The organism is Priestia sp. 3CA3 (assembly GCF_056836725.1).
The window spans coordinates 448,789-502,724 of sequence record NZ_JBXENJ010000002.1 but is presented as its reverse complement, the minus strand read 5'-3'; the positions used below and the strand labels follow the sequence as shown (position 1 = coordinate 502,724).

73 protein-coding genes (2 of these 73 only partly in view) are annotated in these 53,936 nt (G+C 39.6%); 59 read left to right on the top strand and 14 right to left on the bottom strand.

What is annotated here, in order from left to right; genetic code table 11:
* Positions 1-520, bottom strand: the start of a protein-coding gene (locus AC1VNJ_RS07665; protein ID WP_482640538.1) for an alpha/beta fold hydrolase. 869 nt of this gene lie to the left of the window's left edge; the window shows 520 of its 1,389 coding nt (coding positions 1-520); it begins with the start codon at positions 518-520; its stop codon lies beyond the left edge, outside the window.
* A gap of 176 nt (positions 521-696) precedes the next feature.
* Between AC1VNJ_RS07665 and ggt the strand changes: the two genes are divergently transcribed.
* The 3 genes from ggt (at position 697) to AC1VNJ_RS07650 (ending at position 3,664) form a co-directional block, all read left to right on the top strand.
* Positions 697-2,307 carry a gamma-glutamyltransferase gene (gene ggt, locus AC1VNJ_RS07660; RefSeq protein WP_482640537.1) on the top strand — a complete coding sequence of 537 codons (1,611 nt, stop codon included), beginning with the start codon at positions 697-699 and terminating at the stop codon, positions 2,305-2,307.
* A gap of 206 nt (positions 2,308-2,513) precedes the next feature.
* Positions 2,514-3,014: a CBO0543 family protein gene (locus AC1VNJ_RS07655; RefSeq protein WP_482640536.1), complete on the top strand. Its 501-nt coding sequence runs from the start codon at positions 2,514-2,516 to the stop codon at positions 3,012-3,014.
* Between the two features lie 38 nt (positions 3,015-3,052).
* On the top strand, positions 3,053-3,664 hold the full coding sequence (locus AC1VNJ_RS07650; protein WP_482640535.1) for a CBO0543 family protein: 612 nt from the start codon (positions 3,053-3,055) through the stop codon (positions 3,662-3,664).
* Between the two features lie 29 nt (positions 3,665-3,693).
* Here the strand turns inward: AC1VNJ_RS07650 and AC1VNJ_RS07645 are convergent, their stop codons facing one another.
* Positions 3,694-4,032, bottom strand: coding sequence for a hypothetical protein (locus tag AC1VNJ_RS07645; protein ID WP_099331155.1), 339 nt, complete (start codon positions 4,030-4,032; stop codon positions 3,694-3,696).
* 225 nt (positions 4,033-4,257) lie between these two features.
* Between AC1VNJ_RS07645 and AC1VNJ_RS07640 the strand changes: the two genes are divergently transcribed.
* The 20 genes from AC1VNJ_RS07640 to gvpU all read left to right on the top strand — a co-directional run bounded on the left by AC1VNJ_RS07640 (position 4,258) and on the right by gvpU (position 15,387).
* Positions 4,258-4,440: a hypothetical protein gene (locus AC1VNJ_RS07640; protein WP_057244319.1), complete on the top strand. Its 183-nt coding sequence runs from the start codon at positions 4,258-4,260 to the stop codon at positions 4,438-4,440.
* 33 nt (positions 4,441-4,473) lie between these two features.
* The gene (locus tag AC1VNJ_RS07635; RefSeq protein WP_098382841.1) at positions 4,474-4,674 is read left to right on the top strand and encodes a hypothetical protein; all 201 of its coding nucleotides are present in this window, start codon (positions 4,474-4,476) and stop codon (positions 4,672-4,674) included.
* Positions 4,675-4,764: 90 nt separating this feature from the next.
* The gene (locus tag AC1VNJ_RS07630; protein WP_482640534.1) at positions 4,765-5,103 is read left to right on the top strand and encodes a zinc ribbon domain-containing protein YjdM; all 339 of its coding nucleotides are present in this window, start codon (positions 4,765-4,767) and stop codon (positions 5,101-5,103) included.
* 200 nt (positions 5,104-5,303) lie between these two features.
* Positions 5,304-6,548: a glutamate-aspartate/proton symporter GltP gene (gltP, locus tag AC1VNJ_RS07625; protein WP_029715022.1), complete on the top strand. Its 1,245-nt coding sequence runs from the start codon at positions 5,304-5,306 to the stop codon at positions 6,546-6,548.
* A gap of 264 nt (positions 6,549-6,812) precedes the next feature.
* Entirely contained in the window at positions 6,813-7,292 is a 480-nt protein-coding gene (locus tag AC1VNJ_RS07620) for a DUF2798 domain-containing protein (RefSeq protein ID WP_482640533.1), read from the top strand.
* 191 nt (positions 7,293-7,483) lie between these two features.
* Positions 7,484-7,969: a general stress protein gene (locus AC1VNJ_RS07615; protein ID WP_482640532.1), complete on the top strand. Its 486-nt coding sequence runs from the start codon at positions 7,484-7,486 to the stop codon at positions 7,967-7,969.
* Between the two features lie 451 nt (positions 7,970-8,420).
* Positions 8,421-8,681 carry a gas vesicle structural protein GvpA gene (gene gvpA / locus AC1VNJ_RS07610; protein ID WP_013058000.1) on the top strand — a complete coding sequence of 87 codons (261 nt, stop codon included), beginning with the start codon at positions 8,421-8,423 and terminating at the stop codon, positions 8,679-8,681.
* A 60-nt stretch (positions 8,682-8,741) separates the two neighbouring features.
* Positions 8,742-9,227, top strand: a complete 486-nt coding sequence (gvpT, locus tag AC1VNJ_RS07605) for a GvpT/GvpP family gas vesicle accessory protein (RefSeq protein ID WP_033580315.1) — start codon at positions 8,742-8,744, stop codon at positions 9,225-9,227.
* Positions 9,228-9,252: 25 nt separating this feature from the next.
* Positions 9,253-9,726 (top strand): gas vesicle protein GvpQ, encoded by a 474-nt coding sequence (gene gvpQ / locus AC1VNJ_RS07600; protein ID WP_033580316.1) that lies wholly within the window; start codon positions 9,253-9,255, stop codon positions 9,724-9,726.
* 19 nt (positions 9,727-9,745) lie between these two features.
* A complete protein-coding gene (gene gvpA, locus AC1VNJ_RS07595; protein ID WP_013057997.1) occupies positions 9,746-10,012 on the top strand; it encodes a gas vesicle structural protein GvpA in 267 nt (88 codons plus the stop codon).
* A 74-nt stretch (positions 10,013-10,086) separates the two neighbouring features.
* Entirely contained in the window at positions 10,087-10,353 is a 267-nt protein-coding gene (gvpO, locus tag AC1VNJ_RS07590; RefSeq protein ID WP_033580317.1) for a gas vesicle protein GvpO, read from the top strand.
* A gap of 28 nt (positions 10,354-10,381) precedes the next feature.
* The gene (gene gvpN / locus AC1VNJ_RS07585) at positions 10,382-11,308 is read left to right on the top strand and encodes a gas vesicle protein GvpN (protein WP_033580318.1); all 927 of its coding nucleotides are present in this window, start codon (positions 10,382-10,384) and stop codon (positions 11,306-11,308) included.
* A 14-nt stretch (positions 11,309-11,322) separates the two neighbouring features.
* On the top strand, positions 11,323-12,090 hold the full coding sequence (locus AC1VNJ_RS07580) for a GvpL/GvpF family gas vesicle protein (RefSeq protein ID WP_028414532.1): 768 nt from the start codon (positions 11,323-11,325) through the stop codon (positions 12,088-12,090).
* Position 12,091: 1 nt separating this feature from the next.
* Positions 12,092-12,358 carry a gas vesicle protein GvpG gene (locus AC1VNJ_RS07575; RefSeq protein WP_013084016.1) on the top strand — a complete coding sequence of 89 codons (267 nt, stop codon included), beginning with the start codon at positions 12,092-12,094 and terminating at the stop codon, positions 12,356-12,358.
* Positions 12,359-13,168: a GvpL/GvpF family gas vesicle protein gene (locus AC1VNJ_RS07570; RefSeq protein ID WP_028414531.1), complete on the top strand. Its 810-nt coding sequence runs from the start codon at positions 12,359-12,361 to the stop codon at positions 13,166-13,168.
* Positions 13,169-13,185: 17 nt separating this feature from the next.
* Entirely contained in the window at positions 13,186-13,473 is a 288-nt protein-coding gene (locus tag AC1VNJ_RS07565; protein ID WP_033580320.1) for a gas vesicle protein, read from the top strand.
* Complete coding sequence (locus AC1VNJ_RS07560) at positions 13,427-13,711, top strand: gas vesicle protein K (protein ID WP_028414529.1); 285 nt, start codon at positions 13,427-13,429, stop codon at positions 13,709-13,711. The genes AC1VNJ_RS07565 and AC1VNJ_RS07560 overlap by 47 nt, the downstream gene beginning before the upstream one ends.
* A gap of 21 nt (positions 13,712-13,732) precedes the next feature.
* A complete protein-coding gene (locus tag AC1VNJ_RS07555; protein WP_028414528.1) occupies positions 13,733-14,035 on the top strand; it encodes a gas vesicle protein in 303 nt (100 codons plus the stop codon).
* A 36-nt stretch (positions 14,036-14,071) separates the two neighbouring features.
* Positions 14,072-14,947, top strand: a complete 876-nt coding sequence (gene gvpT, locus AC1VNJ_RS07550) for a GvpT/GvpP family gas vesicle accessory protein (RefSeq protein WP_186807068.1) — start codon at positions 14,072-14,074, stop codon at positions 14,945-14,947.
* Positions 14,948-14,970: 23 nt separating this feature from the next.
* On the top strand, positions 14,971-15,387 hold the full coding sequence (gene gvpU, locus AC1VNJ_RS07545; RefSeq protein ID WP_013057987.1) for a gas vesicle accessory protein GvpU: 417 nt from the start codon (positions 14,971-14,973) through the stop codon (positions 15,385-15,387).
* 31 nt (positions 15,388-15,418) lie between these two features.
* Here gvpU and AC1VNJ_RS07540 read toward each other — a convergent pair whose 3' ends face one another.
* Entirely contained in the window at positions 15,419-16,318 is a 900-nt protein-coding gene (locus AC1VNJ_RS07540; RefSeq protein WP_098112373.1) for an AraC family transcriptional regulator, read from the bottom strand.
* 108 nt (positions 16,319-16,426) lie between these two features.
* Here AC1VNJ_RS07540 and AC1VNJ_RS07535 point away from each other — a divergent pair, with 108 nt between their 5' ends.
* Positions 16,427-17,347, top strand: a complete 921-nt coding sequence (locus AC1VNJ_RS07535) for an EamA family transporter (RefSeq protein WP_482640531.1) — start codon at positions 16,427-16,429, stop codon at positions 17,345-17,347.
* A gap of 34 nt (positions 17,348-17,381) precedes the next feature.
* On the opposite strand, the gene AC1VNJ_RS07530 is transcribed toward AC1VNJ_RS07535, so the two are convergent.
* A complete protein-coding gene (locus AC1VNJ_RS07530; protein ID WP_029322976.1) occupies positions 17,382-17,597 on the bottom strand; it encodes a hypothetical protein in 216 nt (71 codons plus the stop codon).
* A 273-nt stretch (positions 17,598-17,870) separates the two neighbouring features.
* On the opposite strand from AC1VNJ_RS07530, the gene AC1VNJ_RS07525 reads away from it, so the two are divergent.
* The 3 genes from AC1VNJ_RS07525 to AC1VNJ_RS07515 all read left to right on the top strand — a co-directional run bounded on the left by AC1VNJ_RS07525 (position 17,871) and on the right by AC1VNJ_RS07515 (position 20,020).
* Positions 17,871-18,806 carry an aldo/keto reductase gene (locus tag AC1VNJ_RS07525; RefSeq protein ID WP_014459210.1) on the top strand — a complete coding sequence of 312 codons (936 nt, stop codon included), beginning with the start codon at positions 17,871-17,873 and terminating at the stop codon, positions 18,804-18,806.
* 363 nt (positions 18,807-19,169) lie between these two features.
* Positions 19,170-19,553, top strand: coding sequence for a MerR family transcriptional regulator (locus AC1VNJ_RS07520; RefSeq protein ID WP_025751010.1), 384 nt, complete (start codon positions 19,170-19,172; stop codon positions 19,551-19,553).
* Positions 19,554-19,573: 20 nt separating this feature from the next.
* Positions 19,574-20,020 (top strand): GNAT family N-acetyltransferase, encoded by a 447-nt coding sequence (locus AC1VNJ_RS07515; protein ID WP_482640530.1) that lies wholly within the window; start codon positions 19,574-19,576, stop codon positions 20,018-20,020.
* Positions 20,021-20,318: 298 nt separating this feature from the next.
* On the opposite strand, the gene yjcZ is transcribed toward AC1VNJ_RS07515, so the two are convergent.
* Positions 20,319-20,468: a sporulation protein YjcZ gene (gene yjcZ / locus AC1VNJ_RS07510; RefSeq protein ID WP_014459214.1), complete on the bottom strand. Its 150-nt coding sequence runs from the start codon at positions 20,466-20,468 to the stop codon at positions 20,319-20,321.
* Positions 20,469-20,988: 520 nt separating this feature from the next.
* Between yjcZ and AC1VNJ_RS07505 the strand changes: the two genes are divergently transcribed.
* The 3 genes from AC1VNJ_RS07505 to AC1VNJ_RS07495 all read left to right on the top strand — a co-directional run bounded on the left by AC1VNJ_RS07505 (position 20,989) and on the right by AC1VNJ_RS07495 (position 23,423).
* Positions 20,989-21,297, top strand: coding sequence for a hypothetical protein (locus AC1VNJ_RS07505; protein ID WP_482640529.1), 309 nt, complete (start codon positions 20,989-20,991; stop codon positions 21,295-21,297).
* Between the two features lie 336 nt (positions 21,298-21,633).
* Positions 21,634-22,206: a GNAT family N-acetyltransferase gene (locus AC1VNJ_RS07500; RefSeq protein ID WP_482640528.1), complete on the top strand. Its 573-nt coding sequence runs from the start codon at positions 21,634-21,636 to the stop codon at positions 22,204-22,206.
* A gap of 80 nt (positions 22,207-22,286) precedes the next feature.
* Positions 22,287-23,423, top strand: a complete 1,137-nt coding sequence (locus AC1VNJ_RS07495) for an ATP-binding protein (protein ID WP_416420640.1) — start codon at positions 22,287-22,289, stop codon at positions 23,421-23,423.
* A 58-nt stretch (positions 23,424-23,481) separates the two neighbouring features.
* Here the strand turns inward: AC1VNJ_RS07495 and AC1VNJ_RS07490 are convergent, their stop codons facing one another.
* Positions 23,482-23,712 (bottom strand): hypothetical protein, encoded by a 231-nt coding sequence (locus tag AC1VNJ_RS07490; protein ID WP_321202021.1) that lies wholly within the window; start codon positions 23,710-23,712, stop codon positions 23,482-23,484.
* Between the two features lie 242 nt (positions 23,713-23,954).
* Between AC1VNJ_RS07490 and AC1VNJ_RS07485 the strand changes: the two genes are divergently transcribed.
* The 21 genes from AC1VNJ_RS07485 to AC1VNJ_RS07385 all read left to right on the top strand — a co-directional run bounded on the left by AC1VNJ_RS07485 (position 23,955) and on the right by AC1VNJ_RS07385 (position 42,860).
* Positions 23,955-24,299: a YunG family protein gene (locus tag AC1VNJ_RS07485; RefSeq protein ID WP_028414517.1), complete on the top strand. Its 345-nt coding sequence runs from the start codon at positions 23,955-23,957 to the stop codon at positions 24,297-24,299.
* Positions 24,300-24,313: 14 nt separating this feature from the next.
* The gene (locus AC1VNJ_RS07480; RefSeq protein ID WP_033580489.1) at positions 24,314-25,195 is read left to right on the top strand and encodes a PhzF family phenazine biosynthesis protein; all 882 of its coding nucleotides are present in this window, start codon (positions 24,314-24,316) and stop codon (positions 25,193-25,195) included.
* A 163-nt stretch (positions 25,196-25,358) separates the two neighbouring features.
* The gene (locus tag AC1VNJ_RS07475) at positions 25,359-26,033 is read left to right on the top strand and encodes a response regulator transcription factor (RefSeq protein ID WP_034265362.1); all 675 of its coding nucleotides are present in this window, start codon (positions 25,359-25,361) and stop codon (positions 26,031-26,033) included.
* Complete coding sequence (locus tag AC1VNJ_RS07470; RefSeq protein ID WP_482640527.1) at positions 26,030-27,412, top strand: sensor histidine kinase; 1,383 nt, start codon at positions 26,030-26,032, stop codon at positions 27,410-27,412. The genes AC1VNJ_RS07475 and AC1VNJ_RS07470 overlap by 4 nt, the downstream gene beginning before the upstream one ends.
* Positions 27,413-27,484: 72 nt before the next feature.
* Positions 27,485-28,570: an ABC transporter permease gene (locus AC1VNJ_RS07465; RefSeq protein ID WP_482640526.1), complete on the top strand. Its 1,086-nt coding sequence runs from the start codon at positions 27,485-27,487 to the stop codon at positions 28,568-28,570.
* Complete coding sequence (locus AC1VNJ_RS07460) at positions 28,570-29,259, top strand: ABC transporter ATP-binding protein (protein WP_482640525.1); 690 nt, start codon at positions 28,570-28,572, stop codon at positions 29,257-29,259. Before AC1VNJ_RS07465 ends, AC1VNJ_RS07460 begins: the two co-directional genes overlap by 1 nt.
* Before the next feature lie 132 nt (positions 29,260-29,391).
* Positions 29,392-29,589, top strand: a complete 198-nt coding sequence (locus AC1VNJ_RS07455; RefSeq protein ID WP_080974267.1) for a hypothetical protein — start codon at positions 29,392-29,394, stop codon at positions 29,587-29,589.
* Between the two features lie 37 nt (positions 29,590-29,626).
* Positions 29,627-30,079: a hypothetical protein gene (locus tag AC1VNJ_RS07450; RefSeq protein ID WP_034265377.1), complete on the top strand. Its 453-nt coding sequence runs from the start codon at positions 29,627-29,629 to the stop codon at positions 30,077-30,079.
* A gap of 11 nt (positions 30,080-30,090) precedes the next feature.
* On the top strand, positions 30,091-30,651 hold the full coding sequence (locus tag AC1VNJ_RS07445) for a shikimate kinase (RefSeq protein WP_033580494.1): 561 nt from the start codon (positions 30,091-30,093) through the stop codon (positions 30,649-30,651).
* A gap of 5 nt (positions 30,652-30,656) precedes the next feature.
* Positions 30,657-31,046: a VOC family protein gene (locus AC1VNJ_RS07440; RefSeq protein WP_224980282.1), complete on the top strand. Its 390-nt coding sequence runs from the start codon at positions 30,657-30,659 to the stop codon at positions 31,044-31,046.
* A 233-nt stretch (positions 31,047-31,279) separates the two neighbouring features.
* Positions 31,280-31,846 (top strand): GNAT family N-acetyltransferase, encoded by a 567-nt coding sequence (locus AC1VNJ_RS07435; protein ID WP_028414508.1) that lies wholly within the window; start codon positions 31,280-31,282, stop codon positions 31,844-31,846.
* 306 nt (positions 31,847-32,152) lie between these two features.
* Entirely contained in the window at positions 32,153-33,007 is an 855-nt protein-coding gene (locus AC1VNJ_RS07430) for a GAF domain-containing protein (protein WP_460137857.1), read from the top strand.
* A 266-nt stretch (positions 33,008-33,273) separates the two neighbouring features.
* The gene (locus AC1VNJ_RS07425; protein WP_034328210.1) at positions 33,274-33,645 is read left to right on the top strand and encodes a hypothetical protein; all 372 of its coding nucleotides are present in this window, start codon (positions 33,274-33,276) and stop codon (positions 33,643-33,645) included.
* Positions 33,646-34,090: 445 nt separating this feature from the next.
* Positions 34,091-35,593 (top strand): glucose-6-phosphate dehydrogenase, encoded by a 1,503-nt coding sequence (gene zwf, locus AC1VNJ_RS07420; RefSeq protein WP_028414505.1) that lies wholly within the window; start codon positions 34,091-34,093, stop codon positions 35,591-35,593.
* Between the two features lie 28 nt (positions 35,594-35,621).
* A complete protein-coding gene (gene tkt / locus AC1VNJ_RS07415; RefSeq protein WP_098112361.1) occupies positions 35,622-37,616 on the top strand; it encodes a transketolase in 1,995 nt (664 codons plus the stop codon).
* A gap of 30 nt (positions 37,617-37,646) precedes the next feature.
* Positions 37,647-38,540 carry a phosphogluconate dehydrogenase (NAD(+)-dependent, decarboxylating) gene (gene gnd / locus AC1VNJ_RS07410; protein WP_482640524.1) on the top strand — a complete coding sequence of 298 codons (894 nt, stop codon included), beginning with the start codon at positions 37,647-37,649 and terminating at the stop codon, positions 38,538-38,540.
* A gap of 49 nt (positions 38,541-38,589) precedes the next feature.
* Positions 38,590-39,258, top strand: a complete 669-nt coding sequence (fsa, locus tag AC1VNJ_RS07405; RefSeq protein WP_013083988.1) for a fructose-6-phosphate aldolase — start codon at positions 38,590-38,592, stop codon at positions 39,256-39,258.
* A gap of 78 nt (positions 39,259-39,336) precedes the next feature.
* A complete protein-coding gene (locus AC1VNJ_RS07400) occupies positions 39,337-39,822 on the top strand; it encodes a hypothetical protein (protein ID WP_033580500.1) in 486 nt (161 codons plus the stop codon).
* Between the two features lie 335 nt (positions 39,823-40,157).
* Positions 40,158-41,435: a glycosyltransferase gene (locus tag AC1VNJ_RS07395; protein ID WP_482640523.1), complete on the top strand. Its 1,278-nt coding sequence runs from the start codon at positions 40,158-40,160 to the stop codon at positions 41,433-41,435.
* 22 nt (positions 41,436-41,457) lie between these two features.
* The gene (locus AC1VNJ_RS07390) at positions 41,458-42,114 is read left to right on the top strand and encodes a TetR/AcrR family transcriptional regulator (RefSeq protein ID WP_482640522.1); all 657 of its coding nucleotides are present in this window, start codon (positions 41,458-41,460) and stop codon (positions 42,112-42,114) included.
* 152 nt (positions 42,115-42,266) lie between these two features.
* Complete coding sequence (locus AC1VNJ_RS07385; protein WP_033580502.1) at positions 42,267-42,860, top strand: hypothetical protein; 594 nt, start codon at positions 42,267-42,269, stop codon at positions 42,858-42,860.
* A gap of 39 nt (positions 42,861-42,899) precedes the next feature.
* On the opposite strand, the gene AC1VNJ_RS07380 is transcribed toward AC1VNJ_RS07385, so the two are convergent.
* From AC1VNJ_RS07380 to AC1VNJ_RS07355, 6 genes are all read right to left on the bottom strand, one after another.
* A complete protein-coding gene (locus AC1VNJ_RS07380; RefSeq protein WP_223272376.1) occupies positions 42,900-43,253 on the bottom strand; it encodes a DUF1516 family protein in 354 nt (117 codons plus the stop codon).
* 154 nt (positions 43,254-43,407) lie between these two features.
* Positions 43,408-43,830 carry a NucA/NucB deoxyribonuclease domain-containing protein gene (locus AC1VNJ_RS07375; RefSeq protein WP_154992027.1) on the bottom strand — a complete coding sequence of 141 codons (423 nt, stop codon included), beginning with the start codon at positions 43,828-43,830 and terminating at the stop codon, positions 43,408-43,410.
* A 140-nt stretch (positions 43,831-43,970) separates the two neighbouring features.
* Positions 43,971-44,435, bottom strand: a complete 465-nt coding sequence (locus AC1VNJ_RS07370; protein WP_482640521.1) for a FixH family protein — start codon at positions 44,433-44,435, stop codon at positions 43,971-43,973.
* A gap of 29 nt (positions 44,436-44,464) precedes the next feature.
* A complete protein-coding gene (locus AC1VNJ_RS07365) occupies positions 44,465-45,844 on the bottom strand; it encodes a PepSY-associated TM helix domain-containing protein (protein ID WP_482640520.1) in 1,380 nt (459 codons plus the stop codon).
* 134 nt (positions 45,845-45,978) lie between these two features.
* Entirely contained in the window at positions 45,979-46,620 is a 642-nt protein-coding gene (locus tag AC1VNJ_RS07360; protein WP_033580507.1) for a response regulator, read from the bottom strand.
* Positions 46,621-47,442 carry a sensor histidine kinase gene (locus AC1VNJ_RS07355; protein ID WP_028414492.1) on the bottom strand — a complete coding sequence of 274 codons (822 nt, stop codon included), beginning with the start codon at positions 47,440-47,442 and terminating at the stop codon, positions 46,621-46,623. It abuts the gene before it with no gap.
* 202 nt (positions 47,443-47,644) lie between these two features.
* Here AC1VNJ_RS07355 and AC1VNJ_RS07350 point away from each other — a divergent pair, with 202 nt between their 5' ends.
* The 3 genes from AC1VNJ_RS07350 (at position 47,645) to AC1VNJ_RS07340 (ending at position 49,428) form a co-directional block, all read left to right on the top strand.
* Positions 47,645-48,478: an AraC family ligand binding domain-containing protein gene (locus AC1VNJ_RS07350; protein ID WP_482640519.1), complete on the top strand. Its 834-nt coding sequence runs from the start codon at positions 47,645-47,647 to the stop codon at positions 48,476-48,478.
* A gap of 27 nt (positions 48,479-48,505) precedes the next feature.
* Positions 48,506-49,135, top strand: a complete 630-nt coding sequence (locus AC1VNJ_RS07345) for a LysE family translocator (RefSeq protein ID WP_063247371.1) — start codon at positions 48,506-48,508, stop codon at positions 49,133-49,135.
* Between the two features lie 158 nt (positions 49,136-49,293).
* On the top strand, positions 49,294-49,428 hold the full coding sequence (locus AC1VNJ_RS07340; RefSeq protein ID WP_482640518.1) for a hypothetical protein: 135 nt from the start codon (positions 49,294-49,296) through the stop codon (positions 49,426-49,428).
* A gap of 87 nt (positions 49,429-49,515) precedes the next feature.
* Here the strand turns inward: AC1VNJ_RS07340 and AC1VNJ_RS07335 are convergent, their stop codons facing one another.
* On the bottom strand, positions 49,516-49,878 hold the full coding sequence (locus AC1VNJ_RS07335; protein WP_033580509.1) for a hypothetical protein: 363 nt from the start codon (positions 49,876-49,878) through the stop codon (positions 49,516-49,518).
* 203 nt (positions 49,879-50,081) lie between these two features.
* Here AC1VNJ_RS07335 and AC1VNJ_RS07330 point away from each other — a divergent pair, with 203 nt between their 5' ends.
* Genes AC1VNJ_RS07330 through cotJC form a run of 3 tightly spaced genes read left to right on the top strand, consistent with a single transcriptional unit; the run spans position 50,082 to position 51,184 of the window.
* Positions 50,082-50,336 carry a spore coat associated protein CotJA gene (locus AC1VNJ_RS07330; RefSeq protein WP_482640517.1) on the top strand — a complete coding sequence of 85 codons (255 nt, stop codon included), beginning with the start codon at positions 50,082-50,084 and terminating at the stop codon, positions 50,334-50,336.
* Positions 50,333-50,593, top strand: coding sequence for a spore coat protein CotJB (locus tag AC1VNJ_RS07325; RefSeq protein ID WP_025751042.1), 261 nt, complete (start codon positions 50,333-50,335; stop codon positions 50,591-50,593). The genes AC1VNJ_RS07330 and AC1VNJ_RS07325 overlap by 4 nt, the downstream gene beginning before the upstream one ends.
* 21 nt (positions 50,594-50,614) lie before the next feature.
* Entirely contained in the window at positions 50,615-51,184 is a 570-nt protein-coding gene (gene cotJC / locus AC1VNJ_RS07320) for a spore coat protein CotJC (RefSeq protein WP_025751043.1), read from the top strand.
* A gap of 69 nt (positions 51,185-51,253) precedes the next feature.
* Here cotJC and AC1VNJ_RS07315 read toward each other — a convergent pair whose 3' ends face one another.
* Positions 51,254-51,622: a nuclear transport factor 2 family protein gene (locus AC1VNJ_RS07315; protein ID WP_033580511.1), complete on the bottom strand. Its 369-nt coding sequence runs from the start codon at positions 51,620-51,622 to the stop codon at positions 51,254-51,256.
* 303 nt (positions 51,623-51,925) lie between these two features.
* Between AC1VNJ_RS07315 and AC1VNJ_RS07310 the strand changes: the two genes are divergently transcribed.
* Both AC1VNJ_RS07310 and AC1VNJ_RS07305 read left to right on the top strand, forming a co-directional pair.
* On the top strand, positions 51,926-52,504 hold the full coding sequence (locus tag AC1VNJ_RS07310; protein WP_028414486.1) for a TetR/AcrR family transcriptional regulator: 579 nt from the start codon (positions 51,926-51,928) through the stop codon (positions 52,502-52,504).
* Between the two features lie 26 nt (positions 52,505-52,530).
* A protein-coding gene (locus AC1VNJ_RS07305) for a bifunctional cytochrome P450/NADPH--P450 reductase (protein WP_482640516.1) crosses the window boundary here: on the top strand, positions 52,531-53,936 show its 5' end (the start). 1,744 nt of this gene lie beyond the right edge of the window; 1,406 of the gene's 3,150 nt are visible here — the first part of the coding sequence; it begins with the start codon at positions 52,531-52,533; the stop codon falls past the right edge of the window.

Below are 53,936 nucleotides of genomic sequence, written 5' to 3'. Positions count from 1 at the left end.
GTTCGTAAGGTGCTTTGCCGATTGAAAGCTGTTTTTCACTGTAGTTCTTAGGGGTGTCATAAGGCGGTGTGGAAAACGAAAACTGGCGCTCGTCCGGCACAATTCGCCAGTCATCGATTTGACGATTTTGACTAAAACGAACGGTTAAAGTAGCTGATGCATGTTCAAATTTAATGGGAATGTCTATATTCCGATGAACGGTATTGACTTCGCCTTGTACAGCTGTACCAACCTTTTTTACAGCACCAAGCTGAGCGGTTAAAGATGACCACCACGTTTTTAGGTTGTCTTCACTCATTTTTGCCTGCAGGCTGCGGGAAAAGTAGCGCGTAGCTTCTTTTGTTTTTCCGTTCGATAGATTGGTTAGAAATGAATTAGCTCGTTTGACTTCAACTTTTGCTGAGTGATGAGCAGCATTCGCCGCTGCTTCAGCTTGAATGGTTGAAGTGGACATAGGAAGTACTTGAAGGCCGAGAGCTAAAGAAACAGCGAGTGGAAGGGCAGCTTTTACTTTTTTCATACATCATCCTCCTTGGCGATTCTTTTACTCTACCAGTATACCAATTTTAGGTAAATGAAGTCATGTCATTCTGAGATAAAAAGAAAGGCGCTGGGCTATAAATATGGTAAAATAAAGAAGTTAAATTATTTAAAAAATTAAAATAAATTAAGAAGTGTAAAAGAGGAGGAGCTTTTATGAACTATGATCCGCATTATCATCCATATCCATCTTACCGAGTGCCCGTTTATGCAAAGAAAGGAATGATATCCACATCTCAGCCGCTTGCAGCGCAGGCAGGTCTTGATATCTTAAAAAAAGGAGGTAATGCTATTGATGCAGCGATCGCGACAGCGGCAAGTCTTACCGTATTAGAGCCGGCTTCTAATGGGATCGGAGGAGACGCGTTTGCGCTTGTATGGACGAATAATCAGCTGTACGGACTAAACGCGAGCGGACCTTCTCCGCAATCTATTTCCATTGATGCGCTGAAGGAAAAAGGATACAAAGAAATTCCTAAGTACGGAATGATGCCCGTTACGGTTCCCGGTGCTCCCGCTGGTTGGGCTGCTTTATCAAAGCGATTTGGTAAACTGCCTCTTTCTCAAGTGCTGGAGCCTGCTATTCAATATGCTAAAGAAGGATTTCCGTTAGCGCCTACACTCGCTAAACAATGGAAACAAGCGTACGATACGTTTAAACGAGTACATACAAGCGAAGAATTTGAATCGTGGTTTCAAACGTTTGCGCCGAATGGACGAGCACCAAAATCAGGAGAGATGTGGTCATCTACTGATCATGCTCATACGCTTCAGCTCATTGGTGAGACAAATGCAGAAGCCTTTTATAAAGGTGAGCTTGCAGAACGTATGGATGCATTCAGCAAAAAATATGGCGGCTTTTTATCAAAAGAAGATTTGGCAGCTTACGAACCGGAGTGGGTAAATCCTATTTCCGCTCACTACCGTGGATATGATGTTTGGGAAATTCCTCCGAACGGACAAGGGCTTATTGCGTTACTGGCATTAAATATCGTAAAAGGCTTTGAGCTTCAAGAAAAAGACGCCGTCGATACGTATCATAAACAAATCGAAGCGATAAAGCTTGCGTTTGCGGACGGAGCAAAATACATTACCGAAGAAGCGAAAATGAACGTACCTGTCAGGGAACTGCTGTCTGATACATATGCAAGCTATCGCCGCAGCTTTATAGAAGAACATGCTCTGCAGCCTGAAGCAGGAGAACCTGTCGGAAGCGGAACAGTGTATTTAGCAACGGCTGATGAAGAAGGAAACATGGTTTCATTCATTCAAAGTAATTATATGGGCTTTGGTTCTGGAATTGTTGTGCCAGAAACGGGAATTGCTCTGCAAAACCGCGGTCACAATTTTTCAATGGACCCTAATCACGATAACTGTCTTGCTCCTAATAAAAAAACGTTTCATACCATTATTCCAGGCTTTCTCACTAAAAATAATGCGCCCGTAGGACCTTTTGGCGTGATGGGCGGGTTTATGCAGCCGCAGGGACATATGCAAGTTGTCATGAATACGATTGACTTTCACCTTCATCCTCAAGCCGCTTTAGATGCGCCAAGATGGCAGTGGAAAAAAGATAAAACGGTGCTTGTTGAGCCGACTTTTCCTTCACACGTAGCACAAGCGCTTGAACGAAAAGGACATAAAATTGAAGTAGCCGTGGATTCGATGGCATTTGGGCGCGGACAGATTATTTGGAGAGACCCTGAAAGCGGCGTGCTATGCGGAGGAAGTGAATCACGAACGGATGGTTGTGTAGCTGGATGGTAAGAACAAAATAGATCAAGAAAGAAGCCCGTACTGATTAGAGTCGGGCTTTTTTCATGTCTCAACCTTATGTATAAATCTCTTCAAAGAACTGAAAACTAAAACAAACATGAACGTACGTAAAGAGAACAGGATTAGAACAACCGTCTTAAGCTGCCAATCGACACGAAGGTATACTAACAACACTTGGTGAAAGGAGCGAAAAGGTTATGAGAAATAAAAAATTTGAAGTGAATTTTTTACGTACAATGCTGATTATAGGGCTGGGAATGCTCCCTTTTCTATTTAGAAAACCACCGATCAAAGACTGGCTGCTGGCTTATGCATTTAATGCCTTAACAAATGGTATTATTGATAAATTTATTGTCTCTCACGGCCTTCTTCGATATCCAACTCGCTTACTGAAAAAACAGTTTAGAATTAATGTGTTGTTCGACTTTTTACTGTATCCTAGCATATCCGTTATGATTAATCAGGCTACGTATCACGATAAAGGGTTAAAGATTTTATATAAAATTGTACTTTTTACGATTCCCATGTTTTTTATTGAATTATGGGCTGAAAAACGAACAAAGCTCATCGAGTGGAAAACAGGCTGGATGTGGTATCACACTTTTACTAGCGTAACGTTAAAATCGTATCTTAACCGAATGCTGATTGGATGGATTCGAAAAATTGAAAAGAAGCAGGAAGAAACGAAAATACAATAGCAGAGATTCTAAAAACGACGTTAGAGAGGTGAACAAAGGTGCATATTTCTGTCCTTCTATGGCTGATTTTTCAAAATATCCATAAGAAAACGTGGAACAAAATACGCGAGCTGTATGCTGGGGTTTTATACGTGAGCTTTTTTAACATTCTCTACTACTTTTTATGTAATGATAAATTGCTTTGGGATTTTAAATCTTCTCATCTTTCATTAAAAGTACTGCGTATTTTACACCTTATGTTCATTACGCCTCTCATGATTTTGTCGTTCTTAGCTACTTATCCGTCTACACTCGCTAAGCAGGTGAAATATATTACAAAATGGGTATGTACAGCTTCGTTTGTAGAATGGGTTGGGCTCAGGTGTAAAGGAATTACATTTAGACACGGCTGGCATTTGGGGTGGTCAGCACTTATTTATGTAATGATGCTTATCTTTTCGAGATGGTTTCAAAAAAAGCCTTTTGCGGTCTTGCTGCTATCGGTTTTTGCAACAGTCGTTCTCAGCATCATTTTTAAAGTTCCCATTAGCAAACGAATGCTAAAACATCCGCTGAAACGAATATTGACTCGGCCTTTAAAAGATCATGTGACTCAAGCTGTTGCGAATAAAGTAAGGCGGAAATGCCTGCTCCTCAAGCTGTTCTCGTAAGTGCCTGCTCTCTGTGAAGAGCAGGTTTTTTAGCTTACTGGAGGAATAACGTCCGTCAGCAACAGAATGAAAAAAACCAGGCCGACTCCCGTAAAGCTTAAAGAAGCAAGAAAATAAGCGGTCCAGCGCAAACGAAACGGATTATGTTCGACATTGGCTCCAGACATTAACCTCATGGAGTGAGTGTTATAGTGAGAATGAGCGCTGTTGCTTCCGCTGCTTGAAAACCAAAAAGTTAAAACTGAAAACAAAAGTCCGCTAAAAAACATAAGCTCAATAAAGCGGATAGACAAAAATGATGAGCACGCATAGGTTAATCCCCCTTCAATAAGCAGGGTAATAACAAAAATAAGCTGAGTTCTCTTCAAAAAATCCTCCCCTTTTTTCTCTGTGTCTACTTTTCATTATACAATAATTTACATGTATAAAAAGTCTCAAAAATGCTTTTATTATGATATAATGGAAATAAATGTATTGTTGAAAAGTATTCAAAATACGGATTCATCACGAGTGTAAGGTTTTTTATAATGATGAGACTTACTATATACGCTGCGCTTAGCTTCAAGTGCGTAGAATGAAAGTGAGGAGTGTGTATGGACTTAGGGGAGACTGTGATTGCGATATTAGCAGCGGGAGCACTGCTGTTATACGGTACATTAGAGCTTTGGTTTGCGCCTCGTAATGCTTCCTTTTTTAAAGGGTGGAAGCAAAAACTAGCCGTCATTTTACCGTTATACGGAGTTACATTTGGCATATGGTTCGTGTTTTTTTCGTAACAAAAAAAGTCTCACAAAAAGGAGGAATGAAAAATGGAAATCAATTCATACCTCATTCGGTTTTCATGTATGCTGATGCTCATGTTTGGAGGATTATTTATTATACGGTATGTAAAAACAGGTGACCTTTATTTAGATCAGCTTCTTGTCTTTGGAGCGGGTTTTGTTCTGTTTATAGGCTCACTTATTTGGAAAAGAAAACATCAGCAGCAAGGAAATAGAAAAGCTTGTTAATCTTATAAAGTTGTGACAGTATAAAACAGAGAAAAAACGTAATCTCGTGATCGTACCATTGGCTACGAGCTGCTGCTGGAGGAAAAGAAAATGAATGTACCTAATTGCCCAAGCTGTCAATCACAGTATACATATGAAGATGGAAACCTGTTCATCTGCCCGGAGTGTGCGCATGAATGGGATCAAGATGAAAAAGCAGAAAGCACGGAAGAACAGCTTACTGTAAAAGATGCAAACGGTAATGCTTTAAAAGACGGAGATTCAGTTACTGTCATCAAAGACTTAAAAGTAAAAGGAAGCTCATCGGTTGTAAAAATCGGAACGAAAGTAAAAAGCATTCGTTTAGTAGAAGGCGATCATAACATTGACTGCAAGATTGATGGATTTGGAGCGATGAGCTTAAAATCTCAGTTTGTGAAAAAAGCATAACGATAAAAAAGTCAGGATGAAGAAGACTTTCATCCTGGCTTTTTTCTATGTATCTTAACGGACAAAGTGAAATATATAGACCGTTTTGTCTATTTTAGAAGGAATTTAGCTAAATGTCCCGAATTTACTTAAAGTGTCTGAGAACTTGGATATTAATGGAACTGATGTCCGTTTCATGAAGACAAAGGGGAGGGAGAAATGTGAAAAAATTTTTAGCGTTTCAAATTTTAATTGCATTAGTAATTGGAGCTGTTATCGGGCACTTTTTTCCGGACTTCGGGATGGCTTTAAGACCGGTAGGAGACGGGTTTATCCGGCTCATTAAAATGATTGTAGTGCCGATTGTCTTTTCAACCATCGTCATAGGTGCTGCGGGAAGCGGCAGTATGAAACAAATGGGAAGTCTAGGGTTAAAGACGATTATTTGGTTTGAAATTATTACTACCATCGTATTAGGGATTGGTCTGCTGTTAGTGAATTTGCTAAAGCCCGGAGTAGGCCTCGATCTTTCTCATCTTGTTAAAAAAGATATCGGTGAATTGTCTCAGTATACCGACAAGGTCGTGGACTTTAAACAAATGATTTTAAACATCATTCCAACGAATATCGTAGATGTGATGGCAAAAAATGATTTGCTGGCCGTGATTTTCTTTGCTATTTTATTCGGTGTTGCCGCCTCAGGAGTTGGGAAAGCATCCGAACCTGCAATGAAATTTTTTGAATCAACCGCTAAAATTATGTTTAAATTAACGCAAATTGTGATGGTCACAGCGCCTCTTGGTGTACTAGCGCTAATGGCTGCATCTGTGGGGCAATACGGCATTGTCCTTCTGCTTCCGATGCTGAAGCTAATTGGAACCGTCTTTTTAGGCCTTTTTATTATTTTATTTGTTTTATTTCCGCTTGTTGGGTTTTTGTTCAAATTCAACTATTTTGAAGTCTTCAAAATGATTTGGGACTTGTTTCTTATTGCGTTTTCAACAACAAGTACAGAAACGGTGCTGCCACAGCTGATGGAGCGTATGGAAAAGTACGGATGTCCTAAACGAGTGGTGTCGTTCGTTATTCCGTCCGGCCTGTCGTTAAACTGTGATGGATCTACTTTGTATTTATCCGTTTCATGCGTCTTTTTAGCACAGGCTTTTAATATTGACATGCCCTTAACTCAGCAATTATTTATGATGCTTATACTCGTTATGACAAGTAAAGGAATTGCGGCTGTCCCGTCAGGTTCACTTGTTGTGCTTTTAGCAACAGCTAATGCAGTAGGTCTGCCGGCTGAAGGAGTCGCAATCATTGCAGGAGTAGACCGCATCATGGATATGGCAAGAACAGGAGTTAACGTTCCAGGCCACGCCATTGCCTGTATCGTCGTCTCGAAATGGGAAAAAGTATTTCGAACCCAAACGCCAATTCCGCCTGCATCCCACACGGAATCTCTATAAAACCAACCCCCGCTTTAGTCTATAGAGCGGGGGTTTTTTGTTAAATCTCCAAACATTTATTAACGATGTAGACTAGAGTAATTTGCCATACTCAGCCCTCCTCAAAAAAAAGCACCAGCTGCTTAAGTCTAAAAAAATGCCCTGTGACTGTTTTATGGTCACAGGGCATTTTTTTAGATGAATGTTCACAAAATGTTCACTTACGAAGAAGGAAGATAAAAAGCTATACTAAGCCAAGTAAAAAACATGAAAAGGATGAGGAATATGCCCACAACTAAAAAAGAAAGTATGTATTTTGGAATGATGATGTGCGGAGGGATGGTGCTTGTGATGACGATGTATAACATGTTCATAAATGATGTCATCGGGCATATCACACTTGCAGAAGGTATTTTAAACTTGGTTATCACGTTTGTAGTTGCCATGGCTGTCGAAACTTTCTTAGTAGGTCCCGTAGCAAAAAAAGTAGCATTTTCATTGCCGTTTGATAAGTCTAAACAGTTAAAAGTCGTGTTGATTTTGTCAACGTGCATGGTTATCGGAATGGTTCTTTCCATGTCTGTATATGGATTAATTACGATGTCACTTACCAAAGGTTTAGACGGAGAGCCGCTTCTTTCAAGCTATGCATTTATCGTGATGAAAAACTTTATCGTGGCATACCCGCTTCAGCTTCTTATTATGGGACCTTTAGTTCGCTTATTGTTCATGAAATTTGTGAAAAAGAATACCGCAGCTGCTTAAGTCAAAACCCTAAGAGCGTCTATTTTCTTAGGGTTTTGTTATGCAAAGCTGTTCGGTGAGAAGAGAAGAAAGTCACTAAATAAAAAGTGATGTAGGGCTATTTATTTAAGAATAGAGAAGACCTCTGACTCTCTAAAACGTTTCAAAGCCATACTCCCGGGTACACACAACATTAATGAGGAGGAGATAGTATGGAAGCAAAAGCAAAGAATGTTGTGGGGGTATATGAAACGGAACAAGAAGCAATTCATGCTGTAGAGAGTTTAAAAAAAGAAGGATACGCATCAGAAGAAATATCTATTATCGGTAAACATAAAAAGACCAAAAAAGTTCAGAAAGAAACGAATACAAAAGCAGAAGGGGCAGCAACTGGAGCGCTTACCGGAGGTACGTTAGGGAGCTTGACCGGAATATTAGCAGGTGCCGGAGCTCTTGCAATCCCGGGAATAGGCCCAATTGTAGCGGCTGGTCCGATTGTAGCTACATTAACAGGTGCAGCAGCTGGTGCGAGTGTAGGAGGTCTGTCAGGTATTTTAGTCGGTATGGGAATTCCAAAACAGCAGGCCGAGCACTATAATGATTCAGTCAAAGAAGGCAGCCTGCTTGTTTTAGTAGACAAAGAAGACTGGGATCATGATGGAAACCCGAAAGCGCCTTTAACCGGAATGATTTTATAGAACTTATTATGTATAGGAGAAAGCTGTCGCAGTGCGGCAGCTTTTTTTATGCGCTGGTTTTATTTAAGAGAACTGAATGCACAATAATATTCCATAATAGTTAAAAATATCAAAGTATTTGAGGGTGACCTGAAAGATAATATGCCCTTAAATTATAATGTAATATTATTGTAACAATAATGTATTTATTGTTTTATTTTGGAATTTGAGTTTCGATAAAAGCTTTAACATCGGGATTTACGCGCAAAATACATCCATAAATTAACTGTAAACTATTATACGAAGTAGAATAATTTTCTAATTATTTTTCAAGAATTAATTTTTAGCAAATTATTCATGTTTGAAAGAGGGCTAAAAAGTATATTTCAAAAGTATGTTTACTAAAAAAAGTTAAGCAGGTTGTTTAGTAGCATCATTCATTTAGTTAAATCTCGAAAGGAGCTGCTAAAAAATGAGTATTCAAAAAAGTACAGATAGTTCAAGTTTAGCAGAAGTGATTGATCGAATTCTAGACAAAGGAATTGTCATCGATGCTTTTGCTCGAGTATCACTCGTAGGAATTGAAATTTTAACGATTGAAGCACGAGTCGTTATTGCAAGTGTCGATACGTGGCTTCGCTACGCAGAAGCGGTCGGGTTATTAACCGACAAAGTAGAGGAAGAAGGGCTGCCTGGCCGAACAGAGGAGCGAGGAGCAGGGCTTAGTTTTTAAGTCTTTTAATCGTAAGAAAATTCATTAAATAAATAATAATAAGAGAAAAGAGGATGAAACATGTCAACAACTGATAAGAATGTACAAAGTGAAAAACAAGAAAATCAGCAGCAGGAAGAAAAAACGCAAAACTCTTTGAATCTTGCCATTTTAGGAGGCGTAGTAGGAGCGGGAATTGGACTTCTTTCAAGTCCGCAAACGAGTAAAAAAGTACTCAGTCGCTTAGGACAATCAGAAATTGTACGTGCGACAGGACAAGAGTTAAGAAGAAACGCACAGGATATTTTAACGCAGCAAGCGATGGGAGCGTTAAGACAGACGGCTACAGGCTATCTTGAAAAAGACAATTTAAGCAAGCTGCTGGCACCTAAAAAGAAAAAAGAAGAAACATCAAATGAACAGGGAAATGCGCAGGAAGAAGTCAGCGCAAGCGCAGAAATGGAAACGTCTCAGTACGAAGAGTTAAAAGAAGAAAATAAAAATATGAACGATCAGCTGCAGCGCATTGAAGAGATGCTAAACAAACTCATGGACGCGAAGAAGTAAGATATCCGTCCTGAAGGGGAATTTCATGGATAAAAAAGATGTGGAGAAAGCAGCCTTAAAAGCAGGAAAAAAAATAGTTGAGCACACGCCTGAACCTGTTAAGGAGAAAGTAGAAGAAAAGGTTAAAGAAAAAGCGAAAGAAAAATTTGTCGAAAAAACCGAAGGGAAACTGCAGGAAAAAGCGGATGAAGCGTCAGAAAAACTGCAGGAAACGAAAGAAAAAAATGCCCAAAAGGTACACGGCAAAGGAGAAGACGCAAAAGAAAAGCTTCAAGACGTCTTATTATCAGTAAAAGATAAGCTTAGCGATGTAAAAGAAGCTGGAGAAGACTTTCAAGAAAAAGTTTCTTCTTCAGACGATAAAGATAAGTCAAAAAACAAGCGGAAAATAAAAGGCGTAAATCAGATTAAAAAAGCAACGGATATTAAAAGCTCTACTAAGATTAAAAGTTCCAATGATATTAAATCATCTACAGATTTAAAAACAATGGGATCATAAGCGAAAGGAGAAATGGGATATGTCTATTCAAAAAAGTACTAATAGTTCAAGTTTAGCAGAAGTCATTGACCGTATTTTAGATAAAGGAATTGTTATTGATGCGTTTGCAAGAGTGTCTGTTGTAGGAATTGAAATTTTAACAATTGAAGCACGAGTGGTTATTGCCAGTGTTGATACATGGTTACGCTATGCAGAAGCAGTGGGGCTTCTTCGTGACGACGTAGAAGAAAACGGCCTTCCTGAACGTTCAAATTCAAGTGAAGGGCAGCCGCGTTTTAGTATTTAATATGAAGTGGTATGGAACCTTCCTTTTTGAGGGTGGTTCCAGCTTTTAGATCTAACTATTGGAGGCTACTAAAGATGGAAATTAAAAAAATTATGCAAGCCGTGAACGACTTTTTTGCTGAAAACGTAGCTCCTCCTCATAAAATTACCTCGGTGGAAGTTACTGAAGATGAAGGCTGGAGAGTTATTGTTGAAGTCATTGAAGAACGAGAATATATGAAAAAATACGCCAAAGATGAAATGCTTGGAACATACGAGTGCTTTTTAAATAAAGAAAAAGAAGTCATTTCATTCAAACGACTCGACGTCAGATATAGAAGCGCCATTGGCATTGAAGCATAAACGATAAGATGGCAGGAGGAACGTAAAAATGACCGTCTTAACAGACAAAAGGAAAAAAGGCAGTGGAGCTTTTATACAAGATGACGAGACAAAAGAGGTTCTTTCAAGAGCGCTGAGCTATTTAAAATCCGGCTATTCCATTCATTTTACAGGTCCTGCCGGCGGAGGTAAAACCTCTTTAGCGCGAGCGCTTGCTAAAAAGAGAAAGCGTCCTGTGATGCTGATGCACGGGAATCACGAGCTCAACAACAAAGATTTAATTGGCGATTTTACGGGCTATACGAGCAAAAAAGTAATCGACCAGTATGTTCGTTCTGTTTATAAAAAAGATGAACAAGTAAGTGAAAACTGGCAGGATGGACGGTTGCTTGAAGCCGTAAAAAACGGCTATACGCTGATTTACGACGAATTTACTCGGTCTAAGCCTGCGACGAATAATATCTTTCTATCGATATTAGAAGAAGGCGTGCTGCCGCTGTATGGAGTGAAAATGACCGATCCTTTTGTACGCGTGCATCCCGATTTCCGCGTCATCTTCACGAGCAACCCAGCTGAGTATGCTGGCGTATATGATACGCAAGATGCGCTTCTTGACAGGTTAATTACTATGTTTATTGATTATAAAGACATCGACAGAGAGACAGCGATTTTAACGGAGAAAACGGATGTAGAAGAAGACGAAGCGCGCACAATTGTAACGCTCGTAGCAAACGTGCGAAACCGCTCTGGAGACGAAAACAGCAGCGGGCTTAGCCTGCGGGCTTCGCTTATGATCGCTACCCTTGCTACGCAGCAAGACATTGCTATCGATGGAGATGATGAAGATTTTCAAACGTTATGTATGGATATTCTGCATCATCCGCTTACCAAATGTTTAGACGAGAAAAATGCAAAAAGCAAAGCCGAAAAAATCATTTTAGAAGAGTGTAAGAATATAGACACTGAAGAAAAGTAAAGGAGCTTGAAAACATGAGTGAAACAAACGAAACGGGCATTTATATTTTTAGCGCCATTCAAACGGATAAAGACGAAGATTTTGGATCGGTAGAAGTAGAAGGAACAAAAGCTGAAACGTTTTTGATTCGCTACAAAGACGCGGCGATGGTAGCAGCTGAAGTGCCGATGAAAATTTATCATCCTAATCGCCAAAATCTATTAATGCATCAACACGCAGTAGCAGCGATTATGGACAAAAATGATACGGTTATTCCAATCAGCTTTGGAAATGTATTCAAATCAAAAGAAGACGTAAAAGTTCTTTTAGAAAACCTTTATCCGCAGTTTGAAAAGCTGTTTCCAGCGATCAAAGGAAAAATTGAAGTCGGTTTAAAAGTAATTGGAAAAAAAGAATGGCTCGAGAAAAAAGTAAACGAAAATCCTGAACTTGAAAAAGTATCAGCATCCGTAAAAGGAAAATCAGAAGCAGCCGGTTATTATGAGCGTATTCAGCTTGGAGGAATGGCTCAAAAGATGTTTACTTCCCTGCAAAAAGAAGTCAAGACAGATGTGTTCTCTCCGCTTGAAGAAGCAGCGGAAGCAGCAAAAGCAAATGAGCCAACGGGCGAAACAATGCTTTTAAACGCTTCTTTCTTAATTAACCGAGAAGATGAAGCGAAGTTTGATGAAAAAGTGAATGAAGCGCATGAAAACTGGAAAGACAAAGCCGATTTTCATTACAGCGGTCCTTGGCCTGCTTATAATTTTGTGAACATTCGCCTAAAAGTAGAAGAGAAATAACGTGCTTCACAAATTAGTAACCGCACCTATTAACCTTGTAGTAAAAATCGGCGAAAAAGTACAGGAAGAAGCTGATAAACAGCTATATGACCTTCCGACGATTCAGCAAAAACTCATTCAGCTTCAAATGATGTTTGAGCTTGGTGAAATTCCGGAAGAAGCGTTTCAAGAAAAAGAAGATGAATTGTTAATGAGGTACGAAATCGCGAAACGCAGAGAAATTGAACAATGGGAAGAGCTGACAAAAAAAAGAAATGAGGAATCCTAGATGGGAGAATTACTGTATTTATACGGTTTAATTCCAACAAAAGAAGCAGCAGCCAGAGAGCCGTTTCCATCTTATAAAGGGTTTGACGGAGAACATTCACTGTACCCAATAACGATTGATCAGGTGACGGCTGTCGTTTCTAAGCTGGATGCTGACGCCTATTCAGAAGAAGTGATTAAAGAAAAAATGGAGCAGGATATGAGCTGGCTGCAGGAAAAAGCATTTCATCATCACGAAACGGTAGCCGCTTTGTACGAAGAATTTACGATCATTCCATTAAAATTTTGCACCATTTATAAAAGTAAAGAAAGTCTGCAGGCAGCTATTGAGCTTAACAAAGAAAAGCTAGAGAATTCACTGACGCTGCTTCAAGGAAATGAAGAGTGGAACGTAAAGATTTACTGTGATGATAAAGAGCTTAAAAAAGGAATCAGCGAGACGAATGAAAGCGTAAAAGCGAAAAAAGAAGAAATTAGTCACTTATCACCAGGAAGACAGTTTTTTGAAAAGAAAAAAATAGATCAGCTGATTGAAAGAGAATTAGAGCTTCACAAAAACAAAGTGTGTGAAGAGATACATGACAAGCTCAAAGAACTGTCGCTTTATGACTCTGTTAAAAAGAATTGGAGCAAGGACGTAACGGGCGCAGCTGAACAAATGGCGTGGAACAGCGTGTTTCTTCTCCCGTCTCTGCAGATCACTAAGTTTGTAAACGAAATAGAAGAGCTTCAGCAAAAGCTTGAAAATAAAGGCTGGAAATTTGAAGTGACGGGACCATGGCCGCCCTATCATTTCTCGAGCTTTGCGTAAAGTGAGGAATTAACATTATGTCTCTTAAACAATCCATGGAGAATAAAGATATTGCTCTTATTGATATTTTAGATGTCATTTTAGATAAAGGAGTCGCCATTAAAGGAGACTTAATCATTTCCATAGCCGGCGTCGATTTAGTGTATTTGGATTTGCGGGTGCTTATTTCTTCGGTTGAAACGCTTGTGCAAGCAAAAGAAGGAAATCGCAAACCCATCACTTCTGAACAATTTGATAAACAAAAGGAGGAATTACTGGATGCAACCGGTCAGCCAAGCAAATGGACGAATCCACTTGGATCCTGATAAAGCTGAACAAGGCTTAGCGCAGCTTGTGATGACAGTTATTGAGCTATTGAGGCAAATCGTTGAACGTCATGCGATGAGGCGGGTGGAGGGTGGAACGTTGACGGACGAACAAATTGAAAACTTAGGAATTGCACTAATGAACTTGGAAGAAAAAATGGACGAGTTGAAAGAGGTGTTCGGTCTGGACGCAGAAGATTTAAATATTGATCTTGGACCGCTAGGCAGCCTGCTTTAAGCGGTCAGTGGGAGGAACAGTATGGCAGTCGAACATAATATGCAGTCAAGTACGATTGTAGATGTGCTCGAAAAGATTTTGGATAAAGGAGTCGTCATAGCGGGGGACATCACCGTAGGAATTGCAGATGTCGAGCTATTAACGATAAAGATCCGCTTGATTGTGGCTTCGGTTGATAAAGCAAAAGAAATCGGCATGGACTGGTGGGAAAATGATCCCTATCTCAGTTCAAAAGGAGCCAATAGTAAAGCGCTCGAAGAAGAAAATAAAATGCTGCATGAGCGGTTAAAAACGCTTGAAGAAAAAATAGAAACAGAACGTTAAAAACTGTACGCTACTTAAAAAATGGAGGGATTTACAATGGCAACTGAAACAAAATTAGATAACACACAGGCAGAAAACAAGGAAAACAAAAATACGGAAAACGGTTCAAAAGAAAAGAACGATTCAAAAGCAAGCAAAACAACAAGCAGCGGGCCAATCAAACGAGCGGTAGCAGGAGGTATCATCGGTGCAACGATTGGATATGTATCGACTCCTGAAAATCGAAAAAGTCTCCTTGACCGCATTGATACAGACGAATTAAAAAGCAAAGCATCTGATTTAGGAACAAAGGTAAAAGAAAAATCAAAAAGCAGCGTGGCCAGCCTGAAAACATCTGCGGGAAGCTTGTTTAAAAAAGATAAATCAAAAGATGATGAAGAAAACGTAAATTCTTCTAGTAGCGAAACAGAAGACGATAACGTTCAAGAGTACGATGAGTTAAAAGAAGAAAATCAAACGCTTCAAGACCGCTTATCACAGCTTGAAGAAAAAATGAACATGCTTGTTGAGCTTAGCCTTAATAAAAATCAAGACGAAGAAGCGGAAGATACAGATTCTGACGAAGAAGAGAACGATGAGAACGAAGAAAACGAGCAGGACGATGAAAACGAAGAAGAAACACCTAAGCCTGGTAAAAAGAACAAAAAAGAAGAGGAGCAAGAAGAGGAAGAAGAAAGTGAAAGTGACGAAGACAGGGAGGAAGAAGAGGAAGATTCTCGTTCAAACAAAAAAAATAAAAAAGTAAAAACAGAAGAAGAAGACGAAGAAGAGGAAAGTGAAGAAGAAAAAAAGGAAGCGAAACCAAAAAAGTCAACAGCTAAAAAATCAAAAAATACAAAAGCAAAGAAAAACACGGATGAAGAAGATGATGACGCAACATCTCTTTCTAGTGAAGACGATACAACAGCCTAAGACGTAAAGGAGGAAAGAAAGACATGAGTACAGGCCCTTCTTTTTCAACTAAAGACAATACGCTTGAATACTTTGTGAAAGCTTCTAATAAACACGGCTTTTCACTTGATATTTCATTAAATGTAAACGGCGCTGTGATTTCCGGTACCATGATTTCAGCAAAAGAATACTTTGATTACTTAAGCGAAACGTTTGAAGAAGGCAGCGAAGTGGCTCAGGCGCTAAGCGAACAATTCTCTTTAGCAAGCGAAGCGAGCGAATCAAACGGAGAAGCAGAAGCCCATTTTATTCATTTAAAAAATACAAAGATTTACTGTGGAGACAGTAAATCCACTCCTTCAAAAGGCAAGATCTTTTGGAGAGGAAAAATAGCAGAAGTAGACGGGTTTTTCTTAGGAAAGATTTCTGATGCAAAATCAACGAGTAAAAAGAGTTCATAAAAAACGGCGGGATGATTGCCCCGCCGTTTTTTTAGTGATGTGATGAGATGTGCAGCTTCTTTTTTCGATACATGAGCGGAGTCATCTTCATTTCTTTTCGAAACTGATTAATAAAATAGCTTGTACTATTAAATCCTACTTGATAGGCGACGTCCGTCACATTTGCTTCTGCTTGCTGCAGCATAACTAAGCTTTGCTGAATTCGATAGTTTAATACATAGGTCAAAGGCGATTTTTTTAACATTTTCTTGAAATATCGACAGCATTCAGAACGGCTTAATTGTCCCGCCTTGGCAATATCATCGAGCGTAATCTTTTCAGCAAAGTGCAAATGAATCCAATTCAGCATTTGCTTCATCCGCTGATTTTTGATCATTTCTTTTTCATTGTATTTTAGCTGCAACCCGTTAAGAATTACATTTTTCCACAGTATGCTGAGTTCAGAGGCAATCTCTATTTCATAGTGATGCGGCTGCTTATGAATCCATGTGTATATCTTATGTATAGACTCTAACACGTTATTCCCCCAGGCTTGCTTTGGACTGATGAATAAATGTGGTAGATTCGTTGCATGAATGTAGGGATAAACGTAATTTGTAAAAAGCTCTTGCGGCACAAGAAAATGAGGAGAAACATTTAAACAAATGTACACGCAGCCGGATTTGTTTATGTCTTCAGTCATATGAAGACATCCGCTGTTAATAAACAGTCCGTAGCCTTGTTTTACAGTCACTGTTTTTTCATTTATTTGAAAAGACGCATGACCTTTTATAACCAATACAAATTGAAGCTCATCATGCCAGTGAAGAGGGATGTAGCCGTTTATGTGATCACTGATCGTTGTTTGATAACATGCTACTGGCAGCTCAACGGTGCGATGGGTCGTTAGCTCTTTTAAGTTTTCATCAATTTTAAAATGTGCTGCTGGCATACATGGTCACCTCAATATATTTATATTTTTTAATGCAATATGCGTATTTTCTGCCCCGTTTTTCACTTATTATAACACTATTCTTATAATAAAAGTGAGGGATGAAAGATGAACGATCTCAGCAGAAAAAAAGGGTTCTTCTTTGTAACAACGGGAGCAATATGTTGGGGGATGGGAGGAACGGTTGCTCAAAAGCTTTTTCAAGAATTTGAAATCAGTGTAGACTGGCTTGTTTCAGTACGGCTGCTCACTGCGGGTTTTTTGCTGCTGATGATTTCATGTATAAAAAGGAATCGTTCTCACGTACTGGGAGTATGGAAGAACCGAAAGTCAGCTTTTCAGCTCGTCGTTTTTGCCATAGCTGGTATGCTTGCCGTTCAGTATACGTATATGGCTTCTATTAAGCATGGAAACGCAGCAGTAGCTACGCTGCTGCAGTATTTATCACCGGTGATGATTATCATTTATTTGCTTTTGCGCAAGCAGTCTATATTTACGCGACAAGACGTCATCACTGTTCTGCTGGCACTGGGGGGCTGCTTTTTTTTATTAACAAACGGCTCTATTTCTCAGCTGTCTGTTCCTGTATCTGCCGTTATTTGGGGAGTGCTGTCAGGCGTAGCGGCTGCTTTTTATACGCTGTATGCGGTTCCGCTGATCAAAAAGTACAGTTCGCTTGTTATCGTTGGCTGGTCAATGGTGATTGGGGGAAGCGTAATGAGCTTTATTCATCCGCCTTGGGAAGCGTCAAGCTTATCACCAATAACTTGGGGATATATTTTATTTGTCATTATTTTTGGCACGATGCTTGCTTTTTGGTTTTACGTAGAAAGCTTGCAAAGTCTTTTACCTAAAGAAACGAGTTTGCTTGGAAGTTTAGAGCCTTTAGCCGCTGTTATCACAACCGTTGTTTGGCTGAAAGAGCCTTTTGGTTTTTATCAGTGGATGGGCACAGCTTGTATTATTGGGTTAGTTCTATTACTTACCCGAACAAAACAAGCATCTTCTGAGACGACACTTTCAGCATAAATGGGGGCTTGCTAAGAGAAGAAGCAAACCAATGTCACTTTGCCGCCGAATCTGTAGAAACTCGTTTGACTTTTAAAATCTTTACATATTGAATAAACACTCTTTCTTTTGTAGAGACATTTAATTTAGCAAGTCTTGATGCGTCGTCTCGGTTTTTAGCAGATTCTATCACAAAAGTTCCTTTGATTTTGGCTTCATCTTTTAGAACGGAATACTGTATTTCAAATCGTTTTGCTTTCGGTTTCTGCATAGTGATTGATAAGCTCCTTTGCCTGATAGGTTAATGTATTGCCATGAAATAAGATTCGATAAAAAGGAAGAAAAGAACGTAACATATACTACTAAATCAAATGCAAAGCGGCAGTGACTTTTATCACACTACAACCTAGTATTTCATCTTTTTACCAAAAAAGATAGGGTGTTTTACCGCCGCTGCTTGCAAAATTTTTTATTCTTTCTGCTTGACCTAGAGTTAACTCTATGGTTTATCTTGTAGTAGTATTATTTCAAGGAGGGGCTTTACATGAAGTATCATACAATTGCTAATACTGACTTACACGTATCAAATTTAATTATGGGAAACATGCGTTTAACAGAGCTTTCTTTACAAGAAGCAGAGAAGCTAATCCGCACAGCGATGGAAGAAGAAATTAACTTTTTTGATCATGCTGATATTTACGGTCCTGATTATGTAGGACAATGCGAAGAGTATTTTGCAAACGCTATACAAATGAACCCAAGTCTTCGTGAAAAAATGGTGATTCAAAGCAAATGCGGCATTAACGCAGCGGAAAATTACTATGACTTTTCAAAGAAGCATATCATAGACTCTGTTAACGGCAGCTTAGAGCGTTTAAAAACAGATTACTTAGATCTTTTATTACTGCATCGTCCAGATCCACTAATGGACCCTGAAGAAGTAGCAGAAGCATTTAATGAGCTTCAAAGCAGCGGAAAGGTACGTCACTTTGGTGTATCGAATCACAACCCAGCGCAAATTCAGCTGCTTGAAAAATATATTAACCAAAAGCTTGTCGTAAACCAAGTGCAGTTCAGCATCGCACATACGCCAATCATTGATTCTGGTATTTCGTTAAACATGGGAATTGATCAAGCTGTCAACCGCGACAGCAGCGTGCTTGAATATTGCCGTTTAAACGATATCACGCTTCAAGCATGGTCGCCGTTCCAAAACGGATTTTTTGAAGGTCCTTTCCTAGGTGATAAAGAGAAATTTGGAAAGCTAAACGAAGTAATTGATCGCATCGCAAGTAAATATAGCGTGACGAATACAGCGATTGCCGTTGCGTGGATTACAACGCATCCTGCAAATATTCAAGTAGTACTTGGTACGACAAATATTCAGCGTATGAAAGATGCAAGCAAAGGTTCAGAAATCAAGTTAACACGCCAAGAATGGTACGATATTTATAAAGCCGCTGGCAACATGGTGCCTTAAGCGCTGCAGTTCTTAAAATAAAACAGGTAACTCCGTTCGAACATGGAACGGAGTTACCTGCGTTTTACATTAAGAACTACTGGTTAAGCTAGAAAAAGATTTAGCAGCAGCTCAATTATTTTTGTGACGCCAAAACCTAATAAAAAGGCAATAAAACCGCCGATTACAATGGTAAGCATCATGTGAGCAGTATTCATCGTATCATCCTTTCTGATTTGAATGTATGTTGCTGCTTGTACAAAAAACCTGCAGCATAAAGAGCGCAATAAAGAAGACTCTAAAAGAATAAATCCTCGAGATAACTGGAGGTCAAGACAAACTCATCATGTTTTTCTGAGAAGTTTAATTGTAGGAGGAAGCAGTATGACGTATACCATTTCACAAGTTGCGAAGAAATTGAACGTGACAATTTATACCATTCGCTATTATGATAAAGAAGGGCTTTTTCCGTTTTTAGATCGTACAGCGTCAGGGAATCGTATTTTTAAAGAACAAGATATTGAATGGATTGATTTAATTTGCTGTTTAAAAAGCACGGGTATGCAAATCAAGGACATTCGGACGCTTATTGAAAACTGTACGCTTGAAAATGCCGTGCTTGATAAAAGTCTGCAAATGCTGATGGATCATAAAAAAGCGGTACAAAAAGAAATCGAAGAAATCCATCACAAGCTTGAGACGATTGATTATAAAATTAAGCACCTGCCGGAAATGTACGAGCGAATTGTGAACAAGCCTTCAAACTAAACAAAAAAAGGAGCGTAAAAATGATTGAAAAAGTAGTACCTCTCACTGCAGAGAATATACAGCAGTGCATTGACTTGTATCTGAATGTATTTACAAAAAAGCCTTGGAATGAACCGTGGACGGAAGAATCAGCTAAAGAAAGGCTGACTGATTTACTGAACACGCCTAAATTTATAGGCTATTTATTTTATGACCAAGGAGAGTTGATTGGAACGATTGCAGGTCACGCGAAAAAATCATACAGCGGTATGACCTTTTACGTGGCCGAGCTTTGCGTCAGCGCAAGCGTGCAAGGAAAAGGATATGGTTCAGCTATCTTAAGCCGGTTTGAGAACGAACTTCAAAGACACGATATCAACAGCTTGTATCTCTTAACGGCGACTGGAGGAGCTGCACAGGCTTTTTATGAAAGAAACGGCTATACTGTAAATGATCAGCGGGTCGTCTTGAAAAAATCGTTTGTATAATTTTGTACATAAAGCGGGAAGAGAGCTGCAGAGTGGCTCTCTTTTTAATTACTCTTTTTATCTATTAATATGTAGAAGAAAGGGAAGTATGAACAAGAAAAATAAGGTAATGAGAAGGCGTAAACAAGGAACGGTAGATTAAAAAGCATGTTGTTTTTTTTCAGTGGTGAGTCTCATTATGAGCACACTTAAAAACAGTGCCCATTATGTGGACACTGCTTTTTCATAATAAAGTGGAAAGCTAGCTTTTGGTAAAAAAATTAGTGAAAATGAAGCTGTTCATCATTATTTCTAATGATTAGCAACCGCCAAATCCTCCCCAGCAAGCACAGCCGATGATGATTAATAAAATGAATAATACGATGATTAAAGCAAAGCCACTGCCAAATCCGCAGCCGCCACCGCCGTAACCGTAACCGCCATAACCACAGCCACCATAGAAGCCCATATAGTTCACCTCCAAGTTCTGAGTACATTTTTAACATATGCCTGAAATGCAAAAGTGCTCCAAAAATATCCAACGATTTCAATGAAAATAAAAAAAGATAAGAAAATAAGATGGACACGGTACTTTTTTGCACTTTCTACATAGGATGAATCATCCCAAGATCTCATATATGAGCCCCCATGTTATAACGAAGCAGGCTAATACCACTTCCTCCTTAGCCTGCGTACATAATAATGAAGGAGAAGCCGAAGAATTTTTTCTTCGGCTTCTTGTTTTTTACGATGAAATAAACACGTTAGTGCGTTCCTTATAACATTCTAAGTCAGGGTCCGCTTCTTTTTGTATGTATTAGGTACTAAAGAGAAATCAAGCTCATTTTCATATAAACCTAGTCATTTGCTTTTTTTCGTAATTCTTTTCCCTTATTTTCAGCATAACCAAGATATTTGCCCAAGACAGCGAATAGGTAAATGCATATTCTTGGGTGAAAGCAAAAAACAAAAAAACGGAGGTTTCTCTCATGAATTCAGAAATGCATTTTTTACCCACTATGTATTCTCAAGATCATCAACTTCAACACGCAGATGAAAGGTTTATTGGCAGGCCCTTTGGCTTTGGCAGACCGTTCGGTTTCGGACGCCCGTTTGGTTATGGTTTTGGCAGACCATTCGGCTATGGCTTTGGAGGACCATTTTTAGGAGGATTAGCAGGAGGGCTAGTAGCAGGCTCACTGTTATCACCATATGGCTATGGCGGTTACGGATACGGTGGTTATCCGTATGGCGGCTACGGCGGTTACGGCGTTTATGGCTTTGGCTGCGGCTGTTAAATATAAATAAAAGAAAAATCTCAGAAGAAGTATTTTTTATATCATTCTTTTCTATAAGGAAGTCTGTTTTGAAACGTAAGGCATTATATCCATCCACAGTGAATCAGAACGTACACCCCATCTCATATATAAAACCACCTGGTCATTTTTCCAGGTGGTTTTTGCGTAATTTTTTCACTTTCACATAGCAAAAGAATCAAAAAAGAGATTAGAACCGCGCGATTTCTTCTTTACATTACAGTAAGAAACGCTTACTATGTGAGAAAATGGAAAATGTTAACGAAGCATTCTTTTTACACAACTTTCTGTGAGAAGTAAAAGAGGGAGAGACATAACATGATCGAAAGTCATACTATTTATTTGCGCCCGTTGATTGACAGCGATGCGCACGACAGCCTCCGATTGCAAAAGGACAATCGCGACTTTTTTAAGCAGTTTTCTATGATTCGAGAGCATTCTTTTTATACGTTAGAGAGCCAAGTAGAAAAAATTCAGCTTCACGAAGAGAATAGGAAAAACGATCAAGAATACTATTTTGGTCTTTTTCAAAAAGAGACTAAGAGGTTAATTGGCACTATCAGTCTTTTTCAAGTGATGCGCGGATCTTTACAAAGCGCGTTTATCGGCTATTTTCTAGATCAGCATCATAATGGAAAAGGGTACGCAACAGAAGCCGTAAAAGCACTTGTTGACTATGCGTTTGAAGAGCTGCATCTTCACCGTATTGAAGCGGGCGTCATGCCACGTAATGTGCCATCTCAGCGCGTACTCGAAAAAGCAGGGTTTCATAGGGAAGGAATCGCTAGAAAAAATGTAAATATTAATGGCGTATGGGAAGATCATCAAGTCTTGGCTATCCTTAACCCTAATGATGAAATAGAAGAAATAAATGAGTTCTTAAAATTTTGATATACGTTTTTATATTTAAAATTTATAATGAGGATAAAAGAATAGAACAGTCTATATTTAAATAGTAGGTGACTAAGGTAATGGAAGAGAGGAACATCAATGAAAAAGCCGTTTGGGATGTATTGCAGATGGCTAGCGAAGTAGTCGGAAGCAGGACGCTGTTTGTAGGGGTTTTCGACGAACAATTTTCAGTTATGAAAGCCTTTAATAAAGAAGGGGGAAGCCTTGTAGAGGATGGACTGATGCTGCCGTTAGAGCTTGCGGTATGCAACTTAGTCACGTGTGATGAACCCCTTGTTATTCCCAATACAAAACGCGATGTTAGAACGTCTAATTTAGCCATCATTGATGGTGCACGGGTAGGTTCTTATTTAGGAACACCTATTGTGCTAGAAGATGGGAGAATGTTTGGTACCTTATGTGCGGTCGATCCGGATCCTTATCCGTTTAGCGAAAGTGAAATTCAAGGGTTAAACCGGCTGGCTGGTATTTTGTCTCATATTATTTATAAAAATCAAGCGGCTGTTTTGCCGAAAATTGAAGAGAAAATTCTGCAGCTTGATAAGCTAGCACTCGTAGGGCAGCTAGCAGCAGGGTTAGCGCATGAGATTCGAAACCCGATGCAGTCGGTGCGCGGCTTTATTCAATTTTTATTTAATGAAAATGAGCAGGCAGAGCCTTTTCAAAAAATTGTTCTTGATGAACTGGATCGTATGAATGAACTTATTAACAACTTCTTGCTTGTCACGCAGCCAACGGCGCCCAAAAAAGAAATCGTATCAATTGTAGAAGTTATTCATGATACCGTTGCTTTCTTGAAAAGTGAAGCTGCGCTGTATAATGTAGAAATGAATGTAAGAATAGAAGGAGCCATTCCACTTGTATCAATCGATCCTGCTCAAATGAGACAAGTGTTTATGAATCTTTTAAAAAATGCCATTGAAGCAATGGAGAAAAAGAAACGCGGCGAAATAAATCTTATTATCAAAGAATGGGAAGGTTGGGCTCTTATTGATATTCAAGATACCGGTTCTGGCATTCCGCTATCCATTATTAATAAAGTAGGAAATCCGTTTTTCTCAACAAAAGATGGAACAGGCATGGGGTTAGGGCTTTCTATTTGTAAAACGATCATCAACGAGCATAACGGTACGCTTGCGATTGAAAGTGATGAGAACGGTACAGTAGTGACGGTGAAGCTGCCTTTGACGCTTTAAGATAAAACAAAAAAGAAAGGAGAGTACGCACTCATCCTTTCTTTTTTTGCTGACTTTTTTAATATGCTGAACTGTCTTCAATCCAGTATTCATAGTCTTCCGCATCTTTTTTATTTAACTTTTTGCCGTTGATGTAAATTTTGTTCCATTCGTAAATTTGTTTATCCAAATAAACGTTAAACACAATGCGTACATGCTCTTTTTCTGTATAATCGTAGCCGGTAAATTGTACAACGTGATGACGGCCTTCTTTTTTAATATAGGTCCATTTTGGATGATCGTTGTACATTTCAAGCGTAATTGCTTCGTCGCCGTAGCGAACTACATCTTTAATATTTGTTTTAAAACACCTTTCATTGGTTATAATCTATCATCTAAAATTACTCTATTATTATACATTATTTCTAGTATTTTTCTATTCTTCCTTAAATTATTTTTAAAGTAAGAATATTTGCGCTGTGTATTTTTTAATGGGAACTTTCATAAAAAAGAAGAATATGGTAGATTTGAAGAAAAAGGAGCTGCCCCAACGTGAATCGTTTAAAGAAAGCCCTGCATCAATCGTGGTCAATTCATTCGAGCACGAAGTGGACGGCTGACAATCCTGCCAAAGGACAGTGCGGAGTGACCGCGCTTGTCGTTCAAGATATCAAAGGAGGAGATATTTTAAAAACTCCGTGTAAAGAAGGCTGGCATTTCTATAATCAGCTCAACGAACAGCGCTATGATTTTACACAAGAACAATTTCGTGAGCCTCTCCATTACGCAGATATTTTATCCAGTAGGGAAGAAGCGTTTATGGATACGAATGAGGAGCAATATGAGGCTTTAAAGAAAAAAGTAATGACCCATTTTGTACATAAAAATTTGCGTTAGAAAGGAACACAGGAATGAAAACTATTCAGTATTCCATTGTTGATGTATTTGCACAGAGAAAATATACAGGAAATCAGCTCGCCGTTTTTAAAGACGCCGGAAGCCTTTCAGACAAAGAGATGCAGCAAATGGCTAAAGAAATTAATTTCTCTGAAACGACGTTTATTACGTCGGCTTCTCCGCAAAAAGGAGAATATGACGTGCGGATTTTTACACCTAATGAAGAAGTGCCATTTGCAGGCCATCCGACGCTCGGTACCGCTTATGTTATTCGAGAAGAACTAGAAGAAAAAGATACAGAGGAGCTTACTCTTCATTATAAAGCAGGTCCTACGCCTGTTACATACGATGAACAAAAAGATGTACTGTGGATGACACAAGGTCAGCCGACGTTTGGGAAAGTGTTAGATAAAAAGCAGGTGGCGGACGTGTTAAACCTTGATGAAACTTATATCGATATGCGTTTTCCCGTTCAAGAAGTATCCACGGGTCTGCCGGTTATTCTTGTCCCTTTAACATCATTAGAAGCTGCTAAAGAGATAAATGTAGACAAAGAAAAATATTTCAAGCTGATAGAAAACACGGAAGCAAAAGCAATTATGGTCTTTTCGCCGGAAACCTATCACCAAGATCATCACGTAAATGTGCGAGATTTTGCTGATTATTACGGCGTTCCAGAAGATGCGGCAACTGGCAGCGCCAACGGCTGTTTAGCAGCATATTTAGTCAAATACGGTTATTTTAATCAGCAAGCTATTGACATATGTGTAGAACAAGGATACGAAATAGGAAGACCTTCACTGCTGTATGTAAAAGCTAGTTATGATGGAGAGGCTTTTCACATTAAAGTAGGCGGAAAAGTAGAGATGATTGCGCGCGGTGAATGGATTTTGTAACAAGCTGTTCATCTGCTGTTCATAATAAGTCCTTATCCTAATAAAAACGCAATAGGACTACTACGTTTGGTTACACTAGTAAACAGATAGATACTGAAAGAATAAATGATGGCGGCCAAAAGGCCGCCATTTTGAATGGTTGATAAAAGGAGTGGCAGAAGAAATGATTCACATTTTACTGGCGGATGACGATGAGCATATGCGGCAATTGGTTCGTCACTATTTGCAGCTTGAAGGCTATATGGTGCATGAAGCAAAAGACGGAGAGGAAGCTTCGGGTCTGCTTGCTAAGCAGCACATTCATTTAGCGGTTGTCGATATTATGATGCCTCATAAAGATGGATATGAAGTTTGCGAAGAAATACGCAGCTACTATGATTTTCCCATTATTTTATTAACAGCAAAAGATCAGCTCAAAGACAAAGAAAAAGGCTTTTTAGCAGGAACGGATGACTATGTGACAAAGCCGTTTGAACCAAAAGAATTGATTTTCCGAATCAAAGCCCTGCTTCGCCGATACGAAGTGGTAAATGAAAAGATGATTGTGCTGAACAGCACCTCTATTGACCGAAAAAGCTATGAAGTGCACTGCAGCGGACGACTGTTCATTCTTCCAATGAAAGAATTTGAATTATTAGCTCAGCTCGCGAGCTATCCAGGAAGAATTTTCACAAGAGAAGAATTAATTCATCTGATATGGGGAGCGGATTTTAACGGAGATAACCGTACAATCGATGTACACGTAAAAAGGCTGCGCGAGCGGTTTGAACATACCGATGATTTTGTCATTACGACGGTTCGAGGCGTCGGCTATAAGCTTGAGGTGACGGCAAAATGAAGACGCTCTATTTGCGGATTGTCCTGACAACCATTGCTGTGATGGTATTTAGCAGTCTCCTCGCGTTTATTGTGGCGAACGTTTATTATCAGTACAGCTTAAAACCTTATAACGATCAAAAGCTTACGCGTATGGCAAAAGACATTGCGAGCTTTTACGAAAGCAATAGAGGCGTAGATCAACAGTCTTATTTACAGTATATTAGTAAACTTGGCTATCAAATATATGTAGTGGACAGCACTGGACATGAGACGTTTTACGGACGAGAGTTTAGAAACCAGCGCTTAGAAAAGAGTGCTGTCAAACAAGTGTTAGAAGGCAAAATGTATCACGGAATTGCAAACTTTCCTTCACAGGTGTTTGTGACCGGGTTTTTTGATAATGTGTTAGCTAATACCATCGGCGTGCCGTTAAAAGGAGAGGGTAACAAGCAGCAAGCGCTGTTTATTCGCCCTGATATTCAGCTGCAGTTCGGGGAAATGCGCATTTTTTTCTCGGTCATTTTACTGCTGATGATTGTATTAAGTATTTTGTTTGTACTTATTAGCACGCGTTATTTAGTAAAACCAATCGTCAAGCTAACGGAAGCAACAAAGCAAGTGGCGAAAGGAAAATACAACGTTGAGCTGTACGTAAAGCGCCGAGACGAAATCGGCGCGCTTGCTTCACATTTTTCCGAAATGGCTAAAAGTTTAGAGCAGCTTGAAGAGATGCGCCAGGAATTTGTATCGAACGTGTCACATGAAATTCAGTCTCCGCTGGCGTCCATTCAAGGGTTTTCGAAAACGCTCCGTTCTGCTGACCTTTCAGATGAACAAAGAAATCAGTATCTGTCTATTATTGAAGAAGAAAGCCGGCGCATGTCGTCCCTCAGCAAACAGCTGCTTACGCTTGCTTCACTTGATAAAGAAAGTGAGCATATCGAAAGAAGAACGTTTGACGTTGCAACTCAAATCAAGCAAGTGCTGTTTATGACGGAGTGGAGCTGGCGTGAAAAAGAATTAGCCATTGAAATGGATCTTCCTTCAACGATGATTTCAGGCGATCAAAAACTGCTTCATCAAGTGTGGACAAATTTGATTACTAACAGCGTAAAGTTCACGGAAGAAGGAGGAACGCTGTCTCTTCGCGTTGGTATGGAAGATACGTATTGCCACGTGGAGTTTCAAGATACGGGAATCGGCATGTCAAAAGAAAGCCTACCGCATATTTTTAATCGTTTTTATAAGGAAGATAAAGCAAGAAGCCGGACGGAAGGAAGCTGCGGTCTTGGTTTAGCGATTGTGAAGCAAATCGTCGACATGCACGGAGGTTCCATTCACGTTGAAAGCGAAAAAGGAAAAGGCAGCACTTTTCACGTCTATCTTCCGAAAATGTAATGAGCCGTTCATCTTCCATTCATTTTCTGTTTTTATACTTTAAATAGAATGAAAAAAGGAGATGAAAGAAAGATGTTTTTGGCTTTACGTGAATTAAAACATGCGAAGCTGCGCTACTTACTCATTGGCGTGATTATGGTGTTAATTGTATGGCTTGTACTTTTTGTATCGGGCTTAGCAAAGGGGCTTTCCTCTGACAATGCTTCAGCTGTTCAAGAAATGAAAGGAAATTACGTTGCGCTTCAAAAAGAAGCGGATCAGCGCCTGACGCGCTCTGTTTTATCCATAGACAAAACAGAAGATATTCAACAACTAAGCGGCAAGAAAAATGCTGAGCCGCTTGGTGTGAAGATAACAGCCATTATAAATGATGGAAAAGCGAAAAAAATAGACGCCTCGTTTTTTGCCATAAGCACAAGCGGCTTTTTAGCTCCGAACGTAACAGAAGGGAAGATGATTACGGACGATGCAAAACATGAAGCCGTGGCGGACTCTTCGCTAAAAGAAGAAGGAGTAAAGCTAGGTGATACGATAAAAGATACGGCTTCAGGAAAAAGCTTTAGAATTGTTGGTTTTACAAAAAATCAGTCGTTTAGTCACGCGCCTGTTATTCATATTAATCTTAAAGAGTGGAAAACAATTGAAAACACAGGTGCGTTTAATGCAGTGGTGTTAAACATGAACGATAAAAAAGCACATGTTCTTCAAAAAAAGGAGTCTGACATTGACGTGATTAGTAAAGATGAAGCGTTAAAAGGAATTCCAGGTTATCAAGAAGAACAAGGCTCGCTTTTAATGATGGTCGCATTTTTGTTTATCATTGGCGCTTTTGTGCTAGCCGTTTTCTTCTACGTGATGACGCTTCAAAAAATGAATCAGTTTGGCGTGTTAAAAGCGATAGGAGCAAAAACAAGCTATTTAGCGCGAACGATTTTATCTCAAGTAGTTGTGTTAACTTTATGCAGTCTTGCTATTAGTATTGGACTGACGTACGGAGTAGCAGCCGTATTGCCGGATTCGATGCCGTTTCACTTAGACGTATCGCTAATCGCAGGGTGTTCAGCGCTGTTTGTAGCTGTTTCTGTACTGAGTTCATTATTATCGCTGTATCGCGTAGCAAAAGTAGATGCGGTTGAAGCGATTGGGAGGGCTGTTTAATGAGTGAAGAAAAGTTAGTTTTAGAGAATGTTAGCAAGTCGTTTGGAGACGGAGAAAACGCTGTAGTCGTGTTAAATGACCTATCGCTGCGTGTGAAAGCTGGAGAGCTTGTGGCTATAGTCGGGCCTTCTGGTTCTGGGAAAAGTACGTTTTTATCCATTGCAGGGGCGCTGCTTTCACCGTCTAGCGGACGTGTAATTATTGACGGAGACGAGATTAATAAAATGTCTCCATCACAAATGAACAGCATTCGTCTCAAGAAAATCGGCTTTATCTTTCAATCAGCTAATTTAATCCCGTATTTAACGGTTCGCGATCAGCTTCTTCTTGTCACGGAACTAGAAGGAAATCGAAATCAAGAAGCAAAAAAAAGAGCGGATGATTTGCTTGAAAAGCTCGGGCTTGCCCATCGAAAGCATCACTATCCTGAAAGTCTATCCGGAGGAGAACGTCAGCGGGTAGCGATTGCAAGAGCGTGGATGAATAACCCTGAAATTATCTTTGCAGACGAGCCTACGGCAAGCTTGGATTCAGAGCGAGGAAGAGCGGTCGTGCAAATGCTCGCAGATGAAGTAAAGCTAAGGGGAAAAGCGGCTGTAATGGTTACCCATGACCAAAGAATGTTGGATTTATGTGACCGCGTTGTGTGGATGGAAGATGGGAAATTAGCAGAATCAACTAGCGTGTGAGTTTAAAAAAGAGGCTGGGACAAAAGTATGTTAGACGAAGTGAAAAACGAACCCTTCATCAACATGTTTGATGAGCGGTTCGTTTTTTTGTGATAGTGCCTATCGTTTTATCTGTTTTGTTCCTTCTAGCAGTTGATTGGAGGGAAAGACGAAGACTCCTGCGGGGAAAGCGGAACAGATGAGACCCCACAGGAGCGTAAGCGACGAGGAGGCTCAGCGGCCGCCCGCGGAAAGCGAAGTCTTGCACGGAAGTCAACTGCGGTGTCTCAAGCAGTTCAGCTCATAAGACAATGCTATTTAGGAAAGGAGAAAATAAGAAACAGGAAATAAACGAACCGTGAAGAAATAGTAAAAAGGTGATGAAAGGATGAGAACATGGAAAGTGACTGCGTTTGGACTTATTATAGCAAGCTTTTCTGGGTGTTCAAGCAGTGGAGTTCTTGAAGAATCTCCGCCAAAAGCGTATCTTGAAGCAAGCAACCATCTTTATGACACAAAAGTTGGCACTTACTGCTGGAAAAACACGTGTGTGGATAAAGCAGGCCCTTTGGAATTATTAAAAAACGAAAAGCCTATTAAAGTAAAAGCAAATGAATCGCTATCGCTTGTTATCAAGTATAAACGGCAGCCCAACGAAAAACATATGGCACAAATACAAAACAACCATGAAATGGAAATACCACTGAAGAAAAATAAGCTGAAAGCACCTTCTGAAGCAGGCACGTACTACTACTCATATTCAGTGTGGTGGATGGATGAAAGTCAAAAAAATGTATCTAATGGAGATGCATCGTACGCGTTTGTATTGGAAGTGAAATAAGGAGAGAGCCTATGCAACCCCCTATTATTCTCATTGGACCTATATGCGCGGGTAAAACGACGGTTGGTGAAAAAGTAGCGCAAAAACTAAGTATTCCTCAGTGCTCAATGGACGAAGTACGATTTTCTTACTACGAGGAAATAGGTTTCAGCAAAGAAACACAGCAGGACATTCGACAAAAACAAGGGTTTCAGGGTATGTACGCCTATTGGAAGCCGTTTGAAGCCTATGCCGTTAAAAGAATATTAGAAGATTACAAGCATGCGATCATTGATTTTGGCGCCGGTCACTCGGTCTACGAAGACATGGGACTGTTTCAGCAAGTAGAAAAGATATTAAAACCTTATCAGTCTCTATTTTTATTGCTTCCCAGTGCTGATAAAGAAGAGTCCATACAACTATTACATCAAAGACTGCAGCAAATAACGGATGATGAAGATGTTTTTAAGCTTAACAAACATTTTGTAACGCATCCGTCAAATGAGCTGCTGGCAAAGCAAACAATTTACACAAAGGAAAAGTCGGCAGATACAGTAGCAAAAGAAATTATTTCATCTATATCGAAGGAGTGAAAGCAATGATTAAAAAAATCGGTCAAATTATGGTGTATGTAAACGATCAAGATCAAGCGGTAAAGTTTTGGACAGAAAAAATGGGATTTCAGGTTATGTCCGAACAAAATAATGAACAAGGCATGAAGTGGATTGAGCTAGCGCCGGTAGCGGGTGCTGAAACAACCATTATCCTTCATAACAAACAGCTAATAGCAAAAATGCAGCCGGAATTAAATGTCGGGACACCTTCGCTTCTGTTTTTTACGGAGAATGTGGATGAATTATACAGCGATTTAACTGCTAAAGGCGTAACGGTGGGAGAAATTGTATCGATGCCTTCAGGAAAAGTCTTTAATTTTTCAGACAGTGAAGGTAACTATTTTGCAGTTATGGAAAACGCGAATAATAAATAGAGCAAAAACAAAAAACACCGGGAGCATATATATTGTCTCGGTGTTTTACAGGCAAAGCAGGATAAGTTACTTTTCATTTTCATCTGCTGATTGGCAGTAGCAATACTATTCTTTATAAATTTACTCCTTTTCTTCATTATTTAACGCTATGATTGTATAAACGTGTATTAAGAGTCGCTTTAAGTTTCTAAAATTTAATAAGCCATTTCATAAATCAAGGAGTAATGCCTCTCATGATAAAATTAATAGGAGAAAAAGTGTTATTAAGAGAAGCGACACAGGAAGATGTTAATACGCTCTATTACTGGAAATACGAAGAGAAAAAACAAGAAGCGAAAAAATGGAATGCTCCGTACATACCAGATCGAAAGCTGACGAAAGAAAAGTATATGAATTCATGGGAAGAAGAGTATGAGATTTATCCATCAGTTCCCCGAATGCTTGCGGTTATTATTGATGAAATAGCTGTAGGAACGGTGAACTGTTACTGGGTGGACAAACGTACAAACTGGATGGAAACTGGAATTGTCATTTACGATTCAGACTATTGGAGCGGAGGATATGGATCAGAAGCTTATGGAATGTGGATCGACTTTTTATTTGAGTTTACACCTTTGCATAGACTCGGCATGTCTACGTGGTCAGGCAATATCAGAATGATCAAAACAGCGGCAAAAATAGGTATGAAAGAAGAAGCAAGAATCAGAGAAGCACGTATCGTAAACGGTGAATATTTTGATAGCGTCAAAATGGGAATTCTGCGAAGAGAATGGAACAAAAAGATGAAGCAGGAGCTCTAATACCCTTTGTGCTATGTTGTCATTGAACTAGGCAGTTTAGTTTGATATATCCTAATATGGGGAATAGAGGGAAAATGGGGACGTGTGAGATTTTTATATAATTTAAAACTTCTTCCTTCATGAACGGAAGAAGTTTTTCTTATGTGAAATCATGTCATATGTCAAATCTGGTATGTATAAGATAGAAAATAGGCAATATAGCTGTCCTCTCTCATACTACAAAAAAGTTATAGCCAAGCTGTGCGTATCTTTATGAAAGAATGCACTTATGGCAGAGAGAATGATAGTTGCGATGGAGGTAACTAAATGAACGTTGATGGAGAAAATAAAGTTCCTCATTTTTATTCACTGCGGTCTGTTTCGCAAAAATTATTTGAGGTTATTACCAAACAGCTGAATGTCAGCACAACGTACGTAACTAGAAGAGGAGAAACAGCGATGACGGTCCTCAGCTCATATAACGAGAAGGAAGAGATTATTCCTGAAGGATACAGCGTTGAATACGGAGCTACATACTGCCGCTTAATTATTATGAATGACGGAGACGTTATGCATACGGCAAATCTGATGAAGGATGCCGTTACAAGACAGCTAGAAGTAACGGATCAATTGCAGGTAAAAGGTTTTTTAGGTGTTACATTAAAAGATTTAAAAGGAAATGTATTTGGAACACTCTGTGTAATGGACAAGGAAGAAAAAGAATTTTCAGGAGAAGATATTGCTTTTTTACAATCAATGGCAGGTATCTTATCCCATATGATCGATCTGGATGAAACACGATATCAGATGGGATTTTTAAGCGTCCCAATTATTCCGATTACAGAGGGGGTTTCGATTCTTTCTCTTCAAGGTATTATTGATAAAGAGCGTGCGGATCAGATTATGACAGATGTGCTTCACGATGCAGCTCATAATGAAATAGATTACTTTATCATTGATTTATCGAAGCTGCTTCTGAGAGAAAAAGAGTTTCCGAATTTCTTCTTGAAAATGATTACAGCACTTCAGCTCATGGGTGCTCAAGCAGTTATAACAGGTGTAACCCCCACATTTGCGAAAGAGCAAACTAAAAATCATGATTTGAGAAACTTACAGTTAAAAGTCGTGAAAAATATTCAACAAGCTCTTCAATGTGTGGGGTATAACTTAATCAAAACATGAACCAAGCCTTGGCTCTATCAGCCAGGGCTTATTTTTGTGTATGTATATAATTCAATACGAAACGAAAAACAAGCTGGTATGCTCAGAAGCTGTGAAAGCATCAAATGCAGCATAAAGTGAATATAGATAAAGAATGTAGCTTCATTGAAGCCTTGCGTGATGATCATTACGCACCTTTTGGTGGTGTAAGAAATAGCCGGGGGAGAGACCTGTGTATGGCTGATGACCCTTTTTGCTGTATGCAAAAATATCATGGGGGGAAATACATGCGAACAAACTTTAAAAGGTCCGCACAAACGGATGTGGATATGAGAAAGAAACAGCGGAGAACACTTCAGTCCACTTTAAACACAATAGGGATACTTATGTTTATTGGAATTTTGATCAGGTGGTGGACCGTGCCGTTCGCTATTAGTAAAGATCTCCGAATTTACTATAATCAAGATTTTCAAATGACATTGAACGAGTGTAAAGAGTTTCTTACGTTCGTTTTATGCGCAGCAGGCGTGTATTTTATGTTAGTCAACGTCTACTTTTTAGGTAAGATAGGTAAAAAACTAGTCTATATCGTTCTTGTTTTACTTGCTGTTTTTAACCTCTATATGATGCTTATGCTTCTTGTCGCAGTGACGCATTAAAGTTAAAGTGTGAGTGTAGCTCAAAAAAAGAGGTCAACTTCCGGTGACTCTTTTGGATTGAGCTACGATTTTTCTATGTGAAAAACAGATAGATCTTCAGGCATCTTGATTAGCTGAGCTTCCATATTACTTCCACCTTTTGATATTTTCCCTTGGTACATATGCAAACATTATGTATGCTTTTACTTTCATACAATTCTATCAAATCCATTAAAGCAGATTTATTTTCTAAATTCAACTAAAAAGTATTTTCATTATTTTTCCATAAATTATCTAAGATAAGCGGCTATAGGGTTTAAAGAACAAAAGAAAATTGAAATGATTTTTTATGAGTTTTATATCTTGACGAAAAAATATTTCAGGAATAAGATAGGTTACATAAAGTAACGAATGAAAGAAAAGTTACTTTTTAAAGATTATATTTTTCCTAACAGGAGGAAGAGATATGGAAGCGATGACTTTTGTTTTATTCGGTTCAACAGGTGATTTAGCGAAACGCAAAATTTATCCTGCACTCTATAATTTATTTGTAGACGGGAAAATCCCTAAATCAATTTCTGTTGTAGGACTAGGCAGAAGGGAGATGTCCGACGCTGACTTTCAGGAAAAAGTAAAAGAGTCTATTCATACTTTTTCACGTCGCGTCGAAAAAGATTCATCTCTTATGCAGCATTTTCTTTCAGCTTTTCGCTACAGCCCATTGGATGCAACGAATGCTGAAGATTATAAAAAGTTGTTAAATCTAGTAGAAGCACGCGAAGAGGAACGAAACATTCCAAGCAACCGAATGTTTTATCTATCCGTTGCACCAGAATTTTTTGGTACGATTGCCGAGCATATTAAAGACAGTGGCTTAGGTGCTACAAAAGGTTGGAAACGGTTAATTATTGAAAAACCGTTTGGCCATGATCTACAGTCAGCTCGTCAATTAAACGAAAACTTAAGCAAAGCGTTTAAAGAAGAAGAGATTTACCGCATTGACCACTATCTTGGCAAGTCGATGGTACAAAATTTAGAAGCGCTGGAATTCGCTAATCCTATTCTTCAATCATTATGGAATAACGAACATATTGCGAATATACAAATTACAGCAAGTGAAACGGTCGGCGTAGAGGAAAGAGCAAGCTATTATGACCATTCAGGAGCCATTCGAGATATGGTTCAAAATCATATGCTGCAAATGCTGATGATGACGGCTATGCACTTACCGGCCCGCATTAGCGCTGATGATATTCGAAACGAAAAAATAAATGTGTTAAAAGCGCTTCGTCCGCTTGTAAAAGAAGATATGGATCTAGACGTTGTTCGCGGTCAATATGAGGCTGGAAAAATAAACGGGGCTTCAGTGCCGAGCTACATAAATGAGCCCGGTGTATCACCATCTTCTCAGACGGACACGTTTTTAGCAGCCAGACTATATATCGATAATTCGCTTTGGAACGGCGTTCCTTTCTACATTCGTACAGGGAAAAGAATGGCGGAAAAAGCGACGCGAATTGTTATTGAATTCAAAGACTCGCTAAAAGAGTTGTACTTAGACAAAGGAGAAACAACATCTCCAAATCTGTTGATCATTGAAATTAACCCGCACGAAAATATTACGCTGCAGTTAAACAGCAAAAATCCATTTAATCATGGTCATATTGAGCCTGTACAAATTAATTTTTCAGGTCAGCAAGAAGGAGCACCGGAAGCATATGAACGCCTTATTGCAGATGCATGCGCCGGAGATTCTACATTTTTTGCTCATTGGAAAGAAGTAGAGCTAGCTTGGGAATGGGTTCAGCCGCTTCTTGAAGCATTTCAGGAAAATACAGTGCCGCTTCACAAATATGCTGCTGGTTCATACGGCCCTGATGCATCACATGCACTGGTAGAAAAAGACGGCTTTAAATGGTGGTTGGATGAAGAAACAGCAAGTCAATCACGCGAAGTGCAGCCAGTTTAATACAAACAAAGCGAAAGAAGGATGACACATGAGTACCAACATAGATACACTCGCAGTTAATACGATTCGCACCCTGTCAATTGACGCGGTGAACGCAGCTAATTCAGGACACCCGGGACTTCCGATGGGAGCGGCTCCGATGACCTATGCGCTGTGGGCGAATCACTTACAGCATAATCCGGCAAATTCAAGCTGGTTTAACCGAGATCGTTTTATCTTATCAGCCGGTCATGGCTCAAGCTTGCTGTATAGCATGCTGCATCTAAGCGGATACAATGTATCAGTAGAAGATTTAAAAGGCTTCCGCAAGCTAAATAGTAAAACACCGGGTCATCCTGAATTTGGCCATACGGACGGCGTAGAAGCAACAACAGGTCCTTTAGGTCAAGGAATTGCAAATGCAGTCGGAATGGCAATGGCAGAAGCTCATTTAGCGGCAAAATTTAATAAACCAAATTTCTCTGTTATTGATCACTATACGTATACGTTAGTAGGCGATGGTGACTTAATGGAAGGCATTTCTTATGAAGCGATGTCAATGGCTGGCCATATGAAGCTTGGTAAACTTATTGCTTTATATGACTCCAACGATATTTCGTTAGACGGGGAATTAAATCTTTCATTTAGCGAAAATATCCAAAAAAGAGCGGAATCTGCAAACTGGCAGTATTTACGTGTAGAAGATGGAAATGACGTGGATGAAATCACAAGCGCCATCGAAAAAGCGAAACAGAACACGGAACAGCCAACGCTCATTGAAGTGAGAACAATTATTGGCTACGGAAGTCCAAAAGTAGCGGGAACAAATAAAGCACACGGCAATCCGCTTGGAGAAGAAGAAGCAAAAGCAACAAAACAAGCCTACGGCTGGGACGCTGAAGAAAACTTCTATGTTCCAGAAGAAGTAAAAGCTCATTTTGAAAAGCTAGAAGAAAAAGGGATGAAAGCAGAAGCAGAGTGGAACGAACTGTTTGCTTCTTACCAAAAAGAATACCCTATGCTGGCAGATGAATTAGAACGTGCCATCACGGGCGAAGCGTTAATTGAAGTGAATGATATTTTAACATTCTCATCGGAAAAAGCGATTTCGACGCGTGTTGCAAGCGGAGAAGCGATTAATTATTTCACTAAATCTGTGCCATCTATTTTTGGAGGCAGTGCTGATTTATCACATTCCACGATGACGGACATTAAAGAAGAAGGCCCTTACGCACCAGGATATTTCGGTAATCGAAATATTTATTTCGGCGTACGTGAACATGCAATGGGAGCGGCCGGTAATGGAATGGCCCTTCACGGCGGTGTGAAGCCGTTTGTCAGCACATTCTTTGTTTTTAATGATTACTTGCGTCCAGCGATTCGTTTAGCTGCACTGCAAAAGCTGCCGGTCACGTATGTGTTTACTCATGATTCCATAGCAGTAGGAGAAGATGGACCAACTCATGAGCCGGTTGAACACCTTGCTTCTCTTCGTGCAATTCCAGGGCTTACCGTAATCCGTCCGTCTGATGCAAACGAAACAGCAAGCGCTTGGGCTTATGCGCTTCAGCAAGCGGAAGGTCCTGTAGCCCTAGTGCTTAGCCGTCAAAACTTGCCTGTGTTTGAAGAAACAAAACAAAATATCAATGACCTAGCTAAAGGTGCTTACGTATTAACTGAAACAGACGATAACCCGGAGATGATTTTCATCGCTACAGGTTCTGAAGTAGCACTAGCTGTCAGTGCAAAAGCTCAGCTAGAGCGTGAAGGTACATCTGTTCGAGTTGTAGCAATGCCTAGCTGGGAGCTGTTTGGCAAACAGTCAAAAGAGTATCAAGAGCGCATCTTGCCTGAATCTGTTTCAAAACGAATCTCTCTAGAAATGGGAATTTCACTTGGCTGGGAACGTTTTGTAGGACAAAAAGGAAAAGTGTTAGCTATTGACACATTCGGTGCTTCAGGAACCGGAGCTGATGTGATGAAGCTGTTTGGATTTACAGAAGAAAACGTAGTGGCACAAGCAAAAGAATTGCTAAAGGCTTAAACAATTAGACAAATAGAAGGAGCTGTTCACATGAAAGTAGGATTAGTTGGTTTAGGGAAAATGGGGATTAACTTAGGACAAAACTTACTGGATCAGCGTCATGACGTTGTAGCATTTGACGTAAATTCAAACGCAGTGGAACAAATGAAAGGGTACGGTGCGTCAGGAGTATCAAGCTTACAGGAGCTTGTTCAGTCATTAGAAACACCAAGAGTCGTATGGCTGATGGTTCCTCATACGGTTGTTGATTCTGTTATTAGTGAAATATCTCCTCTTTTAGCTGAAGGAGATATCGTAATTGAAGCCGGAAACTCTCATTACAAAGAGTCTATTCGACGCTATAACGAGTTAAAAGAAAACAAAATTCGCTTTATGGACGTTGGAACATCTGGCGGAATGGAAGGCGCTCGTAACGGAGCTTGCTATATGATTGGCGGAGATTGTGAAGCGTGGGAAATTGTTGAACCTATTTTTCGCGATACAGCAGTAGAAAACGGATATCTATATGCTGGAGAAGCAGGCAGCGGTCACTTTTTAAAAATGGTTCATAACGGCATTGAATACGGCATGATGGCTGCAATCGGAGAAGGATTTGAAGTTCTCGAAAAAAGCCAGTTCGACTATGATTACGAAAAAGTGGCGAGAGTGTGGAATAACGGGTCAGTTATTCGTTCATGGCTCATGGAATTAACGGAAAATGCATTCTCTAAAGATGCTAAGCTAGATGACATCAAAGGAGTTATGAACTCTTCTGGTGAAGGGAAGTGGACGGTCGAAACGGCTCTAGACCTTCAAACAGCTACGCCGGTTATTGCGATGTCTTTACTGATGCGCTATCGCTCGCTTGAAGATGATACCTTTACAGGAAAGGTAGTTTCCGCGCTTCGAAACGAGTTTGGCGGTCATGCTGTGGAAAAGAAATAACAAGTGAAATAGTGGGTATAGTAAAAAAAACTAATGGAGGAATGAAAAAATGAAATTTTTTATTGATACTGCAAACCTTGACGATATTAAAAAAGCATACAAATTGGGCGTTTTATCTGGTGTTACAACGAACCCTTCTCTTGTTGCCAAAGAAGGCGTAAAGTTTGAAGATCGTATTGAAGAAATTTTAAAAACCGTTCCAGAAGTAGAATCCGTTTCAGCAGAAGTGACGCCGGATGCCGAAACAGCAGAAGACATGATTGCGCAAGCAGAAGAATTAATCAAAATTAACGGCGGAGATCAAAACATTACGATTAAGCTTCCGATGACACTCGCTGGACTAGAAGCGACTCGCTACCTTGCTAAAAAAGGTGTAAAAACAAACGTAACGCTTATTTTCACTGTAAACCAAGCTCTTTTAGCAGCCCGTGCAGGTGCAACGTATGTATCTCCATTCCTTGGTCGCCTTGATGATATTTCAGAAGACGGCGTACAGCTTGTGGCTAAAATTGCCGAGTTGTTCCGCATTCAAAATATCGATTCTCAAATCATCGCGGCTTCTGTAAGACATCCGGACCACGTTACACGCGTAGCCCTTGCCGGCGCTCATATTGCAACTATTCCGTATTCAGTAATTGAGCAGCTTGTTAAACATCCTTTAACCGAACAAGGAATTGAAAAGTTTGCGGCTGATTGGAAAAACGCTGTTCAAAACTAAGTAAAAGATAAAGAACGTGCGCATTCTAGAAAAAGAATGCACGCGTTCTCTCATACTATCCTTAAAGAGGTAAACATCATGAATACAGTAGACGCTAAAATTATTAAAACCCAATACGGTTCAGAAGTTTATGTAGACGATGCAGAGCATATTAACTTTAAAAGCCTTCATGCGCCGAAAGTTAACCAGCCGCTCTATCGCATTGAATTTGAAATTGGCTACTTTTTATTAAAAGAACACAGATATTACGAATACGAAAAAAACTATTTTTGGCTTGCAGTAAGCGAAGATTTTAGTAAGCTAATTATTCAAGAACCTGATATGGAAAGTTTATTTGGAGCTAAAAGCGAAGACGAAAGAACGGCAACAAAAGAGCTTTTAAGTCAGTGGCTCATTCATACCGAGGCTTATAAAAAGCAATTAAACCAGCATATTAATGACTGCAAAAAAAGTAATGAAACAAATGAGGGCATAACGGCTATTTTAGAAAAGTTGCTGCATATTTCAGCAGCAGACATTGAACAAGCCCCAATCGAGAAATTAGCTGCTTCACGAGCAGTTTAACTTGAAAAATAGGTAACTATTCATAGCTCTAATAGGTAAAAGATGCTTCGTTTAAAACACGAAGCATCTTTTTTCATTCTTTATAAAGAGGGGGTTATCTTTAGAATACTCTTTCAGGAGGCGCTTTCTCAATGATTAAAAACATCTATGTTGCGTTTTTGGACTTAAGACAAGCAAATTCAACTATTTAACTTTACAAAAAGAGCCTTAGAAAAAGAAAGGATAGCAATAAAAAACGACAATGTTGTCGTTTTTTTTATTGACGAATTAATCGGAGAAGGGTACATTATATTAAAACGACATGGTTGTCGTTTTAATATAAGGAGGCTGAAATGATGCTTATTACGATGTTAACAACAGGAACTCGAGGAGACACCCAGCCTTTTATGGCTTTAGGATTAGAGCTAAAAAAGAAAGGATACCGTGTACGAATTGCCGCTTCAGAAGCTTACCAAAACTTCATAGAATCGTACGGGTTTGAATATGCCATGCTTCGAGGAGATGTTTCTAAAATTATAGAGAGCGGAGCAGCAGACGACGCAATTAATGCAGACAATCCTCTCAAATTTTTTTCAAGCTTAAAAAATGAAAAGATGATGGGTATGATGATTAATATACAAGAAGATTTGCACAAAGCATGCAAAGGAGCCGATGCAATTGTATATCATCCAGGTGCGGCAATTGGTTATTTTGCTGCTAAAGAGATGAATATACCAAGCATTCTAGCGAGCCCTTTTCCAATGACACCAACAAAAGATTATCCAGCGTTGATCTTTTATGATCGACCACGGTTTGGAAAAACATATAACAAGCTGACGCACCGCATTTTTGAATGGGGATTTTGGAAGGTAGTAAGTGGTCCTTTAAAAAAATATTGGGTTCAGCAGCATGGAGAAGGACCTAACGATTTTTCATGTCCGTACCCAAAGCAGCGTACAGCAGCTAACCCAACTATTATTTCATCAAGTCCCGCCGTATTTTCCGTATCTAAAGATTGGCCTCAACACGTTCATTCCTACGGAAATTGGTTTATGGACAGTGACCATAGCTATCAGCCGGAAGAGAGGCTGGAAAGATTTTTAAAGGCTGGAGAACCGCCGGTTTATATTGGGTTTGGAAGTGTTGGGGATAAAAAAAACGCAGACGAAACGACTGCTTTAGTGATTAAAGCCTTAAAACTTGCCGGGAAACGAGGTATCATCAATACAGGAGGAAGTGGAATGAATCACACGGAGGGGATAGCAGAAGACATTTTCTTTGTAAAAGATATTCCTCATGAGTGGCTGTTTCCTAAAATGTCTGCCGTTGTTCATCACGGAGGAGCAGGAACAACAGCCGAAGGCCTTCGAGCTGGCGTTCCAAGTGTTATTATTCCTTATGGAAATGACCAATTCGCTTGGGGAAGAAAAATTCACGAGCTTGGAGCTGGAGCAAAAGCCATTCCGAGAAAAGAATTGACGGCTGAAAAATTATCCGCAGCTATTTCCTATACGCAAGTTAATGAAATTCAATCCAAAGCACAAGAAATCGGAAAACAAATCCGAGCTGAAAAAGGAGCCGAAAAAGCAGCTCAGGTGATTATTAATACACTCGAGACATTCGGGAATAAATAAAAAGTAAGCGAGCGTGAAAAAAATGCCAAAAGTAAGGGAAGGATACGCTGAAAAAAAGAAGCAAGAGATTTTAGAAGCAGCCAAAAGAGTATGCAAGAGCAAACCGGTGCATGATGTAGCCATGCGAGATATCGTTTTGGAAGCTGGAATGAGTCAAGGAGGCGTGTACAAATATTTTTCAAACCTTGATGAAGTATTTGTCGGACTTCTTAATCAAGAAAGCGTCAGCTATAAAGTAAAAGATAAAATTGAAGCCCTGCTTCAGACAAAAAAAGACTCCTTTGAAATGTTACATGATTTCATTATGTATATTGGAGAGCATATCCAGGAATCAATGACAGCGGGAGGAGAAATTTACTTTGAACTAGTAGCGTTGTATTCAAAAGACCCTCAGCGTTTTATGAAAATTGAAGATAAGCTAGTTGAAGTATCAAACCTTAAATATATTCAAAAAAAGCTTCACGACTTTATTACGGAACAAATAGAAGTAAAGAATTTCTCTCCGGCTGTACCAGCAGATGACCTGCTAGCTTTTATGGCTACAACGATTAATGGAATTACACAAAATCCAGCGCCGGTTTACAACGTCGATGAACAGAAACAAGTTACAGAAGAGGCAAACGTAGAACGTCACGTCAATACGCTGTCAGTAGCTGTCCGAAAGCTGTTAGGTGAATAAGTACAGCTGCAATCTTGAAATGTTTCTTATCGTATGGCTAGCGGCGTTAAGCATAGTTAGAAAAAAGGCTTTCACTTCTCCGTCTCCTTTGAATAGTTTTGCAAAAATTAAGCATAATACGACTGCAAACTATATTTAAGGAGATGGAAAAAATGAAAAAAGGACTTATCATTGCTTCTTCGGTTCTTTTCCTTTCAGGCCTAACTGCGTGCGGAGGAAATAAAGACAACAACGCAATGGACAATACTCAAAATGACTTACGCAACACTTCTACAAACGATGGAGTTGATAACAATATCCCAATGGATAACACCGATCAGCCGACCAAGTCAGTTGAAGCAGCGCAAAATGTAGAAGATATGAAGGAAGTTGATGATGCATATGTGCTTCGTGATAATAACAACGCCTATGTAACAGTAGACCTAGCTGGAAATGACGCAGCGGACAACAATGATAACGGCAAGGTGAACACCGTAACGTATAACGGCGATACTTACCATGAAGTTTCAACTGATTTTGAACAAAAAATTGCGGATCGCGTGAGAGAAGCAGATAGTAAAATTGACAAAGTATACGTGGCGTTTGTCAACACGGGTTTAGACAATATGAATAACAACAATAACGTACCTGGCGTAGATAAAAATGACAACATCTATAAAGATGATGAAAAAGACAACAACCGTGATCCGGAAGATATTGTAGAAGATCCAAAAGATATGATGGATCGTAACAACAAAGATCAATAACATAAAAAGGCCTCTGAATCACCAGAGGCCTTTGGTTCATTAACTAAGTTCAAGTAAAGAAATAAAAATCGGAAGAACACAGCAAGAAACGGCTGAAATAAAATCAAGCTCGTTCTGTTTTTTTGCAGAAAGCGTGAACTCCATCAAAATAATTGTCAGGATACTCATGAAAAGCGTTGCATAAAAAAGAAAATCGCGCTGACTTTCCACTAAAAACAACACCGCATTTAAAATTAAAATAACGGCATAAAGAAACTTAAGCAGCACGTGAAGCTGCATGCTGAATTTATTCTCTTGTTTGTAGCGCAAGATATAGACAAAAAAGAAAATAAATAAAGTTAATTGCCATGAGGCAGGAAGTAACTGCTGCCATAGATTGTCCAAGAAACTCATTCCTCCTATAAAACGATGATGCATATATGTATAACATACATTTTTATTTTAAAAGTGAAGGGTATCTTTAGGCAAGAACAATTCTTCCTTTTTTATTCTTTTTCTTATACAGGCTCTCAACATAAAAAAAGAACGGTCGCAATGACCATTCTTTTTACTTCACTTCAATTAAAACCTTCGTACCGTCTGGAAACTCATCTACTTGATGTGAAATCCAAGACCCGGCGCCTCGGTTGTCTGAAGGCTTTACATATTCAATATCTGCGCCGCTTCCGCCTTCTTCACAAAAGGCCATCGGAAACTCATCTCGGTCATAGCCGCTTTTAGTCGCAATGCCTTTTAAAGACTCACGGCGGTTTTCTTCAGCACCGTCTCGATCGATTGTACAAACAGCCGATTTTCCTTTATCGATTGCATGTTGAATGTGCGCTGCAGTTTCAGGGTAACGATCAGCAGGGAAGGAAATGACTTCATCGTAGGAGGTATTCGTTGAAGAGTTCTGCTCTAACGGATTTCCTTCAATCATAACAATAACGGCTATTACTAAAATTAAAATACCAGAAACAATTTTTTTCAACCTGTAAAACTCCTTTATAAAACGTTTATCACTCTTATTGTAAAGTAATAAGAAAAAAATGTAAAAACATATAATGGAACTAGCTAGAATTCATAAGACAAACATAAGCTCACGTTCAGCTGCTGAACGTGAGCTTATGTCTAATGATGAGAGTGGTGATGATGCGTTTCGTTTTCAGCTGGCTGCAGTGAATGTAACTCTTCTTTTGATAATTTGCCTACTGCGACTTGCTGAGTAGGAAGGATGTGCTCACCGCGAGCATTAATATCGGTTTTAATATAGTAAATACCATCCTCTTTAAAGGCTGCTTTTGCTTTATACATACTGCCGTCATAATGTGCCTTTATTGTTTCAACTTTACCGGGAGCATCTTTTTTCCACACGTTAAACTGAACGATTTTGGCATCATCCACCGTTTTATTTTCTTGCATCACATGGACTTCTAACACCTGTGTGATCTGTGGCTCTATATTTTCAGGAAGCATCACATGCGCCGACAGAGGCTTTTGCTGCTTGTAGAGCTGGTCTGCGTCACTGTTTACGGAGCACGCGGAAAGCCCAAGCGTACTGAGTATGACTAGTCCGGACATTTTCCATTTGTTCATTGTTACTGCACCTCACATCGTTTCATAAATCATGCGTTTAAAAATCGCTTCAATGCTGGAATTCGTTTGATAACAAAGAAATCTAAAAGCCACACGATAACTAAGGACAGTCCGACTAAAGGAAAGAGGATACCAAACACGACGATTATACACGTCACGATTCGCATTGCACTTCCTTCAGGAACTTTAGGAGCCCCCATGTTTTTAGCTGGTTTTCTCTTCCACCACAGTAAGGCTCCGCTGATAGCGATACCAGCAATTCCGATACAAATAATAAGGCCCATAAGCTGATTGATAAATCCAAACTGTGTGCCTTTATGAAGCGTAATACCAAGCGCAATCAATTTGCCCATAAATCCATAGTTGTCGTACCGATAATCGGCTAACACAGCTCCGGTATATTGATCAAGGTGAATGGTTGCTTCATCTTGAGCTCTTGGTGAAAAAACGGAGAGCGTATACACACCTTGAGCGTCTTGCGGAATAGAAATGGTGTAGCCGTCGTGCATATGCTGTTCTTTTGCAATCCCTACAATGTCATCAAGCGATACTTTTGTATATTGCGAAGCTGTGGAGCTTGGCACTTCTAACGTTTCAGCTCCCCAAGGCACGTCCGCAACATCTTTTGTTTGCACGGTTGAAGTAGGAGCACTTCCTACCCAAATAGACGAAGGGTACCCAACACCTGCGTTTGTGGCGACTTGCTGAAACGCATTGCCCCACAGTCCTGACCACGGAAGTCCTGTTAGTACGAGAAAAAGCATCCCCGCTGAAATCCAAAAGGCCGGTACTGCATGAAGGTCACGTATCAGTACGTTTTTACCTTTTGAAAAACGAGGAATCAGCACGCCTTTTACTTTGTCTTTTTTGCGCGGCCACCATAAAAAAGCGCCGGTTACAATTAAGACAATTGCCCAGCAGGCCGCAAGTTCTACGATACGATCACCTGCTGTTCCCGCCATCAGCTCTCCGTGAAATTCTTCAATTTGATTCATCAAGCGACTGGAATCATCTACTTTTCCTATGATGCGACCATTGTGAGGGTTAACAAACATCGTATATGTATGGTCTTTTAATGAAATTCCTACTTCTGACGAACGAGTAGAGCGATTACTGGGCTTATACGTCAACACATCAGCGTCTGGATACTTTTCCTTTACAGCCTGTACTTGTGTTGAAGGGGATACGGACTGTGACTGAGCTTGTACATGATAGAAGTCGTGATACAGTTTTTCTTCAATTTGAGGCTTGAATAAATACATCCCCCCAGTAACAGCTAATATAAGAAGAAACGGAGTAAACATTAAACCTGCATAAAAATGCCAGCGCCATATGGCTTTGTATAGACCTTGAGAACGCGCCGTGCTTTTTTTCGTTGTACTCGCTGATTCTTCGCGCTTTTCCTGCATCGTTTTTTCCTCCTTTTTACTAACTAACGTGCTTTTATTATAGAAGGAAAGGGAGAATTAGCCATCACCCCTGAGAGTGATTGTTGGGGTTTATAAGAGGAAGGGGGTAATAAAAAAACAGCTCGTAAAAGCTGTTAGTTCATTAAGCCATTTTGAAACGCATAGCTTGTCAGCTGCACGCGGTTTTCTAAATGAAGCTTGCTTAAAATATTTTTCAAATGGCTTTTTACCGTGTGTTCAGAAATAAATAACTGCGCGGAGATATCGCGGTTTGACAGTCCTTTAGCCACTAATTGAAGTACTTCAAGCTCCCGTGCAGAAAGGGGAGTGTCTGGCTTTGTAATCGATGTTTCCTGCGGAAACTCTTTTAAAATTTGAAACGCAATTTCTTTTGACATAGGAACTTCATCTAAAGCGAACGCACGCAAATAGTCGTACCACACTTCAGACTGCAGGTTTTTTAACAAATAGCCCTGGGCGCCTTTTTTCAGCGCATCAAACAAATCTGTAATATCGTCTGAAACCGTGATGACCACAATTTTAACATACGGAAACTGAAGCTTAATTTGTTTTGTCGCTTCTAATCCATTCATCACGGGCATTTTAATATCCATTAGCACAATGTCAGGCATTAATTTTTCGGTTAGTTCGATTGCTTCCTGCCCGTTGGTTCCTTCGCCAACAATCATAAAATCTTCATATTCTTCTAAAATATCGCGAATGCCTTCTCTTGCGTGAGCGTGATCATCTACAATCAAAATACGAAACGGCTGCATTTACGTAACCTCCTTTTTAATACTAACAATGGTCTGGTTCTGTTTTCGTTGAATGGAAAAGTCCCAGTTCATATCTTTAGCACGATCTTTCATAATTTGCAGGCCAAGACCGGCCTTAAGAGATTCAGAGGTGAAACCTATACCGAAATCTGTAATTTCACAAATCCATCCGCCTGCCGTTTCACCGGCTGTAATCCAGATTTTATTTGTTTTTGCATGTTTAATGACGTTCATAGCAGCTTCTTTCACACAGGCAAACAGCTCATTTTTTTCTTTTCTCGAAAGCGTTGTTTCTGACAGTCTCCAATCTAAATTGACATCTAGTAAATGAGTATGTGTTAAATCATCGACGTATTGATGAATGCTTTCAGTCCAGCTTTCTGAAGAGTCTGAAGGAGAGTGCTTTAAATTTGTAATCGCTTGGCGCGTATCGTCATGAACATGCTGCAGAGTTTGCTTCATTCGGATAAAATCAGGATCCTGCTCTAAGTTGTTTTTTCTTCCGAACTTGTTCATTTTAACAGATAGGAGAAACAGCGACTGCGCAATGCCGTCATGCAGTTCACGAGCTAATTTTTCACGCTCAATAAGCGCAGCTTTCTTTTCTTTTTCTTGCCTTAGTTCCTCTTGCATTTTTTCTAAAATAGAAAATAAATAGCGGACAAAGACAAGCGTTACAAAAAAGACAAGCAGCGGAGAAAGAACATTTCCCATGTCCATTGAGATGTAAGGGAGCAAAAAGGCATGGCGAACATACTCCCAAAGTGCGATGGTCAGAGTTGGAAGAAGCAAAATCAGCCATTTAATTTGTCTATATTTCACGGTATCCCTTCTTTCATCCATAAAATGTGTCTATATTTTATCATTTGAGCGGAAAATTACTAGAGGAAAGAAGAGAAATCACTCTTAGGGGTGAGTGGATAAAGTTAATAAAGAAAATCTTATCTGCAATATCATACAAGAAAAATTCTCGAGTCAATGGTATGGTTAAAAAGCTTAAGATGTGACAAGGAGTGATTTATTAATGGCAAAAGAAATTCGGACAGCGCACGTTGACGCTGATTTACATATTGAAGCTTATCGTTTTAAAGGAATTATGCAAAAGTTTCCTGCTCATTTTCACGAGTATTATGTGATTGGATTTATTGAAGAAGGTCAGCGTCATTTAATTTGCCAAGGCAAAGAATACATCATTAATCCAGGCGATTTGCTGCTGTTTAATCCGTATGATGTTCATAGCTGTGAACAAATAGACGGCAAAACGCTTGATTATCGCTGTATTAACGTAACGCCAGACGCGATGAAAAAAGCTGTTTTTGACATTAACGGCAGTGAAAGTCTTCCGCGTTTTAACAGCAATGTGGTACAAAGAAGTGAGGCTGTCTCTAGTTTAAAAGAGCTTCATTTACAAATTTTAAATGGTGAACGGGAGTTTAAGAAAGAAGAGTTATTTTTATATTTGCTAGAAGAGCTCATGCACGATCATTCAAACCTTTCCTTTTTTTCGTCAGCTGCTGACACGTCTGATGAAATCAAAACAATCTGCAGCTATTTGGAAGACAACTATACAAACAAGATCACGCTGGATGAATTAAGTAAGCTAATTGGATGGAGCAAATACCGGCTGCTGCGCTCTTTTACAAAGCAAAAAGGAATCTCTCCATACAGCTACTTAGAAACAGTTCGAATCAATCAGGCTAAAAAGCTTCTAGAACAGGGACAAAAACCGATTGACGTCTCCTTTTTAACTGGATTCAGTGATCAAAGTCATTTGACTCGATTTTTTAAAAGTCAGGTGGGGCTAACGCCAAAACAATACATGAAAATCTTTGAAAGTGAAAAGAAAATAGAATGCTAGTAATAGCTTAAAAAGGAGAGAAGAGCTGTGGATCATTTAGCTGCTTATATGCTGATGGCGCTGGTTATGTCAATGATACCTGGTGCTGATACGATTCTTATCATGAAAAATACGCTTCATCACGGAGCAAAAGCAGGACGTTTTACCATACTCGGCATGGCTACAGGCCTCACGTTTTGGACGTTAATTGCTGTGCTTGGCTTGTCTGTTGCTATCGCGCAGTCGGTGTATCTGTTCAACACCATTAAATATATAGGTGCCGCGTATTTATTTTACTTAGGTATCAGGGTATTTCTGACAAAAAATACGCTCTCATTGGAGCACATTTCAGAAGAAGAAAAAGCTGTTAAGCCTTCATCTAATCACGCCTATAAAGAATCATACATACAGGGAGCTCTTAGTAATTTTCTTAACCCTAAAACGGTATTGGTTTATATTACATTCATGCCACAGTTTATCAACTTGGATGCTCACACAAATCAGCAGCTGCTTATGCTTGGTTTTATTCTTACACTCATAGCGGTAAGTTGGTTTTTAATCTTAGTGTATGTAGTAGATTACGTGAAAAAATGGCTTAAAAAACCGATGTTTCAAAAAGTTTTTCAGAGATGCAGCGGAGTGCTGCTGATTGGTTTTGGAATAAGAACAATCGTGTAATAGTAGCTAGTAAGCAAAAAAGAGGCTGGGATAAAAATATGTTAGTTGAAGGAAGATCCGAATGAGTTTGATTCTTGATGGAGAATCAAACTCGTTCGGATTTTTTTATTAGTATGGTGAACATAGCCTTCATATATTTATTCAGTTATTTCTAGCTGTTGATTGGAGGGCAAGGCGAAGACTCCTGCGGGAAAAGCGGAACAGGTGAGACCCCGCAGAAGCGCAAGCGACGAGGAGGCTCACCGGCCGGCCGCGGAAAGCGAAGCCATGCACGGAAATCAACAGCAGTGTAACAAGCCACCGATACTAGTTCATGTATTCAATTTTATCGTCTTTAAATTGTATTGATTTAGCTATGTCTCAATCTCTTTTCTTAACGTTTAAAAACACGTAAACGAAACAATTTGTCGTGTATCGACACCGAAAATGGTCCAAAAACGTCCGTTCCATCTAAATCCTGCAACCGATCGCGGTCCTACAAAAATAGGGAAATACCAGAAGCTAGAGCCGTTTCTAAGCCATATGAACGTATTGCGGAATAGACAAAGAGAAATGGCTCCTGGGTCAACAGCAAATGGAGTTGCCGTTTGCTGAGCTGGAATAAATGCCGGCGGAGGGGAAGTTGGAGCTTGCTGCGGGTCAGGTGTAGGTAAACCGCCTGGTGGTCTAGGTGGACCGGGCGGGAGTTGAGGTCCAGGAAATCGTGCTGGGTAAAAATAAAAATCCATGTAATTAATGTCCATTTTTTAAGCACCTCTATTTTCTTAATCACTATTTTATAAAGTATGAGAAAGCTGCCTAAAGGGATTGGGCAACTATAGCTTTTTTTACATAGGTCTTTTTTATGAAGAAAAGTTTGGTTCTTAAGTCGGGAATGAATTCCTTCATGAACTCGATAAAAACTGAATAGGATAAAACAGAGTGTGTTTTTAGAGGAGGACTTTTCATGGATAACAATCCAAAAAAGATGTTTACACCGGTTAAGACCTATCAACCTTTCCACAGTATCTATGATCCGTGCCGGCCGATAGGAGTTAAATATTATTCTACGCCGCCTCAATTATACATGGGATTTCAGCCCGCGAATCTGCAGCAGTTTTCACCGAAAGAAGCGCTAAAAAAAGGAACGCTGTGGCCGGCTTTTTGGGACTACTATGAAAATCCATACAAAGACAAAGATAAGAAGAGGGATGAAGAATGAAAAAACTACCTCCGGAGTACTATCAGGATTTAGAAGAAATACAGGCGATTGATTTTGCACTTGTAGAATTAACGCTGTATTTAGATACCCATCCAAATGACCAGCAGGCTATGCAGCAGTTTAACGAATACGCGCAGCAGGCTATGCAGTTAAAAAGAAACTTTGAAACAAAGTACGGGCCGCTCCAGCAGTATGGAAACAGCTATACCGACGGGAAGTGGAGCTGGGGAACAAGCCCTTGGCCATGGCAAATATAAGCAGATAAAGGCGGGAACTATATGTGGGTGTATGAAAAGAAATTGCAGTATCCAGTTAAAGTAAGTACGTGTAATCCAACGCTTGCCAAATATTTAATGGAACAGTACGGGGGAGCGGACGGAGAGCTTGCAGCTGCACTTCGTTATTTGAATCAGCGCTATACCATTCCCGATAAAGTTGTTGGACTGCTAAACGATATCGGGACAGAAGAGTTTGCTCATCTTGAAATGATTGCGACGATGATTTATAAGCTAACAAAAGATGCAACGCCGGAGCAGCTGAAGGCAGCTGGATTGACAGAACACTATGTAAACCATGATAGTGCACTTTATTACAATAATGCTGCTGGCGTTCCGTTTACAGCTACGTATATACAGGCAAAAGGAGATCCGATTGCAGATCTTTATGAAGACATAGCGGCAGAAGAAAAAGCAAGAGCTACATATCAATGGTTAATTGATATATCAGATGATCCAGATTTAAACGACAGCTTACGATTTTTACGAGAAAGAGAGATTGTTCATTCACAGCGTTTCCGTGAGGCCGTGGAGATTTTAAAAGATGACAGAGACAGGAAGAAAATCTTTTAACTAGCAAAAAACATCCCTCTTTGCGAATGCAAATGAAAGAAGGGATGTTTTTTATTATGGCAGCGTTGATTATGCGCTAGAACTGCAGTGACAAGAAACAACCTTTAATGTTCCTTCAACATCTTTCCAAATTCGCGTATAGCAGTATTCGCCTCCAATAGATTCACCAGTTGCCAGCGACCCATTTAACGCTACTTTTGTAACGGTAACGGCAAGTTCTTGAAACAGTTTAATTTCTTGTTCCAACACTTCGATGCCCGCTATATCAAGGCTTTTTGAACGATGAGCATTTATATCTTGCTCTTTTGACAACCATTGCCCAAAGTGATTCACAAAAATAAGCTCATCTGAAAGTAATTCTTCTAATAACTCTACGTTATTAGAAAGCATGGCTGAGCGAAGCATTTCTTCGTATTCTATCACTCTTGCTTGGTTCATTTTTAATCCTCCTTTACGCCTTGTGTAACTCTTTTCTATTTCCACCTTACTTTTCCTTTAAACTTCTTCCTTTAATAGATTGTGTTAAATTATGTTAATCAAGGGGATAAGTGGACTAATTTTCTGTAAGCATAAAATATTCTGAAAGACTCCATTATTTACCTTTAAATGGTATAAAATTAGAGTGAAAGAACCTTTTCTTTCCACTTGTCTAGTTATCTTTTTACTATTAAGAGGCAGTTTTTTATACTTGTAATTGTAGCGGAATGAACGTTCATTCCGTTTTTGGAAAGAGGTGATAAAGTGGAATCTACTCCAACAAAACAAAAAGCGATTTTTTCTGCTTCGCTTCTGCTGTTTGCAGAAAGAGGATTTGATGCAACCACGATGCCAATGATTGCAGAAAATGCCAAAGTAGGAGCAGGAACAATTTATCGCTACTTTAAAAATAAAGAAAGCCTTGTAAACGAACTGTTTCAGCAGCATGTAAACGAGTTTTTACAGTGTATTGAAAGCGGCCTGGCTAACGAAAGAGAAGGATATCGAGATGGATTTCATCATATCTTTGAAGGTATGGTGACATTCACTAAAAATCATCCTCGTGCGCTTGGCTTTATTAAAACTCATAGTCAAGGAGCTTTTTTAACAGAAGAGAGTCGCTTAGCCTATCAAAAGCTGGTGGAATTTGTTTGCACGTTCTTCAGAGAAGGACAAAAGCAAGGCATTATTAGAAACCTTCCTGAAAATGCGCTCATTGCTATTTTATTTGGAAGCTTTATGGAAGTATATGAAATGATTGAAAATGACTATTTATCTTTAACTGATGAACTTCTTGCCGGCGTAGAAGAGAGTCTGTGGGCAGCACTTAGCAGACAATCATGAAACTTAACAAGTGAAAGAGGGATAACATGACAATTAAAGAAATGCCTCAGCCAAAAACATTTGGAGAGCTTAAAAACTTACCGTTATTAAACACAGATAAACCGATTCAAACGCTGATGAAAATTGCAGATGAATTAGGGGAAATCTTTAAATTTGAAGCGCCTGGACGTGTGACGCGCTACTTATCCAGTCAGCGTCTAATTAAAGAAGCATGCGATGAATCCCGCTTTGATAAAAACTTAAGTCAAGCGCTTAAATTTGTGCGTGATTTTGCAGGAGACGGTTTATTTACAAGCTGGACGCACGAAAAAAACTGGAAAAAAGCGCATAATATCTTACTTCCAAGCTTCAGTCAGCAAGCGATGAAAGGCTATCACGCGATGATGGTCGATATCGCCGTGCAGCTTATTCAAAAGTGGGAGCGTCTAAATGCAGATGAGCATATTGAAGTACCGGAAGATATGACGCGCTTAACGCTTGATACAATCGGTCTTTGCGGCTTTAATTACCGCTTTAACAGCTTTTATCGCGATCAGCCGCACCCGTTTATTACAAGTATGGTTCGTGCACTGGACGAAGCGATGAACAAGCTGCAGCGAGCAAATCCGGATGACCCTGCCTACGATGAAAATAAGCGTCAGTTTCAAGAAGATATTAAGGTGATGAACGATCTAGTAGATAAAATTATCGCAGATCGCAAGGCAAGCGGTGAACAAAGCGATGATTTATTAACGCATATGCTAAACGGAAAAGACCCAGAAACAGGTGAACCGCTTGATGATGAGAACATTCGCTATCAAATTATTACGTTCTTAATTGCGGGACACGAAACAACAAGTGGTCTTTTATCATTTGCGCTGTATTTCTTAGTGAAAAATCCACATGTATTACAAAAAGCAGCAGCAGAAGCAGCACGAGTTTTAGTAGATCCTGTTCCAAGCTACAAACAAGTCAAGCAGCTTAAATATGTGGGCATGGTCTTAAACGAAGCGCTGCGCTTATGGCCGACAGCTCCTGCATTTTCTCTATATGCAAAAGAGGATACGGTGCTTGGAGGAGAATATCCGTTAGAAAAAGGCGATGAACTGATGGTTCTAATTCCTCAGCTTCACCGTGATAAAACGATTTGGGGAGACGATGTGGAAGAGTTCCGCCCAGAGCGTTTTGAAAATCCAAGCGCGATTCCGCAGCATGCGTTTAAACCGTTTGGAAACGGTCAGCGTGCGTGTATCGGTCAGCAGTTCGCTCTTCATGAAGCAACGCTTGTACTTGGCATGATGCTAAAACATTTTGATTTTGAAGATCATACAAACTACGAGATGGATATTAAAGAAACTTTAACGTTAAAACCTGAAGGCTTTGTTGTAAAAGCAAAATCAAAAAAAATTCCGCTTGGTGGCATTCCTTCACCTAGCACGGAACAGCCTGCTAA

Excerpts from the sequence above, each read along its gene's own strand:
- ggt (WP_482640537.1), top strand. The coding sequence starts at position 697 with ATGAACTATGATCCGCATTATCATCCATATCCATCTTACCGAGTGCCC.
- AC1VNJ_RS07655 (WP_482640536.1), top strand. The coding sequence starts at position 2,514 with ATGAGAAATAAAAAATTTGAAGTGAATTTTTTACGTACAATGCTGATT.
- AC1VNJ_RS07640 (WP_057244319.1), top strand. The coding sequence starts at position 4,258 with ATGGACTTAGGGGAGACTGTGATTGCGATATTAGCAGCGGGAGCACTG.
- AC1VNJ_RS07635 (WP_098382841.1), top strand. The coding sequence starts at position 4,474 with ATGGAAATCAATTCATACCTCATTCGGTTTTCATGTATGCTGATGCTC.
- AC1VNJ_RS07630 (WP_482640534.1), top strand. The coding sequence starts at position 4,765 with ATGAATGTACCTAATTGCCCAAGCTGTCAATCACAGTATACATATGAA.
- AC1VNJ_RS07620 (WP_482640533.1), top strand. The coding sequence starts at position 6,813 with ATGCCCACAACTAAAAAAGAAAGTATGTATTTTGGAATGATGATGTGC.
- AC1VNJ_RS07615 (WP_482640532.1), top strand. The coding sequence starts at position 7,484 with ATGGAAGCAAAAGCAAAGAATGTTGTGGGGGTATATGAAACGGAACAA.
- gvpA (WP_013058000.1), top strand. The coding sequence starts at position 8,421 with ATGAGTATTCAAAAAAGTACAGATAGTTCAAGTTTAGCAGAAGTGATT.
- gvpT (WP_033580315.1), top strand. The coding sequence starts at position 8,742 with ATGTCAACAACTGATAAGAATGTACAAAGTGAAAAACAAGAAAATCAG.
- gvpQ (WP_033580316.1), top strand. The coding sequence starts at position 9,253 with ATGGATAAAAAAGATGTGGAGAAAGCAGCCTTAAAAGCAGGAAAAAAA.
- gvpA (WP_013057997.1), top strand. The coding sequence starts at position 9,746 with ATGTCTATTCAAAAAAGTACTAATAGTTCAAGTTTAGCAGAAGTCATT.
- gvpO (WP_033580317.1), top strand. The coding sequence starts at position 10,087 with ATGGAAATTAAAAAAATTATGCAAGCCGTGAACGACTTTTTTGCTGAA.
- gvpN (WP_033580318.1), top strand. The coding sequence starts at position 10,382 with ATGACCGTCTTAACAGACAAAAGGAAAAAAGGCAGTGGAGCTTTTATA.
- AC1VNJ_RS07580 (WP_028414532.1), top strand. The coding sequence starts at position 11,323 with ATGAGTGAAACAAACGAAACGGGCATTTATATTTTTAGCGCCATTCAA.
- AC1VNJ_RS07570 (WP_028414531.1), top strand. The coding sequence starts at position 12,359 with ATGGGAGAATTACTGTATTTATACGGTTTAATTCCAACAAAAGAAGCA.
- AC1VNJ_RS07565 (WP_033580320.1), top strand. The coding sequence starts at position 13,186 with ATGTCTCTTAAACAATCCATGGAGAATAAAGATATTGCTCTTATTGAT.
- AC1VNJ_RS07560 (WP_028414529.1), top strand. The coding sequence starts at position 13,427 with ATGCAACCGGTCAGCCAAGCAAATGGACGAATCCACTTGGATCCTGAT.
- AC1VNJ_RS07555 (WP_028414528.1), top strand. The coding sequence starts at position 13,733 with ATGGCAGTCGAACATAATATGCAGTCAAGTACGATTGTAGATGTGCTC.
- gvpT (WP_186807068.1), top strand. The coding sequence starts at position 14,072 with ATGGCAACTGAAACAAAATTAGATAACACACAGGCAGAAAACAAGGAA.
- gvpU (WP_013057987.1), top strand. The coding sequence starts at position 14,971 with ATGAGTACAGGCCCTTCTTTTTCAACTAAAGACAATACGCTTGAATAC.
- AC1VNJ_RS07540 (WP_098112373.1), bottom strand. The coding sequence starts at position 16,318 with ATGCCAGCAGCACATTTTAAAATTGATGAAAACTTAAAAGAGCTAACG.
- AC1VNJ_RS07535 (WP_482640531.1), top strand. The coding sequence starts at position 16,427 with ATGAACGATCTCAGCAGAAAAAAAGGGTTCTTCTTTGTAACAACGGGA.
- AC1VNJ_RS07530 (WP_029322976.1), bottom strand. The coding sequence starts at position 17,597 with ATGCAGAAACCGAAAGCAAAACGATTTGAAATACAGTATTCCGTTCTA.
- AC1VNJ_RS07525 (WP_014459210.1), top strand. The coding sequence starts at position 17,871 with ATGAAGTATCATACAATTGCTAATACTGACTTACACGTATCAAATTTA.
- AC1VNJ_RS07520 (WP_025751010.1), top strand. The coding sequence starts at position 19,170 with ATGACGTATACCATTTCACAAGTTGCGAAGAAATTGAACGTGACAATT.
- AC1VNJ_RS07515 (WP_482640530.1), top strand. The coding sequence starts at position 19,574 with ATGATTGAAAAAGTAGTACCTCTCACTGCAGAGAATATACAGCAGTGC.
- yjcZ (WP_014459214.1), bottom strand. The coding sequence starts at position 20,468 with ATGGGCTTCTATGGTGGCTGTGGTTATGGCGGTTACGGTTACGGCGGT.
- AC1VNJ_RS07505 (WP_482640529.1), top strand. The coding sequence starts at position 20,989 with ATGAATTCAGAAATGCATTTTTTACCCACTATGTATTCTCAAGATCAT.
- AC1VNJ_RS07500 (WP_482640528.1), top strand. The coding sequence starts at position 21,634 with ATGATCGAAAGTCATACTATTTATTTGCGCCCGTTGATTGACAGCGAT.
- AC1VNJ_RS07495 (WP_416420640.1), top strand. The coding sequence starts at position 22,287 with ATGGAAGAGAGGAACATCAATGAAAAAGCCGTTTGGGATGTATTGCAG.
- AC1VNJ_RS07490 (WP_321202021.1), bottom strand. The coding sequence starts at position 23,712 with ATGTACAACGATCATCCAAAATGGACCTATATTAAAAAAGAAGGCCGT.
- AC1VNJ_RS07480 (WP_033580489.1), top strand. The coding sequence starts at position 24,314 with ATGAAAACTATTCAGTATTCCATTGTTGATGTATTTGCACAGAGAAAA.
- AC1VNJ_RS07475 (WP_034265362.1), top strand. The coding sequence starts at position 25,359 with ATGATTCACATTTTACTGGCGGATGACGATGAGCATATGCGGCAATTG.
- AC1VNJ_RS07470 (WP_482640527.1), top strand. The coding sequence starts at position 26,030 with ATGAAGACGCTCTATTTGCGGATTGTCCTGACAACCATTGCTGTGATG.
- AC1VNJ_RS07465 (WP_482640526.1), top strand. The coding sequence starts at position 27,485 with ATGTTTTTGGCTTTACGTGAATTAAAACATGCGAAGCTGCGCTACTTA.
- AC1VNJ_RS07460 (WP_482640525.1), top strand. The coding sequence starts at position 28,570 with ATGAGTGAAGAAAAGTTAGTTTTAGAGAATGTTAGCAAGTCGTTTGGA.
- AC1VNJ_RS07450 (WP_034265377.1), top strand. The coding sequence starts at position 29,627 with ATGAGAACATGGAAAGTGACTGCGTTTGGACTTATTATAGCAAGCTTT.
- AC1VNJ_RS07445 (WP_033580494.1), top strand. The coding sequence starts at position 30,091 with ATGCAACCCCCTATTATTCTCATTGGACCTATATGCGCGGGTAAAACG.
- AC1VNJ_RS07440 (WP_224980282.1), top strand. The coding sequence starts at position 30,657 with ATGATTAAAAAAATCGGTCAAATTATGGTGTATGTAAACGATCAAGAT.
- AC1VNJ_RS07435 (WP_028414508.1), top strand. The coding sequence starts at position 31,280 with ATGATAAAATTAATAGGAGAAAAAGTGTTATTAAGAGAAGCGACACAG.
- AC1VNJ_RS07430 (WP_460137857.1), top strand. The coding sequence starts at position 32,153 with ATGAACGTTGATGGAGAAAATAAAGTTCCTCATTTTTATTCACTGCGG.
- AC1VNJ_RS07425 (WP_034328210.1), top strand. The coding sequence starts at position 33,274 with ATGCGAACAAACTTTAAAAGGTCCGCACAAACGGATGTGGATATGAGA.
- zwf (WP_028414505.1), top strand. The coding sequence starts at position 34,091 with ATGGAAGCGATGACTTTTGTTTTATTCGGTTCAACAGGTGATTTAGCG.
- tkt (WP_098112361.1), top strand. The coding sequence starts at position 35,622 with ATGAGTACCAACATAGATACACTCGCAGTTAATACGATTCGCACCCTG.
- gnd (WP_482640524.1), top strand. The coding sequence starts at position 37,647 with ATGAAAGTAGGATTAGTTGGTTTAGGGAAAATGGGGATTAACTTAGGA.
- fsa (WP_013083988.1), top strand. The coding sequence starts at position 38,590 with ATGAAATTTTTTATTGATACTGCAAACCTTGACGATATTAAAAAAGCA.
- AC1VNJ_RS07400 (WP_033580500.1), top strand. The coding sequence starts at position 39,337 with ATGAATACAGTAGACGCTAAAATTATTAAAACCCAATACGGTTCAGAA.
- AC1VNJ_RS07395 (WP_482640523.1), top strand. The coding sequence starts at position 40,158 with ATGCTTATTACGATGTTAACAACAGGAACTCGAGGAGACACCCAGCCT.
- AC1VNJ_RS07390 (WP_482640522.1), top strand. The coding sequence starts at position 41,458 with ATGCCAAAAGTAAGGGAAGGATACGCTGAAAAAAAGAAGCAAGAGATT.
- AC1VNJ_RS07385 (WP_033580502.1), top strand. The coding sequence starts at position 42,267 with ATGAAAAAAGGACTTATCATTGCTTCTTCGGTTCTTTTCCTTTCAGGC.
- AC1VNJ_RS07380 (WP_223272376.1), bottom strand. The coding sequence starts at position 43,253 with ATGAGTTTCTTGGACAATCTATGGCAGCAGTTACTTCCTGCCTCATGG.
- AC1VNJ_RS07370 (WP_482640521.1), bottom strand. The coding sequence starts at position 44,435 with ATGAACAAATGGAAAATGTCCGGACTAGTCATACTCAGTACGCTTGGG.
- AC1VNJ_RS07365 (WP_482640520.1), bottom strand. The coding sequence starts at position 45,844 with ATGCAGGAAAAGCGCGAAGAATCAGCGAGTACAACGAAAAAAAGCACG.
- AC1VNJ_RS07360 (WP_033580507.1), bottom strand. The coding sequence starts at position 46,620 with ATGCAGCCGTTTCGTATTTTGATTGTAGATGATCACGCTCACGCAAGA.
- AC1VNJ_RS07350 (WP_482640519.1), top strand. The coding sequence starts at position 47,645 with ATGGCAAAAGAAATTCGGACAGCGCACGTTGACGCTGATTTACATATT.
- AC1VNJ_RS07335 (WP_033580509.1), bottom strand. The coding sequence starts at position 49,878 with ATGGACATTAATTACATGGATTTTTATTTTTACCCAGCACGATTTCCT.
- AC1VNJ_RS07330 (WP_482640517.1), top strand. The coding sequence starts at position 50,082 with ATGGATAACAATCCAAAAAAGATGTTTACACCGGTTAAGACCTATCAA.
- AC1VNJ_RS07325 (WP_025751042.1), top strand. The coding sequence starts at position 50,333 with ATGAAAAAACTACCTCCGGAGTACTATCAGGATTTAGAAGAAATACAG.
- cotJC (WP_025751043.1), top strand. The coding sequence starts at position 50,615 with ATGTGGGTGTATGAAAAGAAATTGCAGTATCCAGTTAAAGTAAGTACG.
- AC1VNJ_RS07315 (WP_033580511.1), bottom strand. The coding sequence starts at position 51,622 with ATGAACCAAGCAAGAGTGATAGAATACGAAGAAATGCTTCGCTCAGCC.